Raw genomic sequence first — 56,970 nt, 5'->3', positions numbered from 1 at the left:
CGCGCGCCGGCTCAACCGGCTGATCCGCTCCGGGATCATCGGGCTGCGCTGCGACATCGCCCGCGCCGAGATGGGCTGGCCGACGGCGGCCGTGCTCTGGGGGACGGTGGACCCGCAGGTGCTGGAGCGCGCCGAGGACCTGGGCGAGCGGGTCCCGGAGCTCCGGCTGTGCAGCACCATCGCCGGCCCGGAGAACACCCACTTCATCGTCTGGCTGCGCACCGTCCCCGACCTGACCCGGGTGGAGCACCGCCTGCTGGAGGCGCTGCCCGGGCTGCGCATCGCCGACCGGCGGATGGTGCTGCACACCTTCAAGTTCATGGGCAACGTCATGGACCGCGAGCAGCGCTACGTGCGCACCGTCCCGCTCCGGCTGCGCCCGGAGGAGCCCGCCTCCGGGCGGTGATCCCGGCGCCGAGATCACCGGAGGCGGGCGGCGTGCCCGCCCGGCGGCGCCGCCGCACCCAGGTGGCGGGAGCGCCGCCCTCCGCCGGGGCCCGCGGTGCGGCCCGCCGCGCCCGGCGGACCGCACCGGGAGGGCCCCTCGCCGACGGGCCCTCCGGTCGGTCGCGGGCCCTCGGGTCAGCAGCGGCCGAAGTCGCCCTCGATGTGGGTGCACAGCCAGCCGCCGGGGTGGTCGGCGACCCGGATGGCCAGGGCGCGGCGGCGGGCGCCGACCTCGACGACCGCGCCCAGTTCGGCCGCGCCGGGGCCGGCCGGGCGCAGCCAGGCGCTGCGGACCCGGGGGCGGTGGCGGCACCGGTAGGCGCCGACGCGGCGGCGGAGCAGGGCGTAGGCGCGCGGCGCGACCAGCCCGGCGACCTGGTCGGGGGCGCGCTCGCCGGCGAGCACCTCGGCGGTGATCTGGGCCAGGCGGGCGGCCTGGCCCGGGCAGCGGGGGGCGTGCAGTCGGGGGCGGCGGGAACGGCAGGGTCGGGGGTGCACTGCGGTCTCCTTCCGGGCTGCGCCGGGCGCCGCTGCGACCGGCACCGGGACAGATCCGCGCCGGCCTCCTCCCGGTCACCCGGAATTCCAGCTTTCTCCCCTGATCGGCCGTCCCCGGTGGATCCGGAGGCCTGTGACGCCCGGCATACTGCTGATGTGACTCACCGGTATCTCGACTCCCCCGTCCCCATCGGCCTGGCCCACCGGGGCGGCTGGCCCCTCGACGCCTCCGGGCGCCCCCGCACCGGGCTGGAGAACACCGCGGCGGCGTTCCAGCACGCGATCGACCTGGGCTACCGCTACCTGGAGACGGACGTGCACGCCACCCGGGACGGCGTGCTGCTGGCCTTCCACGACGAGACCCTGGACCGGGCGACCGACATGCCCGGCGCCATCGCCGACCTGCCCTACAGCGAGGTCGAGCGGGCCAGGGTCGGCGGCGAGGAGCCGGTGCCGGTGCTGGAGGAGCTGCTGGGCTCCTGGCCGGAGGCCCGGTTCAACATCGACGTCAAGTCCGACGGCGCGGTCGGGCCGCTGATCGAGGTGCTGCGCCGCACCGGCGCCTGGGACCGGGTCTGCCTGGGCTCGTTCGACCAGCGCCGGCTGGACCGGGTCCGCCGCCTGTCCGACCGGCGCACCGCGCTCTCCTGCGGCCCCTGGGACGTGGCCCGGCTGCGGTTCGCCTCGCTGGTGCCGCCGCTGCTGCCGCTGGTGCGGCGCGGGGTGGACTGCGTGCAGATCCCGCTCGAGATGAACGGCTTCCCGGTGCTCAGCCGGGACCTCATCGCCACCGCGCACCGGTTCGGCATGCAGGTGCACGTGTGGACGGTCAACGACACCGCGCTGATGGAGCGGCTGCTCGACGCGGGCGTGGACGGCATCGTCACCGACGACACCGCCGGGCTGCGCGACGTGCTCGCCGCCCGCGGCGCCTGGCCCGGGGCGGGGCGGTGACCGGCCCGGCCGCCGCCGGCGGCCCGCCCCGCACGCCCCCGGCCGGCCCCTCCCCGGCCTGCTCCCCCGACCCCCAGGACGGACGGCGCTCCCCATGACCTCCGCGGCCCCGAAGCCGGACCCCGGCAACGCCCCCTCGCCCGACCCCGCGCAGCGCCGCCGGGAGCAGCGCGGCTGGTACCTCTACGAGTGGTCCAACCAGGTCTTCTTCACCTCGGTGATCACCGTGCTGATCGGCCCCTACCTGAGCGGGCTGGCCTGCGCGGAGGCCGGCGCGCCCGACGCCGCGGCCTGCACCGGCGGCGCCTACTACGTGTACCCGCTCGGCATCCAGGTGCACGCGAACGCGCTGTACCCGGCGGCCACCGTGGTCGCGATCCTGCTGCAGATCCTGCTGCTGCCGATCGTGGGGTCGCTGGCCGACCGGTCCAGGAACAAGAAGGGCTGGCTGTTCTCGCTGGCCCTGACCGGCGCGCTCTCGGTGAGCGCCCTGTACCTGACCACCGACGGCTACCTGCTCTCCACGCTGCTGTTCCTGACCGCCAACGTGGCCTACGGCGCCGCCGAGGTGGTCTACAACGCCTTCCTGCTGGAGATCGCCACCCCGGACGAGCGGGACCGGGTCTCCAGCACCGGGTGGGCCGTCGGCTACCTGGGCGGGGCGGTCCTGCTCGCCGCGCACCTCGGGCTGGTCATGGCCGCCCCCTCGCTGGGGCTGGAGCAGGGCGAGGCGGTGCGCATCGCGTTCGCCTCGGTCGGCGTCTGGTGGATCGGCTTCATGCTGCTGGCGCTCAAACCGCTGCGCAACCGGTACAGCGCGGCGGCCGCGCAGGGACCGCGGCTGCGCCCGGGAGCGACGGTCGGCCAGTTCGTGCACACCGTCAGGGGCATGCGGCGCTACCCGCAGACGCTGCTCTTCCTGCTGGCGTTCATCCTGTTCAACGACGGCATCCAGGCGGCGCTGCGGTACGCGGCGCCGTTCGCCACCCAGGACCTGCGGATCTCCCAGGAGGTGCTGATGGGCACCATCCTGATGATCCAGTTCGTCGCCTTCGGCGGGGCGCTGGCGGTGGGCGCGCTGGCCCGCCGGATCGGGCCGAAGAACGCGGTGCTGTGCACCCTGGGCGTGTGGTGCGTCCTGGTCGGCCTGGGCTACCTGCTGCCGGCCGGCGAGCCGCTGCTGTTCGTCGCGCTCGCGGTGGGCATCGCCCTGGTCCTCGGCGGCTCCCAGGCGCTCTCCCGCGCGCTGTTCTCGCAGCTCATCCCGCGCGGCCGGGAGGCGGAGTACTTCGCCGTCTACCAGATCAGCGACAAGGGCTCGTCGCTGCTCGGCTCGCTCGCGGTGACCCTGGCGGTCACCTGGACCGGCGGGTACCGGGTGGCGATCCTCTCGCTGATCGTGTTCTTCGTGGTCGGCGGCTTCCTGCTGTGGCGCACCGACATCCGCAAGGGCATCCGCGACGTCGGCAACGAGGCCCCGGAGAGGGTGTGACCGGCGGGGCCGGCGCCCGCATGGCGCCCGCCCCGCCCGGGTAGGACTCCCCGGCGGCGTCCGCCGCGCCCGGCCACCGGAGAGTTCCGCAGGGGGGACGATGCTTTTCGGCAAGGAGCACGTGCGCAGGTACCAGGAGACCGACGGGGCCGAGGGCCATGACTGGAACGGCACCACGGTGCTGATCCTCACCACCACCGGCCGCTCCTCGGGGCTGCCCCGCAGTACACCGCTGATCTACCGGCGGGACGGGGACTCCTATGTGGTGGTGGCCTCCAAGGGCGGGGCCGACGAGCACCCGCAGTGGTACCGGAACATCCTCGCCGACCCCGAGGTCGGGGTGCAGGTCGGGGGCGACCGGTTCACCGCGCGGGCGCGCACCGCCTCACCGGAGGAGAAGCGGCGGCTGTGGCCGGTGATGGCCGCGACCTGGCCGCAGTACGACGAGTACCAGGCCAGGACCGACCGGGACATCCCGGTGGTGGTGCTGGACCGGGCCGGCTGACCCGGTGGCCCTCCGGCGGCCTGCTAATCCCGTTCCGGGCCGCCGGGGTGCGCCGCCTCGCGGCGCAGCAGGGCGCCGCCCACCTGCGGCAGCACCAGCACGCTGAGCATGCCGGCGCCCACCAGGGCCGCCGCGACCGCGCCGTCCAGCGCGCCGGACTCGGTGCCGATCGTGGTCAGCACCACCAGCAGCGGCAGCGCGGTGGCGGAGAACAGCGCCAGCGCGGGCCGCTCGGCCCCGGACACCTCGCCCCGGGACAGCAGGTACTCCGGCCCGCCCCGGACCAGCAGCAGCGCGGCCAGGAAGAGCGGGACCAGCAGCAGGGCGACCGGGTCGGCGAGCAGCGCCGGGAGGTCGAAGCGGACCCCGGTGACCACGAAGAAGAGCGGGATGAGGAAGCCGAAGCCGATGGCGTCCATCTTCGACTCCACCGCCTCCGCCTCCTCCGGGTGGTTGGTGGTCAGCATCAGCCGCACGATCACCCCGGCCGCGAACGCTCCGAGCAGCGCGTCCAGCCGCATGCTGGAGGCGACCCAGACCAGGAGCACGACCAGCAGCATGCACAGCCGCACCGCGAGCTGGGCGCTGGAGCCCAGGGTGGCGCGGAGCAGCCGGCCCAGCCGCTCCGAGGGCGGCCGGGTGGCGCGCCAGGCGGCCAGCCCGGCGAGCGCGAAGAAGACCGCCAGCAGCAGCGTCCCCTCGATCGGGCGGTAGCCGCTGAGCAGCAGGGCGATGAGCACGATCGGACCGAACTCGCCCACCGTCCCCGAGGCGAGGAACCGCGTCCCGAAGGCGCCGCCGAGCGCCCCGGAGTCGCGCAGGATCGGCAGCACCGTGCCGAGTGCGGTGGTGGTCAGCGCCAGGCCGATGATCAGGGCCGTCTGCGAGGCGCCGAAGAAGAGCGCGGCGGCCGCCATGCCCAGCGCGACCGAGCAGAGCCAGGCCAGCAGCGCCCGGCGGAGCGGCCGCCCCTTGATCCGGTCGAAGTCGATCTCGTAGCCGGCCATGAACATCAGCAGCGCCAGCCCGAGTTCGGAGAGCATCGCCACCGCCTCGGTCTCGTGGACCAGGCCGGCGCCCGCGGGGCCCAGCGCGATGCCGAACAGGATCTCCAGCACCGTGGCCGGGACCACCACCCAGCGGGCGATCCGATCGCTCACCAGCGGCGCCAGGAACGCCGCGGTGAGGATGACCAGCAGCATCCTCAGCGTCTCCGCCGACTCCCCCTCCACGGCGCCCCCTCAAGCCCCCGTGCCGCCTCCCCGTCGGCGGCACCCTATGCAGGGCGGCCGCCGCCCGGCGGCTGCGACACGCGCCCCGCGCCCGCCCCTCCCCCGGCGATCCTGGCGTTGCGGGGGCATCAGGGCGCCCTGACGCCCCCGCGACACCAGGATCGCCGCCCTGGGGCGGGTGGTGCCGGAGTGAACCGGCGGCGGAGAAAGGCGGGAAAGGCCGCCGGTCCGGGAATCCGGCGGCGGCGGGGGGCGTTGCACCCGATCCGGGGGTCATGACCACCGCGCGTACGGCCTTGGCGTGAGCCGACGCGACCAGGGGCGGCCCCCGAGGAGGACGCGCACGGTGCGGCCCGGGGCCCGAGCGACAGGCCATTATCGCACGGTTGGATCACCGTCGCCCGGGGAATCTTGACACGGACCGGCACGTTACATCCACGAAGACCGCTAGAGCGCCTGGAGGCATGCAGACGATGGCCGAGCGAGCACTTCGCGGTACCCGGCTCGGGGCGACGAGCTACGAGAACGACCGCAACACCGACCTGGCCCCGCGCCAGGAGGTCACCTACGACTGCCCTCGGGGTCATCGCTTCTCCGTCACCTTCGCGACCGAGGCCGAGACTCCGCCCAACTGGGAATGCCGCTTCTGCGGCGACAACGCCCTGATGGTCAACGGCCAGGAGCCCCAGGAGAAGAAGGCCAAGCCCGCCCGCACCCACTGGGACATGCTGCTGGAGCGGCGGAGCATGGAAGAGCTGGAGGAGGTCCTCGCCGAGCGCCTCCAGCTCCTGCGCGACCGGCGCAGGGAGGAGCAGGAGCACATGGAGGCCATCGCGGCCCAGCGCAAGAGCGCCTGACCCGGGGGAGGCGGTTCCAGGCGCCCCGCGCTCGCGGGGAGCGGTGGTCGATATCGGGCGGCGGCCCTGCCGGGGCCGCCGCCCGAAGCCGTCCCGGGGCCCGTCAGGGCCGCCCCGGGGCGGCGCGCCCGTTTCCGGGGAGGGCCCCCGGGCGGGTCCCGGTCCCCTGCGGCGCGCTAGGCGTTCTCCGCCGCGGCGATGGAGCCGAACGGGTCGTGGGTGGTGCCGACCAGGTCGGCGACGGAGTCCAGGACCTTGGTGGGGCGGTAGGGGAAGAGGTCGGCGGTGTTCCGGTCGGAGATGCCGGAGAGCACCAGGATGGTCTGCAGCCCGGCCTCCAGGCCCGAGCGGACGTCGGTGTCCATCCGGTCGCCGATCATCAGGGTGCTCTCGGAGTGGGCGCCCAGGGTGCGCAGGGCCGAGCGCATCATCAGCGGGTTGGGCTTGCCGACGTAGTAGGGGGCGCGGCCGGTGACCCGCTCGATCAGCGCGGCGACGGCGCCGGTGGCCGGGAGCGAGCCCTCGCGGCTCGGCCCCTTCTCGTCGGGGTTGGTGGCGATGAACCGGGCCCCGTTCTCCACCAGGCGGATGGCCCGGGTGATCGCCTCGAAGCTGTAGGTGCGGGTCTCGCCGAGCACCACGTAGTCGGGGTCGCGGTCGGTCAGCACGTAGCCGATGTTGTGCAGCGCCGTGGTCAGCCCGGACTCGCCGACGACGTAGGCCGACCCGCCGGGGCGCTGCTCGTCCAGGAACCGGGCGGTGGCCAGCGCCGAGGTCCAGATGGAGCCCTCGGGGATCTCCAGCCCGGTCCGCTTGAGGCGCGCCTGGAGGTCGCGCGGGGTGTAGATCGAGTTGTTGGTCAGCACCATGAAGCCGATCCCGTTGTCGCGCAGCTCGGCGACGAACGCGTCGGCCCCCGGGACCAGGTGCTCCTCGCGCACCAGGACCCCGTCCATGTCCATCAGGAAGTTCCAGCCCGATTCATTGCTCACGTCTCGATTGTCCCCTGAGTCACGGGTGGAAACGACCCCGGCGCACCGGAAGGGACCGAGCACACAGCCGCTCCGGGCCGGGGAAGCACAGGCCCCGAGGCGACGAGCGCGGCGCCGAGGCCCCGCCGGAGTGCTCCGGCAGGGCCCGCGGCGCCGCGCTCGTCGGGAGAGCGGGGCGGGGTCAGGCGGGGGCGCCGGGCTCCTCGGGGGAGTCGGTGAAGCGGCCCTGGATGACCTTGCCGCGGCCGGGGGCCTCGCGCTCGGGCCCGCTCCACTGGCCGGGGACGCCGGAGCCGTCCGGGAAGGCGCCGTGCACGGTGACGCCCATCTTCTTGATCCGCCGCTCGGCCCAGGAGGCGAACGCCCAGCGCAGCAGCGGCCGGGTGAAGGGCAGCGCGAGGACGGCGCCGACCGCGGCGGTGAGGAAGCCCGGGATCGCCAGCAGGATGCCGCCGACCATCAGCATCAGGGTGCCCAGCAGGCCGCCCTCGGGCGGGGTGCCGGTGCGCATCGCGGCGTCGGCCTCGCGGAACGCCTTGGTCCCGGCGCGGCGCAGCACCAGCACACCGGCGGCCGAGAGCAGGAAGAGCAGGGCGATGGTCCACGGCGCCCCGATCCAGGAGCCGACCGCGATCATCAGCGCGATCTCGGCGAACGGCAGCGCCAGCAGCGCCAGGACGATCAGCAGCGGCATGGGCACCATCCTCGAACGATTCCGCTTCCCACCGTGTTGAACGCGCCGCGGGCGCGCGGCGTTCCCGGGCGGGCCGGTCCTCACCCGGTTCTCACCTTCGCGCTCGGCCCCTCACCCGGCGCGGCGGGCCCGGCGGGCGGAGACCAGGGCCGCGCCCAGGGCGCCCAGGGCGGCGGCGCACAGCAGCGCCTCGGGCACCGGGCCGAGCCGGGTGGCCGGGGTGAAGCCCGTCTTCGCCGGCAGCTCGGCGACGTGCCAGTCCCGCTCGGCCTCCGGGGAGCGGTAGACCACCTCGCCGCGCTCGTCGACGAAGGCGCTGACCCCGCTGGTGGAGGCGACCACCGCGGGGCGGCCGTGCTCGATCGCGCGCAGCCGGGTGATGGCCAGCTGCTGGTCGGACTGGCCGGTGAAGTTGTAGTTGGCGTTGTTGGTGGGGACCACGATGATCTCGCCGCCGGCCTGCACCGATTCGCGGACCGGGGCGTCGAAGGCGACGTCGAAGCAGATCGCGGCGCCCACCGTGGTGCCGTTGAGCTCCAGGGCGCCGGGCTCGGTGCCGGGCACCGCGTCGCTGCCGACCTGCTCCAGCCGGGAGACGAACCGGGTGAAGAAGTCCCGGTAGGGGACGTATTCGCCGAAGGGCACCAGGAAGCGCTTGGTGTAGTGCTCGCCGGGGCCGGTCTCGGGGTCCCAGACCACGCTGCGGATCTCCCGCCGGGAGCCGTCCTCGCTGTAGCGGGTGATGCCGAAGAGCAGCGGGGCGCCGATGTCCCGGGCGGCGGCGGTGATCAGCTCGGCGGCCTCGGGGTCGGTGTAGGCGTCGATGTCGCTGGCGTTCTCCGGCAGCACCACCAGGTCGGGCCGCTCGGCCTCGCCGGCCCGCACCTCCGCGGCCAGTTCGTGCACCGCCTCGGTGTGGTTGCGCAGCACCTGCATCCGCTCGCCGAGGATGTCCATCTCGCCGGCGTTGGGCACGTCGCCCTGGATCATCGCGACGGTGGCGGTGTGGTCGGTGGCCGGCGCGCCGATCCGGGGGGCCGCGGCGCCGACGGCGGTCACCGCGACCGCGCCGGCCAGCAGGCCCGCGGCGGCGCCCAGGGCGCGGCCGCTGCGCGGCGCGGGGGCGGCCTTGAGGACCGCGGCCAGCAGCAGGGTGCCGGTCAGCGCCACGGCGAAGGAGGCCAGCGCGGAGGAGCCCCAGGCGGCGTAGCCGCCGAGCGGCGTGTCCGGCTGGGCGAAGGCGAGCTTGCCCCAGGGGAAGCCGCCGAGCGGGAAGCGGGCCCGCACGGCCTCCTGCAGGATCCAGACGGCCGCGGTCCACAGCGGCCACCAGCGGAACCGGTAGAGCAGGGAGAGGCCCATCGCCATCGGGACGAAGTAGACGGTCTCCGCGGCGGCGATGGCCAGCCACACGTCGGCGCCGAACACGTCCTGCCAGCGGAGCAGCGGGACCATCAGCACCGCGCCGGAGAGCAGGCCGAGCCAGGCGGCGCGGCGGGGGCGCACCCCGTACAGCGCCCAGCCGAGCAGGGCCACGCCGATCGGGCCGAGCCACCACAGGCCGTACGGCGGGAGCGCGAGGAGCTGGGCCAGCCCGGAGCCGACCGCCGCGGCGGCGCTCGGCAGAGCGGACCGGCCGGGCAGGCGGAAGCGGCTCCGGGGGGTGGAGGCGGTCGGTTCCTCTCCGGCGTCGCCGGTGTCGGGAAGGGCGCCCTGGGCTACCACGTTCGACTCGCTTTCCACCGTTTGTCACCGCCCCGCGCCGAGCGGGGCGGTATGGGGGGACGCGGAAAAGGCCCGAAGCACCCTTCGGACCGGATCCGTCTCGTCGGCGGCGAGCGCGGAGACCGTTGTCTACTGGATGTTCGGGCCTTTTCCGGGTCCAACCCCCCGCCCGGTCGCGGCACCCCGGTCCTTACCCGGCCCCCGGCCGCACCTGGTGCGTGGCGCGGCGGCCGGCGGGGCAAGTCCCGGACCGCTCAACCGGTCCGTCCAGTGCTGGACTGGTTCGCTAGATTACCCAGACTCCCGAGTGTCCGCTGCAACCCCCGGCGCCCGTGTCGGACCCGGCCGCACCGGCCCGGCACGGAACCGGGCCGATCGGGCCCGGCATGCGCCGGCGGGCGCACACGGCGCCCTGGAATCGGATAACCGCCGACAGGCTAACAGCACCCACCGATTCCACGCCACTCGTGGAACGGGATGGAAACCAGAGGTGAACGAGGCGGTCGCCGGCTCCGCCCGGAACCGCCCGCGTGACCGAAACCGGATCGAAACCGGGCGGAGCATCGACAGATCGCGTCCGATGCTGTTCGATGTGATCGACACAACGCTCAAGATCGATCGGCGATCGATCAGGTACGGACACGGGAGCTGGTCCCATGGCGAAGATCGCCCTCAGCGGCGTCGACAAGGTCTACCCCGGCGGCGGCAAGGGGTCCACCGGCGTGAAGGCCGTCGACGGCCTCGACCTGGAGATCGCCGACGGCGAGTTCATGGTGCTGGTCGGCCCCTCCGGCTGCGGCAAGTCCACCGCGCTGCGGATGATCGCGGGCCTGGAGGAGATCAGCGCCGGCGAGCTGCGGATCGGCGACGAGGTGGTCAACGACCGGCCGCCGAAGGACCGCGACATCGCCATGGTGTTCCAGAACTACGCGCTCTACCCGCACATGACGGTCGAGCAGAACCTGGCCTTCGGCCTGAAGCTGCGCAAGATCGCCAAGCCGGAGATCCAGCGCCGGGTCGCCGAGGCCGCCGCCATGCTCGGCCTGGAGACCTACCTCAAGCGCAAGCCGGCCGCGCTCTCCGGCGGCCAGCGGCAGCGGGTCGCCATGGGCCGGGCCATCGTCCGCGAGCCGCAGGCGTTCCTGATGGACGAGCCGCTGTCCAACCTGGACGCCAAGCTCCGGGTGCAGATGCGCGCCTCGCTCAACCAGCTGCACGAGCGTCTCGGTGTCACCACCGTCTACGTCACCCACGACCAGGTCGAGGCGATGACCCTGGGCGACCGGGTCGCGGTGCTGCGCGACGGCCGGCTGCAGCAGGTGGACACGCCCAAGAACCTGTTCCGCAACCCGGTGAACCTGTTCGTGGCCGGCTTCATCGGTTCCCCCGCGATGAACTTCGTCGGCGCCGAGCTGCAGCGCGACGGCGACGCCGGGGTGCTCTCCTTCGCCTCGCACAAGCTGCCGGTCCCCGCCGAGGTGCTCGACTCCCGCGAGGGGCTGCGCGACTACTTCGGCCGCTCGCTCATCCTCGGCATCCGCCCCTCCGACTTCGACGACGCCGCGCTGGCCGCGCACGACTCCGCGACGATCCAGGTCACCGCGGACGTCACCGAGGAGCTGGGCACCGAGATCAACGTCATCTTCGGGGTGGACGCCCCGCCGGTGCAGCACGAGGACGCCGCGGCGCTGGCCGCCGACGCGGCCGGCGACGGGGAGGACGACGAGGGGGCCGCCTCGCTGCCGCTCTCCGGCGACCGCTCGGTGTTCACCGCCCGGGTCAACCCGCGCAGCGAGGTCTCCCCCGGCAAGTCGATCACGCTCGCCGTGGACGTCACCCAGCTGCACTTCTTCGACAAGGAGAGCGGCCTGGCCATCGGCCGCCCGGCCGACGCCTGACCCGCCGCTCCCCGGCTCCCCGGGGCCCGGCCGTTCCCGGGGCGGGGCGCGAAGGCGGCGCCGCGCGCCCTCCCTCCGCGCAGGAGGGCCCGCGGCGCCGTACCCCGGCGCGGCTACTTCACCGCGCCCGCCATGACGCCCTGGACGAAGTAGCGCTGGAAGGCGAAGAAGACCACCAGCGGCACCAGCATCGAGATGAACGCCCCGGAGGAGATGATGTCGATGTTCGCCCCGAACTGGCGCATCTCCGCCTGCAGCGCCTTGGTCATCGGCTGGTTGGCGGCGTCGGCGAAGACCAGCGCGACCAGCAGGTCGTTCCAGACCCACAGGAACTGGAAGATGGTGAGCGAGGCGATCGCCGGGCCGCCCAGCGGCAGGATGACCCGGCGGAAGATGGTGAACTCCTTGCCGCCGTCCATCCGGGCCGCCTCCAGCAGGTCGCGCGGGATGGCGGCGAAGAAGTTGCGCAGCAGGAAGATCGCGAACGGCAGGCCGAAGCCGACGTGGAACAGCACCACCCCGGCGATCGAGCCGTAGATGCCCAGCCCGCCGTAGAGCTGCGCGATCGGCACCAGCGCCACCTGCAGCGGGACCACCAGCAGCGCGACCACGCCGAGGAACAGCCAGTCCCGGCCGGGGAACTCCAGCCAGGCGAAGGCGTAGGCGGCCAGCGCGGCGATGACCACGATGAGCAGCGTGGAGGGCACCGTGATCAGGATCGTGTTCAGGAACGATCCGGTGAAGACCGCGTTGTCCAGCAGCCGGGCGTAGTTCTCCAGGGTCAGCTGGGCCGGCTCCAGCAGCGCCGTCCACCAGCCGGAGGAGGCGTTGTCGGCCGGGGTGCGCAGGCTGGACACGAACAGGCCCAGCGTGGGCACCAGCCAGAACAGCGCGATCAGCACCAGCAGCAGCTGCGCCAGGCCCGAGCCCAGCGCACCGGTCAGCCGGGCCGCCACGGTCCTGCGCGGCGCCCCCTCCGCCCCCGGCTCCGGCCCGCCGCCCGCGGCGGGCGGCGCCTCCGTCGTCGCGGCGTCGTCGCTCATGACCCCTCCCGGCGGAACCGTCGGATCTGGAAGACCATCGCGGGGATGACCAGGACCAGCAGGAAGACAGCCAGCGCGCTGCCCAGCCCCTGGTCGTTGATGCCGAACGCGACCCGCCACATCTCCAGGGCGAGCACGTTCGCGTCGGCCTGCACCGACCCGGGGGCGATCACGAACACCAGGTCGAAGATCTTCAGCACGTAGATCATCAGGGTGACGAAGACGACCATCAGCACCGGGGAGAGCAGCGGCACGGTGACCCGGCGGAACACCTGCCACTCGGTGGCGCCGTCCACCCGGGCGGCCTCCAGCGCGTCGCGCGGGATGGCGGCCAGCCCCGCGGCGATGAGCACCATGGCGAACCCGGCCCACACCCACAGGTAGGCGCCGATGATGGCCGGGGTGACCAGGGTCGGCCCCAGCCAGGTCACCCCGGCGTAGGGCGGGGTGAAGTTCCGCTCGGAGAGTTGGACGGTGTGGGCGCCGGAGCCGACGTCCTCGAAGGCGAAGGAGCCGTCCGGCGCCGTGCGGGCGGTCGCCCGGACCTCCCCGCCGGAGACCAGCCGCACCTCCATGCCGGGCAGGCCCTTCTCCTCCGGGTCGACGGCGCCCTCCTCTCCCCCGCCGCCGGGGGTGAAGTCCAGCCAGACCGTCCCGGTGATCGCGTCCGGCCCGCCCGGCCGGGGTTCCGCAGCCGGGGCGGCGTCCCCGGGCAGGTCGTCCGGGGCGACGCCGACCAGGCCGATCGCGACGCCCTGCCCGGCGGAGACCTCGCCGGGCGCCCGGTAGCCGCCGCCGGGCAGGGCCGGCAGGTCGCCCTCCTCGCGCGGCCGGGCGTCCGGGTAGGCGCCGGCCGGCGAGACGGTGTCCTGCACGGTGGTGATCACCGCGTTGGCCAGGCCGCGCTCGGGGTCCTGCTCGTAGACGAGCCGGAAGATCACGCCGGAGGCCAGGAAGGAGACGGCCATCGGCATGAACACGACCAGCTTGAACGCGGTGGCCCACCTGATCCGCTCGGTGAGCACCGCGAATATCAGCCCGGCGACGGTGACCACGATGGGGGCCACCACCACCCACACCGCGTTGTTGCGCAGCGCGATGAAGGTGCCCGGGCTGGTGAACATCTCGGCGTAGTTGTCGAACCAGACGAACTGGGTCCCCGCCGCGTCCCACAGGCTCCGGTACACCGAGAACAGGATCGGATAGACCATGTAGGCGCCCAGGAAGAGCAGGGCGGGCAGCAGGAAGACCAGGGAGAGCCACCGGGGCGGTCCCAGCGTCCCGGCGCGCTCCTCGTCCTCGGCGCCCGGCGGCGCGCCCTGGGCGGCGCCGGGCGGCGGCTGTGGGGTGTCGGCCATCCCGGTTCGGCGCGGCGCCTCCCGGTCCCCGCGGACCGCCGGCCGCGCCCCTCCTCTCCGTCTCGCTCTCCGCCTGGGCCCGGCGGCCCCGGGGTGCCGGGCCGCCGGGCGCGCTCAGGGCAGGGTCAGGAGGCCTCCTTGGCGGCCGCCTCCAGGTCCTCCGCGGTCGCCTCGGGGTCGCCCGGGTCGCGCAGGAAGTCTTGCAGGATCGACCACATGCCGCGCCCCTCGGTGGCGCCGAACCGGCTGGGCACCTGGTCCGACATGTCGTAGCGGACGTTCTCGCCGGCGTCCAGGATGGTCTGCGCGAGCTCCTGGGTGAACTCGTCGGCGTAGGCCGAGGACTCCACCTGGGAGTTGGCCGACAGGTAGCCGCCGAGCCCGGCCCAGGTGGACTGGGCCTCCGGCGAGGCGAGGTAGGCGAGCAGCTCCTGGGTGCCCTCGTTCTCGCTCATCGCCACCGCGATGTCGCCGCCGACCACGACCGGCGGCTCCTCGCCGACCGCGGGGAAGGGGAACGCCAGGGCGTCCTCGCCGACGGCGGCGCCGGCCTCGGCCGCGTTGGCGGCGACGAAGTCGGCCTCGAAGACCATGGCCGCGTCCTGCTGGCCGTAGACCTGGCTGACGCAGGTGGGGAAGTCGGTCTGGACCGCCCCGTCGGTGCCGCCGGCCATGAAGTCCTTCTCGCCCCAGACGTCGGCCAGCGTCTCCAGGGTCTGCACCACGCTGTCGTCGGTCCACGGGATCTCGTGCGCGGTCAGCCGGTCGTACTTCTCCGGCCCGGCGTGCGAGAGGTAGACGTTCTCGAACCAGTCGGTGAGCGTCCACCCGGAGGCGCCGCACATCGCGAACGGGACGGTGCCGGAGTCCGACAGCGTGCTCGCCGTGGTGCCGACCATGTCGTCCCAGGTGCTCGGGGGCTGGACCCCGGCGGCCTCGAAGGCGTCCGGCCGGTACCAGACGATGGACTTGTGCGCGGCCTTGAGCAGGATGCCGTAGGCCTCGCCGTCCACCGAGCCCAGCTCGCGCCAGTAGTCGGTGTAGTTCTCCTCCAGTGCGGCCGCGGCGTCGCCCTCCAGCGGGACCAAGGCGTCCTGCTCCGCGTACTCGGCGAGCAGGCCGGGCTGCGGGAGCAGTGCGACGTCCGGCGGCTCGCCCGCCTCGATCTTGGGGCCGAGGTAGGCGCCGGTGTCCTCGCCGGTGGGCTCGTAGGAGACGGTGGCCCCGGTCTGCTCCTCGAAGCCGGCCAGCACCTCCTCGAAGTTGTCCTGCTCCACGCCGGTCCACTTGGCGGCGACCTTGAGCTGGACGCCCGCCAGGTCGCCGCCGCCCGCCGGGCCCTCGCCGCCGCCCGGGGCGCAGCCCGCCACGGCCAGCAGCCCCGCCGCCGCCGCGGCGGCGGCGCCGCGGGCCCTCTTCCTGTGCTCAGCCATGGCTTCCCTCTCGTCGCTGTTCCGCTCCGGGCTCCCCCCAGATGCCCGCGCCGGTCTCGGGGTCGAAGAAGTAGAGCCGCGCGGTGTCCACCCGGACCCGCACCGGCCGCCCCTCGCCGGTCTGCGAGCGGGGGCTGAACTTCGCGATCATCGGGCTGCGCCCGCCGGCCGCGCCGATCTCGTCGGCGCCGGCGTCCCGGGCGAGCTCCCTGGTGTCCTCGGTGACCACCGGCGGCGCGCCGATGGCGAAGTGCACGAGCAGCTCCGAGCCGAGCGCCTCGACCAGTTCGGTCTCCGACTCCAGCACGGTGCCCTCGGGGGCCTCCCCGGGCAGGTCGGCGTCGTCCATGTCCTCGGGGCGGACGCCCACCGCGACGTCGCGGCCGAGCATCCCGCGCAGCCCGGGGCGCTCGGCGAGCAGCGCGGCGGGCACCGCGAGCCGCTGGTCGCCCAGGGAGAGCAGGGCGCCGTCGCCGTCGGCCTCCAGCCGGCCCTGGACCAGGTTCATCGCCGGGGAGCCGATGAACCCGGCGACGAAGAGGTTGCCGGGCCGCTCGTAGAGCTCCTGCGGCGGGGCGACCTGCTGCAGCACGCCCTTCTTCATCACCGCGACCCGGTCGCCCAGGGTCATCGCCTCGACCTGGTCGTGGGTGACGTAGACGGTGGTGACTCCGAGGTCGCGCTGGAGCCGGGAGATCTCCGCGCGCATCTGCACCCGGAGCTTGGCGTCCAGGTTGGACAGCGGCTCGTCCATCAGGAACGCCTGCGGCTCGCGGACGATGGCCCGGCCCATGGCGACCCGCTGCCGCTGGCCGCCGGAGAGGTTGCGCGGCTTGCGCTTGAGGTGGTCGGTCAGGCCCAGGGTGGCGGCGGCCTTCGCGACCCGCTCGGCGATCTGCGCCTTGGGCATCTTGCGCAGCTGCAGGCCGAAGCCGATGTTGTCCTCCACCGTCAGGTGCGGGTAGAGGGCGTAGCTCTGGAAGACCATGGCCACGTCGCGGTCGCGGGCCGGGACCCGGTTGACGGTGCGGTCGCCGATGGCGACGGTGCCCTTGCTGATCTCCTCCAGCCCGGCGATCATCCGCAGCGCGGTGGTCTTGCCGCACCCGGAGGGGCCGACCAGCACCAGGAACTCGCCGTCGGCGATCTCCAGGTTCAGGTCGTTCACCGCGCTGGTGCCGTCCGGGTAGATCTTGTAGACCCCGTCCAGCCGGACATCCGCCACGATCAGCCACCACCCGTCTTCGCCGCTCGGCATCGGGGAGCCGGTCCCGCGGACCCCGTGGCGGGCGCCGCGCCGCGGTGCGGCCGCGGTCCGGGCCCGCGGCTGTGCCGTGGGCCACACCGAACTCTCGACCCTTGTCGTACCAGCGTTTGTTCCGGCGTAACAGTGGGCGACGCCCCCTGTTACTGATCTGTTTCCCGCCTTTGGCGGCGTTCGCGGGGCGGTGAGCGGAAAGCCCCCGGTGGCGGGGTTTCGGCCCGTTCGGAAGGCGGTGGCGGCCCCGGGAAGGGCGCGGGGCGGCGCCGGACGCCCCGGCACCGCCCCGCGCTCCGCCCGGGCGCTACCCGGCCCGCTCCTCCCGGGCCAGGTGGCGGCCGATCACCATGCGCTGGATCTGGTTGGTGCCCTCCACGATCTGCAGCACCTTGGCCTCGCGCATGAACCGCTCGACCGGGAAGTCCCGGGTGTAGCCGGAGCCGCCGAGGACCTGGACCGCGTCGGTGGCGGTCTTCATCGCGGTGTCGGTGGCGAAGAGCTTGGCCATCGCGGCCTGCTTGGCGAACGGCCGCCCGGCGTCCCGCCGCCGGGCGGCGGCCAGGTAGAGCTCGCGGGCCGCCTCGACCTGGGTGGCCATGTCGGCGAGGAGGAAGGACAGGCCCTGGTGCTCGATGATCGGGCGGCCGAACTGGCTGCGCTCGGCGGCGTAGGCGACGGCGGCGTCCAGTGCGGCCCGGGCCACGCCCACCGCGCAGGCGGCGATGCCCAGCCGGCCGGAGTCCAGCGCGGACAGCGCGATGGCGAAGCCCTTGTCCACCTCGCCGACGAGCGCGTCCGCGCCGACCTCGGCGCCGTCGAAGCGGACCGCGGCGGTGGGCGAGGCGCTCATGCCCATCTTCCGCTCGGGGGCGTCGGCGGCGACCCCGGGGGTCGCGGCGGGCACGTGCAGGCAGCCGATGCCGTTCGCGCCGGAGCCGGGGGCCCCGGTGCGGGCGAAGAGGGTGTAGAAGTCGGCGACGCCGCCGTGGGTGATCCAGGATTTGGCGCCGTCGATGCGGTAGCCGGCGCCGGTCTTGGCGGCCCGGGTGGACAGGGCGGCGGCGTCGGATCCGGAGTGCGCCTCGGAGAGGCAGTAGGCGCCGAGCAGCCGGCCGCCGAGCATGTCGGGCAGCAGGCGCTCCTTCTGCTCGGCGGTGCCGAAGGAGGCGACCGGGTAGCAGGCCAGGGTGTGCACGCTCAGCCCGAGCCCGACGGCCAGCCAGCCGGCCGCGAGCTCCTCGACGACCTGGAGGTAGACCTCGTAGGGCTGGTCCCCGCCGCCGTACTCGCCGGGGTAGGGCAGGGAGAGCAGCCCGGAGTCGCCGAGCAGGGTGAACAGGTCGCGGGGGAACGCGGCGTCCTCCTCCCCCCGGGCCGCCCTGGGCCGGACCTCCTTGTCCACCAGGTCCCGGACCAGCTCCAGGAGGTCGGCGGCCTCCGGAGTCGGAAGAGTGCGCTCAACGCCCATGCCATTCCCTCAGGTAGTACCGGCAGGTCGTGCCGGTGGACGGCCTCGCGAGAGGTATTTACTCGGTCGTCCAACTACATGGTGACATGGGGCACTTTAACCCATCCCGCCGCCCCGCCCGCGGACCGGACGGCGGGGCGGAGGCTACAGCCGGCCGCGCTTCACCGAGTCCAGGAAGCCCTGCCACTCGGCGCGGGGGAAGGCCAGATGGCCGCGCTCGCGGTTCTGGGTGTCCCGCATCTTCACCGCCTGCGGCGCCTCGGCGACCTCGACGCAGGCGCCGCCGTTGCCGTGGCTATAGCTGCTCTTCTTCCACGTCTCCATAGCGGTTCTCCATGATCTTGCGTATCGACGTGACGGACTGTGAGGGCGGCAGGGACTCGGCCTGGAGCTGCCCGAACAGCGTCCGGAACTCCTCCACCTCTGCGGGGGTGTCGACGACCTCCCCGCCCTTCGCATGCTCCGCGTAGGCGATCGTCCTCGTCTGGTCGAGCCTGTACATCCAGAACGGAAGACAGAGTCCGATGCTGGTGCGGGCGTCGACCGGCAGGAGCTGCAATCTGATGACGCCGCTCTCCGAGAGTTCGGCCATGTGTCCCAGCTCTCGGTGCATGATCCTCTCACTCCCCACCACGTCCAACAACACGGCCTCTTTGACGATGAACCACATCAGCGGACGCCCCTGTTCGAGAACGGCGCCGAGCCGTTTGGAGCGCGTTTCGACGATTTCGCCTATCTCTTCCGGAGTGGCGGTTATCATCCGGTCCTCGGCCAGAGCACGCGTGTACTCGGCGATCTGCAGAATCCCGGGAACGACGGTCGATTCATAGGCGCGGATCTCCTGGGCGCGGCGTTCTATCGCGAGGACGCTCTTGAACCAGTCCGGAACGTTTCCCTGCCGGGACGCCTCCTGCCAGAGACGGGAGAAGGTCCCCCCTGTCTCCAGAATGGCGTCCAGTTCCTCCGCGTGCTCCCGCTGCGGGGTCCGCTCGGCCCGCTCGATCTTCCCCAGCATGGTGTAGTGCAGCGCCAGCCGACCCGCCAGCCGGCGCTGCGTCATCCCCGATGACGAGCGCACACGCCGCAGCTCCCGCCCGAACCGGACCCACTTCTCATGCACCTGCTCCGCCATGGAGACAGGCTGTCATTCCTGGAGACACATGAGGACGAGAAAGCCAGAAAGAGCCAGAAACGTATCCCCGCTGGAAGTGGAAGCCGCAGGTCGGCATGCTCAAGATCACTGAAGACATAGAAGACCCCGGCGGCCGCTACGAGACCCCGGGGCGCGGCCCCCACCTGACCAGAGGTGAAGACATGGAGCAGTTTATCCCTCCTCCTCCCCCGCCGATCCACCGATTCGCCCTCGATGCGGGCGAAGAACTCCCCTGCACCGAAAACGGGCTGCGGCGGGCGCGGTCGCTCACCCGGGCCAGGCTGCGGCCGCTCTGGTCCGACTCACTGATGGACGACGCCGAGATCTGCGTGGACGAGGCGTTCTGCAACGCCTGGCGGCACACCCGCAGCGGCCTGGGCGGCGGCACCGTCTCCCTGCGCCTCTACGCCCTGGCCGACGGCCCGCTCTACATCGACGTCGGCGACGCGGGGCCGCTCCGCCCGGGCGACCGCCCCCGCGTCGCCCGCCGCGCCCTCGACCTGGGCGCCGAGTCCGGCCGGGGGATGCTGCTCATCGACGCCATCGCCGCGCACTGGCTCTACGTCCCCGCGCCCGACCGCGGCCGGCTCTGCATGACCCTGCTGACCCCGGACCGCTCCCCGCTGCCCGCGCGCGCCGGGGCCGCCCGCTGAGACCGCCCGGCGGAGGCCCGGCGCCCGGCCCCCGCCTCCCCCGGGCTGGCCACCGGGCGCCGCTCCGGCGGCCCGCCGGTCAGCCCACCGAGGTGTAGGCGACCACGCCCCGCCGGACCAGGTCCACCGCCTTGCGGGCGGTGGAGCGGACCCCGCCGTCGTCCGGCGCCGCGGCGGCGATCTGCTCCAGCAGGTCGATCAGCTGCTTGGCGGTGCGGACGAAGTCGCCGGCCGGCATGTCGGCGTCGGCGAGGATCCGGTCGAGCCGGTCGCCGCGCGCCCAGCGGTGCGCCAGCCACACGAAGCCCATGTCCGGGCGGCGCAGGAAGGAGACCCTGTTGTCCCGCTCCACCTCCTGCAGCTCGCCCCAGAGCCGCTCCATCTCGGTCAGCACGTCCGCCACCCGGCCCTCGGGCACCCGCGGGTAGGGGTCGTCGTTCCGGCGCGACTCGTACACCATCGACGCCACGCAGGAGGCCAGCTCCTGCGGGGTGAGGTCGTCCCACAGGCCGCGCCGGAGCGACTCGGCGACCAGCAGGTCCAGCTCGGAGTAGATCCGGGCGAGCACCGCGCCCTCCGGGGTGACCGTGTCGCCGTCCTCCGGGGCGAGGTAGCCCAGCGACTGCAGCACCCCGCACACCCGGTCGAAGGTGCGCGCGATGACGTGCGAGCGCCCCTCCACCCGGCGGCGCAGCCCCTCGGTCTCCTTCTTCAGCCGGAAGTACCGCTCGGCCCAGCGGGCGTGCTCCTCCCGGTCGGCGCAGCCGTGGCAGGGGTGCGCCTTCATCTCCGCGCGCAGCCGGGCGATCTCCGGGTCCTCCTCCTTGGCGCCGTGCCGCGCCTTGACCACCCGGGTGTCGACCGTCCCGTCGTTGATCTTGTTGCGCAGCGTGGACGCGAGGTCCTGCCTCGACTTGGCCGAGCGCGCCGAGAACCCCTTGGGGATGCGCAGCCGCCCGGCCGGCTCCACCGGGACCGGGAAGTCGGCCGCGTTGACCCGCTTGACCTGCTTGTCCACCGTGAGCACCAGCGGCGCGGGCAGCGCGTCGCGCAGCCCCGGGTCGAGCACCACGGCGAAACCGGTGTGCCGGCCGGCCGGGATCCGGATCACGTCGCCGGGGCGCAGCCGGCCCAGCGACTCCACCGCCTCGTCCCGGCGACGCGCCCCGCGCCGCTTGGACTGCTCGTTCTCCCGGTCGCTGAGCCGCCTGCGCAGCGCGGCGTACTCCATGAAGTCGCCCAGGTGGCAGTCGGCCGCCTCGGCGTAGCCGGCCAGCGCCTCCTCGTGCTTGCGCAGCTGCTTGACCAGGCCGACCACCGCGCGGTCGGCCTGGAACTGGGCGAAGGACGCCTCCAGCATGTTGCGGCTGCGCTCCCGGCCGACCTGGCCGACCAGGTTGACCGCCATGTTGTAGGACGGCTGGAAGCTGGAGTCCAGCGGGTAGGTCCGGGTGCTGGCCAGCCCGGCGACCGCCTCCGGGTCGATGCCGGCCTGCCAGATCACCACCGCGTGGCCCTCGACGTCGATGCCGCGCCGCCCGGCGCGCCCGGTGAGCTGGGTGTACTCGCCGGCGGTGAGCGGGGCGTGGGTCTCCCCGTTCCACTTGTCCAGCTTCTCGATGACCACGGTGCGGGCGGGCATGTTGATGCCCAGCGCCAGCGTCTCGGTGGCGAACACGGCGCGGATCAGGCCCCGGGAGAACAGCTTCTCCACGATCTCCTTGAACGCCGGGAGCAGGCCCGCGTGGTGCGCGGCGACGCCGCAGGTCAGCGCGCGCAGCCAGTCGTGGTAGCCGAGCACGGCGAGGTCGGCCTGCGGGATGTCGGCGCACTGCCGCTCCGCGTACTCGCGGATCTCCGCGGCCTCCTCGTCGGTGGTGAGGACCAGGCCCGCGGCCAGGCACTCGCGCACCGCGGCCTCGCAGCCGGCGCGGCTGAAGATGAAGGTGATCGCGGGCAGCAGGCCGTCCCGGTCCAGCTCGTCGACGATCTGCACCCTGCTGGGCGGGAAGTGCTTGGTGCGCGGGCGCGGGGCGCTGCGCGCGCGGGACTGCGGGTGGCGGCGGCGGTGCGCCAGCTGGGTGACCCGGTCGTCCTCCACCGCCATCCGCATCAGCCTGGGGTTGATCAGCATCTTCTCGCCGCCGACCGACATCTCGACCGGTTTGGCCAGGCCGCTGCGGTCCCGGTCGCGCTTGCGGCTGCGCTTGCGCCCGTTGCCCGAGGGCTCCCCGTCCTCGCCGGCGTCGGCGCCCTCGACCGGCACGAACAGGTCGTGCAGCCTGCGGCCGACCATGACGTGCTGCCAGAGCGGCACCGGCCGCTTCTCGTCCACGATGACGGTGGTGTCGCCGCGGACCTCCTGCAGCCACTCGCCGAACTCCTCGGCGTTGCTGACCGTGGCCGACAGCGCGGCGATCCGCACCGACTCGGGGAGGTGGATGATGACCTCCTCCCACACCGCGCCGCGGAACCGGTCGGCGAGGTAGTGGACCTCGTCCATCACCACGAACGCCAGGCCGGAGAGGGTCTGCGAGCCCGCGTAGAGCATGTTGCGCAGCACCTCGGTGGTCATCACCACCACCGGCGCCTCGCCGTTGACGCTGTTGTCCCCGGTGAGCAGGCCGACCTTCTCCGCCCCGTAGCGGGCGACGAGGTCGTTGTACTTCTGGTTGGACAGCGCCTTGATCGGCGTGGTGTAGAAGCACTTCGCGCCGTCGCGCAGGGCCAGGTGGACGGCGAACTCGCCGACGATGGTCTTGCCCGACCCGGTGGGCGCGGCGACGAGGACCCCCTCGCCGTCTTCGAGCGCCTTGCACGCCCGCACCTGGAACGGGTCGAAGTCGAAGCCGTAGAGCCCCTTGAACTCCTCGATCACGGTGCTCGTCTGGGACTGGCGCCGGCGGAAGGCGGCGTAGGAGGCGGCGTGGTTATTCATCGCCTCCAGCCTATGGCGTCGGAGCGACGTCCCGGAATCCGCGCCCCTCGGCGTTGGCGCCCCTCAGCGTTGGCCTCGGCGCCGTTGCGGTCTCAGAGCCGGTGCTCTCCGGTGTCCGTTGCAACACCGCGTACCAGAGGACAGGAGGGGACCGGCCGGCCGGTCGGGCGCGGCACCCCACGGGGTGCAGATTCAAGCGGGCGGCGACGGCGGGGAGGGCGACCTGCCGGTCAGTCGGTCGGGTGCGGCGCCCCGCGGAGCGAAGGTCAAGACGAGCGGCGACGGCGCAGGCAGGAACCGGGCCCGGCGCCCCACCCGAGCGCGGCGCCTCGCAGAGCGGAGGTTCAAGCAGGCGGCGACGGCGGGGAGGGGGACCGGCCGGTCGGTTCGGCGCGGCGCCCCACGGGGCGAAGGCTCAAACCGGCGGCGACGGCAGCGGTGGGAGCGGGGCGGAGGCGGCCGCCCGGGCGCGGCGCCCCGCGGAGCGGAGGTTCAAGCGGGCGGCGACGGCAGCGGTGGGAACGGGGCGGAGGCGGCCGCCCGGGCGCGGCGCCCCGGCGGTGGGGGTGGGTCCGCCCGAGCCGAGCAGGGTGGCCTTATCCCCTATGCCGGGTTCTCGGTAGGGAACAGGCAGGGGCGGGGGCGCCTTGCGCACCGCGAGAGCACCCCGATTACATCTACCAGCGAGTAGTAAGCCCCCAGGCCCCCACCACCCCCTCACCGCTCACCCAGAGTGGCCAAACAGGGCTCCCCGGGAGAACAAAAGCGACATCCCGTCCCCGCGCCGCCTCTCCCCGGGTTCCAGCCCCCTGCATCCCGGCCTTCCGGACGGCTCGAACCCCCGAACACCGGCTCGATCAAGGCGATCCGGGCCTCCCGGGGGCCGATCCGGCCCAGGATGCGCGCCCGGGAATCACCGGGGTGCTCTCGCGGTGCGCAGGGCACCCCACACCGCCATCACTCTGCGTATTCACCCAGGTCGGGAAGGGGCAGCGGTTTCACGGGCGGCCGGCCCCGGCGCCTGGGCGACGCGGGAACGGCCACCCCGCCACCCCACCCTGCCCCGGCCGCCCCTCCCTGCTCTGCCGCACCGGACCGACCGGCCGGTGCCCCTCCCCGCCTTCGCCGCCCGCTTGAACCCCCACCCCGTGGGGCCCGACACCCGGGCGACCGCCCCCGCCACGCCCCTACTCCCGCCGTCGCCGCCCGTCTTGACCTCCGCTCCGTGGGGCGCCGCGCCCGACCGACCGGCCGGTCCCCCACCGCCGCCCTCGCCGCCCGCTTGGACCTTCGCCCCGTGGGGCCCGGCGCCCGGGCGACTCCCGTACCCCGGCCCTACCTTCACCGTCGCCGCCCGTCTGAACCCCCGCCCCGTGAGGCGCCGCGCCAGACCGACCGGCCGGTGCCCACCGCCGCCCTCGCCGCCCGCCTGAACCCTCACCCCGTGGGGCCCGGCGCCCGGGCGACCGCCTCCGCCCCGCCCCTACCTACACCGTCGCCGCCCGCCTGAACCGCCACCCCGCGGGAGGCCGCACCCGGTCGGGGACCTCCCTTCCCTCGCCCCTCCCCGAGTTCCTCGTTGCAACGACCACTCGGCGACAAGGCGGGGCGAGACCGCGACAGCGCCAAGATCAACGGGGGACCGGCCGCGGCTACATCAGCACGCGCACCGACTTCGGGGCGATCTCGCAGGTGAGCGGGGTATCGCCGACGCGCTCGCCGTCGGCGTAGCCGGCCACCGGGGTGCCGCCACCGGTGGTGATGGTGACGCGGCGGCCGCGCAGCACCGTCACCTCGTCCAGCTCGGTGTGGGTGCCGCCGAACACCCGCGGGAAGAACCGGACGAAGTCGGAGACCGCGACGGCGTGCACGAACACCACTTCGAGCAGCCCGTCGTCGTAGCGCGCGCCGGGGCAGACCTTCATGCCGCCGCCGTAGCAGCGGGTGTTGCCGACCGCGGCGAGCATCCCCTCGGCCTCCAGGACCTCGCCGTCCACCTCGATCCGGTACGGGATGGGGCGGAAGGAGCGCAGCTCGGCGGCGAGGCCGACCAGGTAGCCGGCCCGGCCCATGGGGACGGAGAAGCCGTTCACCCGCTCGTTCACCCGGGAGTCGAACCCGCAGGCCAGCACGCTGAGGTAGTGCAGGTCGACGCCGCGGCCGGTGCAGTGCACGGTGTCGGCGGGGACGGTGTAGCCGCGCGCGATCCGCTCCGCGGCCTCGGTGGCCGAGCGGCCGATGCCCAGCTCGCGGGCGATGTCGTTGCCGGTCCCGGCGGGCACCACGCCCAGCGGGACGTCGGTCCCGGCGACCGCCTGCAGCGCGGTGTGCACCATGCCGTCGCCGCCTACCGCGACCAGCGCGTCCGGCCTCTTCCGCACCGCCTCCCGGGCCAGTCTGGCGCTGTCCGCGGCGGAGCGGCCGATCAGCACCGTCGGCTCGGCGCCCAGCGCGCGCAGCCCGGTGAGCACCCGGCCGGCGGCCACCGCGGCGCGGCCGCTTCCGGAGGCGGGGTTGACGAGGAGGGAGACGGAGGAGGGCATGGGGGGTTCCGTTCAGGGGCGGGGACGGCCTGCCCGGGCTCGGGTCCCGGAGTGGGTCGAGGATACCGACAGGTAGAACCGGTTGCACCCCGGGGCCTCCCGCCCCTGCCCCGGCCGCGTCAGTCCGCGGCGCCCCCGTCGCGCTTCTTGTTCAGCGGCGACGGGACGGCGTGCACCTCGACCTCGCCGCGCTGGATCCGCGCCTCCTCCTCGGTGAGGTACTCCTCCGGGATGTCGAACTCGCCGTCCTTGGCGCCCAGCACGAAGGCCTCCCACTCCTGCGGGGTGAAGAAGAGGATGCCCTTCTCCGGGTTCTTGCCGTCGCGGACCGCGCGGAACCCGTCGTCGAACTTGGCGACCTCGACGATGGCCTCGGAGTCCTCCCTGGAGAGCGAGGAGCGCATCCACACCGCGTCGGTGGTGTCGTGCCACTTCTCGTTGCCCATCGCCTCGGGCGGGAGCTCGCGCTTCTTCTCGTCACTCATGCGCCTGCCTCGTCCTTCCGGTTCTGCTGCCCGCTCCCTCGGGAAGAGCGGTCGGGAGAGACCTTAGCGGTTGAGCTCCGCCTCGGAGGGGCCGTCGTCCTCGATCGGGGAGATCTCGTCGTCGTCCAGGCCGGCGTAGGGGTCGGCGTTCCTGCGGCGGCGGTCGTTGAAGTAGCAGAACACCTCGGCGAGCTCGAAGAGCACGATCAGCGGGACCGCCAGGGCCAGCATGGACAGCGGCTCGGCCGGGGTGACCACCGCGGCGACCACGAAGATGACGAACAGAATGAGCCGGCGGTGCTTGGCGATGGCGGCCTGGCTGACCACGCCCATCAGGTTGAGCAGCACCACGACCAGCGGGGACACGAACCCCATCCCGAACACGATGATCATGAGGAGCATGTAGTTCAGGTAGTTGGTGATCGTGATCATCGCGGTCATCTGCTCGGTGGCGAAGCCGAACAGGACCTGCATGGCCAGACCGGTGATGTAGTAGCCCAGCGACGCGCCGGCCAGGAAGAGCGGCACCGCGGCGGCGATGAAGTAGTAGGTGTAGCGCTTCTCCCGGCCGTTGAGCGCGGGGGCCACGAACGCCCACAGCTGGTAGAGCCAGAACGGGCAGGCGAGCAGCAGGCCGACCACGATGGCGACCTTGAACTGCAGCACGAACGGGTCGAAGATGCCGGTGAAGACCAGCTCGCAGCCCTCACCGCCGGTCCGCACCGAGCTGGGCAGGTCGCAGTAGGGGCGCTGCAGGAAGTTCCAGACCGGCTGGTAGACGAAGAAGCCCGCCACCACGCCCGCGGCGATCCCCAGGAACGCCCGGAACAGCCGCTTGCGCAGCTCCCGCAGGTGCTCCATCAACGGCATGCGCGCCTCGGGGTTCCCCTTCGACCGTCCCAGCTGCATGGTCCGCTTACGCTCCTCGCACCGGGCCGGTGGCGCCGGCCCGCTTTCCTCGTCCCGGGGTCACCGGGCACGTCTCCGCCCGGCGGGGCCGTCGCCTCCACCGGGTCCGCCCCGGGCGGATCGGGTCCGGCCGGGGTCGGTGTTCCGTCGGTCTCAGTCCTCGTAGGGGCGGACCGCTTCGCCCTTCTCGTTCACGATCCGCTGCCCCGGAGGGAGATCCGGGTAGGAGGGCCTCCGCTGCTCCTGCTGCTGGTACGGCTGCTGCTGCGGCTGCTGCTCCTCCCGCGCCTGGGCCCCCCGCCCGGCGTCGTCATCGCCGCCGTCGTCGTCGGCCAGCCCCTTGGCCTCGGCCTTGAGGATCCGAGCGCTGCGCCCCAGGGAGCGCGCGAGCTGGGGAAGCCGCGACGCGCCGAACAGGATCAGCGCGATCAGCAGCAGGATGAGGAGGGTCCGCCCGTCCAAACCCATGTCTAAAACCTCTCTTCAGGCGCCGTGCGCCCCACGATCGTACGCCCGGTCCCCCGCGCGATCACGGGCCCCGCGTTCGGGCGTTCCGGGTTCGCGCGCGGTAGGCGCGGTATGCGGGTCCCACCTCGGCCCGAGTACGCTCCACCTGCGCCTCCAGACGACGCAGCTCGACGAGCGCCCGGGCCGCGAGCACCCCCAGGACCAGCAGGCCGACGATGGTGACGGCGGCAAGACCAAGGAACGGAACCACGGGGACAACCTTACTCGGTCGCACATGAAACCCATCCGCACCCCGGATGACCCGGAGTGGTCCGAATCGTCACGATCCGGACGCGGCCCCCGCAGCGCGCGCTCCCCCGCCCCGGACCTCCCGGCGGAGTAAGGGGGGAGGGGAGCGGCCCCGGCGGCTGCTCGGGGGCCTGGGCCCCAGGCCGGATGCAGGGCGAGGAGGCGGAAAGGACCAGCGTCCCGTCCCCCGCCTCTCCGTTCCCCGCCCGGAAGGAGTCCTTCCCGCGCTGCAGGGGAAGGAAGAGGTCGTCCGGCCGAAGGTCCTCGAACACCCGGCAGCCGTTGGACGCCCAGTGGCCGTGCGGCCGCTCGACGTTCTCCTCGCCGGCCTCCTCCGGCGGTCCCCGCAGAGGACGACCATGCCGACGGCGGCCGCAAGAGTGCGTTTCCCCACGCTGTTCGCCGCCCTCTGCGATCACTCCGCCCGTCTTCCCGACGGATTCCATGTTCCGGTTGAAGCACGGTGCGGAGGGGCGCACGGGAAGGGCCCCGCGGAGGTGTGCTCCGGTGGGGCCCTCGACGGCCGGGCGGCGGGTCAGGAGGGGTAGGCCTCCAGGGCGCGGCGGGCGTCCTCGCGGACGCGGGCGGCGACGTCGGCGGGGGCGATGACGCGGGCGTCGGGGCCCAGGCGGAGGAGCAGGCGGCGGACCCAGCGCGGGGCCGGGGTGCGCAGGGTGACGCGGAGCCGGCCGCCGGGCAGTTCCCGGACGTCGGTGCAGATGTAGTCCTCGGAGATCCACCGGGCCGCCGGTTCGAGCTCCAGGGTGACCCGCAGGTCGTCCTCGGAGAACTGCACCAGGCCGCCGCTGATGTCCCGGCGGCGGGCGGCGCTGGGCACCCGGGCCGGCTCGGGCAGCACGGCCAGGTCGAGCACCCGGTCCAGCCGGAACAGCCGGACCCCGTCGCGCAGCCGGCACCAGCCCTCCAGGAACGCGTGGCCGTCCTGCACCACCAGCCCCATCGGGTCGACGTCGCGCTCGGTCACCTCGTCCACGTAGCCGGAGAGGTAGCGCAGGTGCACCGCCTGGCCGGCGTCGAGCGCCTCCTTGCAGCGCCGCTGCTTCTCCCGCTCCTCCTCGTCCAGGTCGACCCGGACCGCCACCGCGGCGGCGACCTCCTCGGCGGCGGCGCCCGCCGCGGCGCGCAGCTTCTCCCCCACCCGCTTCAGCGCGTCGCCGCCGGCCGTGCCGGGCAGCTCGCCCAGCAGCTCCAGGCCGACGATGAGGCTGGCCGCCTCGTCGGCGGTGAGCGCCAGCGGCCGGGCCAGGGTGTCGGCGTTGCCGATGATGATCTCCCCGGTGGACTCGGCGGCCTCCAGGTCGACCTCGATCAGGTCGCCCGGGGTGTAGCCGGGCAGGCCGCACATCCACAGCAGGGCGAGGTCCTTGAGCACCTGCTTCTCGGTCAGCCCGAAGTGCGCGGCGACCTCGGGCACCCGCACGTCGTGGCTGAGCGCGTAGGGCACCAGCATCAGCAGCCGGCGCAGCTGCTCGGCGGAGGCGGCGGCGCGCCGCTCGCCGCGGACGCCCTCCTCGCCGGCGGGCAGGGCCTCCGGCTCCGGTTCCGGCTCCCGCTCGGCGACCGCCCGCAGGTGCTCGGCGACCGCGGCGCGCGCCTCGGCCGGCTCCTCCAGCACCACCCGGTCGCCGAACCGGGCGGCCATCCCCACCAGGTCGGGCAGGTCGGTGTAGGGCAGGTCGACCTGGTCCCAGCGGTCCTCCGGGGCGGCGTCGCCGCCGGGGACGATGCGCAGCGCGGCGCGGCGCAACTCGTGCGCGGAGTCGCCGCGGACCCGCAGCCGGGCGGTGTGCTCCGGCTCGGGCCGCTGCGCCCGCACCAGCGAGCGGACGTCGACGCCCTCCGGGACCTCCACCGGCGGACCGGAGGAGACCACCTTGACCCCGCCGACGATCCGGCCGAGCCGGAACACCCGGCGCTCGCCGCGGACCCGGTCGTGGCCGCCCACGTACCAGTGGCCGCGCACGTTCACCACGCCCCACGGCTCCAGCACCCGGCGCTCCGCCTGCTCGGCGCGGGGCTTGCGGTAGTCGAACTCGATCGGGCGGCGGTCCCGCACCGCCTGCCAGATCGGCAGGAACGCCGGCTCGTCGGCGTCCAGCACCGGGGTGATGGCCGGCGCGGCGTCGGAGTCGACCGGGACGCCGGCCGCGCGCAGCTTCATCATCGCGCCGGCCGCCGCCTCGCCCAGCGCGGCGTGCCGCCAGGCGCGCGCCGCCAGGCCCAGCACCGCGGCCTCGTCCGGCAGCAGCTCGATGTCGGGCAGGGTGTAGGCGGCCCGGGAGATCCGGTAGCCCTCCTCGTCGCTCCACACGTCGCCGCCGCCGGTCTCGATCGGGATGCCGCTGTCCCGCAGCTCCTTCTTGTCCCGCTCGAACATCCGCTTGAAGGCGCCGTCGCTCTCCGCCTCCTCGTAGCCCGCCACCGTCGCCCGGATCTCCCTGGCGGTGAGGAAGCGCCGAGTCGCCAGCAGGCAGATGACCAGGTTCAACTGGCGTTCCGTCTTCTTCCTGGACATCTTTCTCCGTCCTCCCGCTGCACGCGCCGCCCTCGCTGGGAGCGGTCGCGGACCCGGCGGCCCTCCGCCGGCGCCTGCTCCGGTCATCCGGCGGCGTGCCGTCGCAGCGCCGCCTCACGCCCCGACGGTACCGTGCTTCCCGTGATCCGATGGCGAGCTGGACGAGTGGCCGCGGTCCGCCGCGCATGGCCGGGCGCGGTGGAGGTCGACGCCGAGCTGGACGACCGGGCCGAGGCGCCTCCCGGCGGGGCGGGGCCGGTCCCGGAGCAGGGGCGCGGGGCGGACATCGGCGGGGCCGGCGGCGCCCCTCCGGAGCCCGGTTCACCGGAGGCCGAGGAGGCCCCGGCCGCGGGGGCCGTCGCCGCCCCCGCCGATCCCGCCGAGCGCCGGGTCCGGGTCTGCCGCGCGCTGGCCTACACCGACCTGGTCGGCACCCCGGCCCCCGGCGACCGGGTGCTGCTCAACACCACCGCCCTCGACCTGGGCCTGGGCACCGGCGGATACGCGATGGTGGCCGCCCTGCCGGACCGGCTGCCCGACGACGCCCCCGTCCCCGGGCACCTGGTCAAGGCGCGCTACACGCCGCTGCAGACCACCGTGCTGGGCGCCGACGGGCAGGACTCCCCGCACCACGCGGTGCTGCGCGGCGCCGAAGGGCTGGACGGCATGCCGGTGGTCGCCGCGGACCTGCACTCGGCGCTGCCCGCGATCCTGGCCGGGGCGGACGCGGACCGGCCCGGGGTGCGGGCCGTCTACGTGATGCTCGACGGCGGTGCGCTGCCGGCCGCGTTCTCCCGGACCGCCGCGGCGCTGCGCGAGGCCGGGCTGCTGGCCGGGGTGGTCACCACCGGCCAGGCGTTCGGCGGGGACCTGGAGACGGTGACGGTGCACAGCGGCCTGCTCGCCGCCCGGCATGTGCTCGGCGCGGAGCTGGCGGTGGTCGCGCAGGGGCCGGGCAACCTGGGCACCGGCACCCCGTGGGGGTTCTCCGGGGTGGCCGCCGGGGAAGCGGTGAACGCCGCCTCGGTGCTGGGCGGCCGCCCGGTCGCCGCGCTGCGGGTGAGCGACGCCGACCCGCGCGAGCGGCACCGCGGGGTCTCCCACCACAGCCTGACCGCCTACGGGAGGGTCGCCCTGGCCCGCGCCGACGTGCCGGTCCCGGCGCTGCGCGGCTCGTTCGGCGCCCGGGTGGCGAGGGACGCGGCGCTGCTGGCCGAGCGGCACCGGCTGGTCCACATCGACCTGGACGGCCTGGAGGAGGCGCTGCAGGCGCTGCCGGTCCGGCTGTCCAGCATGGGCCGCTCCCTGGAGGAGGACACCGCCTGCTTCCTGAGCGCCGCCGCGGCGGGTCGGCACGCGGCGGCCCTGCTCAACGCCTGAGCGGCGGCCCTGCTCAACGCCTGAGCGGCGGCCGGGCGCCCTCTGTCGCGCCGGTCCCGGCGCCGCCGTCCGCGGGCGGCGGCCGGACACGGCGGCGCCCCGGGGGCGGCGCGTCGCCGCCCCCGGGGCGCGGGCGCCCGAGCCGGGAGGGCTAGCCCTCGGAGCCCTCGCCGCCCTTGTCCTCGGAGTCCTTGGACTCCTTGTCGCCGGAGTCCCCGCCCTCCTCGGACTTCTCCTCCTCCGGGGGCGGCGGCGGGTTGACCGCGCCCAGCACGTCGACGACGAAGACCAGGGTGCCGGCCGGCTGGCCGCTCTCCTCGGCCTCCTTGCCGTAGGCCTGGTCCTCGGGGATGACCAGCATGACCCGGGAGCCGACCTTCACGCCCTCCAGGCCCTCGTCCCAGCCCTCGATGACCTGGCCCTGGCCGAGCGGGAAGGTGAACGGGGTGCCGCCCTGCTTCCAGGAGGAGTCGAACATCTCGCCGTCGTCCCACCGGACCCCGGTGTACTGGACGACGAGCTGCTGCTCCTTCTCGGTCTCGGGGCCGTCGCCCTCGATCAGCTCGACCTTCTCCAGCTTCTTCGGCGGGTCGGTCTCCTTCGGGATCTTGATCTCGGGGGCCGCCGCGCCGGCGTCGGCCGCGGTGGGCAGGCCGTCGCCGCCGTCGGTCTGCTGCTCGCCCTCGACGGTGTCGCCCTTGCCGTACCGGTCGCGCACCTCGACGATGGAGACGGTGTCGCCCTCCTGCGGCTCCATGCCCTGCGCCTCGGCCTGCGCCGGGTCCGGGCCGGGCAGCACGAACGCCACCTGCGCGCCGACCGCCTGGTTCACCAGGACGCCGCTGAGCTCCTCCTGCACCTGGTTGAGCTGGAGCAGGAACGGCGTGTCGGTCTCGTAGGTGGAGTTGGTCTTCTCCGCCTCGCCCTTGCCGCTCCACTGGTAGTCGACGATGTCGACGAGGAGCGTGTCATCGGCCCGGATGATCTCCTCCTCGTCCCCGGGGCGGACCACGCCGGAGATCTGCTCGCCGGGCGGGGCGATGTCGGGGAAGGCCACCTCGGGCTCTTCGCCGGGCTTGCCCTCGACGGTGGGCAGGCGCTCGTCGATCTCCTGCTCGTCCATCCGCATGAAGGCGGGGACCTGGTACTTCTCCGGGATCGCACCGCAGGCGGACGACGCCAGCAGCACGACCGAGAACGGCACCGCGAGGGCGGCGGCACGTCGTCGCATAGGGCACTACCTCAATATCCGGCTCGGGTCCCAGACACATTACCGAAAAGGGCATGGTGCCGTATCCGGGTAAGAGCCGGTTGAGAGGGAGGGGCCGGGCGCGGCCCCTCCCCCGCCGGGTCACATGCCCGCGATGAGCTTCTCCACCCGCTCGTCCACCGCCTTGAACGGGTCCTTGCACAGCACGGTGCGCTGCGCCTGGTCGTTGAGCTTGAGGTGGACCCAGTCCACGGTGAAGTCGCGGCGCTTCTCCTGGGCCTTGCGGATGAACTCGCCGCGCAGCCGGGCCCGGGTGGTCTGCGGCGGCACCGACTTGGCCTGGAAGATCCGCAGGTCGCCGACGACCCGGTCCATCTGGCCCTTGCGCTGCATCAGGTAGAACAGGCCACGGTCGCGGTGGATGTCGTGGTAGGTCAGGTCGAGCTGGGCGATCCGCGGGGAGGACAGCGACAGCCCGTGCTTGGACCGGTACCGCTCCAGCAGCTTGTACTTGGCGACCCAGTCGATCTCCCGCTCCACCAGGGAGAGGTTCTGCGTCTCCACCGCCTCCAGGGTGCGCGCCCACAGCTCCAGCACCCGCTTGCCGGTGGCGTCGGTGCCGTTGCGGTCCACGTAGGCCTGGACCTTCTCCAGGTACTCCCGCTGGATCTCCAGGGCGCTGGCCTCGCGCCCGTTGGCCAGCCGCACCTTGCGCCGCCCGGTCATGTCGTGGCTGACCTCGCGGATCGCCCGGATCGGGTTCTCCAGGGTGTAGTCGCGCATCACCACGCCGGTCTCGATCATCCGCAGCACCAGGTCGGTGGAGGCCAGCTTGAGCAGGGTGGTCACCTCGCTCATGTTGGAGTCGCCGACGATGACGTGCAGCCTGCGGAACCGCTCGGCGTCGGCGTGCGGCTCGTCCCGGGTGTTGATGATCGGGCGGGAGCGGGTGGTCGCCGAGGAGACGCCCTCCCAGATGTGCTCGGCGCGCTGGCTGACGCAGTACAGCGCCCCGCGCGGGGTCTGCAGCACCTTGCCGGCGCCGCAGATGATCTGCCGGGTGACCAGGAAGGGGATCAGGATGTCGGCGAGCCGGCCGAACTCGCCGTGCCGGCCGACCAGGTAGTTCTCGTGGCAGCCGTAGGAGTTCCCGGCCGAGTCGGTGTTGTTCTTGAACAGGTAGATCTCCCCGGCGATGCCCTCCTCGTGCAGCCGCTGCTCCGCGTCGACCTGCAGGCCCTCCAGGATGCGCTCGCCCGCCTTGTCGTGCGCGACGAGGTCGGCCAGGTCGTCGCACTCGGGGGTGGCGTACTCGGGGTGGCTTCCGACGTCGAGGTAGAGGCGGGCGCCGTTGCGCAGGAAGACGTTGCTGCTGCGCCCCCACGACACGACGCGCCGGAACAGGTAGCGCGCCACCTCGTCCGGCGACAGCCGGCGCTGTCCCCGGAACGTGCAGGTGACGCCGTACTCGTTCTCCAGTCCGAAAATGCGTCGTTCCACGCGGCCTCACCATTTCCCGTCCCGTGGCAGCCGCGCGGGCCCGGTTCGGCCGGGGGCCCGGCCGGAGCCCCGCTGCGCTGCCGACGACTCCACCTTGTTTATCGGCACCGTCCCGGCTCGGGAAACCGGTCGGCCCGCCCGGATGCGGCGGGGCCGACCGGCCGGGCCTCAGGCCCCGTTCTCCGCGTCCTCCGCGCCGTCGCCGGCGGAGGCGCCGCCCGCGCCGGAGGCCGGCGCCCCGTCGGCGGCGCGCGCCTCCTCGATCAGCCGCTCCAGGCGGGCGCCGCGGATCCGGCGGAACTTGCGGTGCTCGCGGGCCCGCTCCAGGACCGCGACCTCCAGGTTGGCCGCGTCCAGCTCGCGCCGCTCGTGCTGCTCGTGGGAGAGGGCGTACATCGCCGCGGACAGCGCCTCGCTGAGCGGGGCCGCCGGGTCGAACCGCTCCTTGAGCGCGTTGGTCACCGCCTCGGCGGAGCCGCCCATGCCCACCAGGCCCTTCTCGTCGGCGACCGAGCCGTCGAAGGTGATCCGGTAGATCTGGTCGGAGTCGGCGTCGTCGCCGACCTCGGCCACGACGATCTCCACCTCCCAGGGCTTGTTGCTCTCGCTGAAGACCGTGCCCAGGGTCTGGGCGTAGGCGTTGGCCAGCATCCGGCCGGTGACGTCGCGCCGGTCGTAGGCGTAGCCGTGCGCGTCGGCGTAGCGGACGCCGCCCAGGCGCAGGTTCTCGAACTCGTTGCCGCGGCCGACGGCGGCGAACGCCACCCGGTCGTAGAGTTCGCTGATCTTGTGCAGGGTGCGGGACATGTTGTCCGCGACGAGCAGGATGCCGCCGTCGTACTGCAGTACCACGGCGCTGCGGCCGCGCGCGATCCCCTTGCGCGCGTAGTCCGCCTTGTCCTTCATGCTCTGCTCGGGCGAGACGTAGAACGGCATCGACACCGCTGATCGTTCCTTTGCTGTTCGTGCTGCGGGGAGCTGGTCGGTCCGCGCCGCCGGCGGCGCGGACCACCGGTCAGGAGAGCGGGGCGATGGGGCCGTCCGGGCGCTCGGCGCGCCCGGCGACGACCGTCTCGGCGACCCGCGCGACCTCGTCGGTCGGCAGCCGCCGGTAGCCCTCCTCGGTGACGATGTCGACCAGCGGGTAGATCTTGCGGTGCAGGTCCGGGCCGCCGGTGGCGGAGTCGTCCTCGGCGGCGTCGTAGAGCGACTGCACCGCGGCCTCGACCGCCTGGGCCTCGGTGAGGTCGTCGGTGAACAGCTTCTTCAGCGACCCCTTGGCGAACACCGAGCCGGAGCCGATCGAGTGGTAGCGCTGCTCCTCGTAGCGGCCGCCCACCGGGTCGTAGCTGAAGATCCGGCCGATGCCGCGCGCCTCGTCGTAGCCGACCAGCAGCGGCACCACGACGAAGCCCTGCATGGCCAGCCCCAGGTTGCCGCGGAGCATGTTGGCCAGCCGGTTGGCCTTACCTTCCAGGGAGAGCGGCCGGCTCTCCCGCTTCTCGTAGTGCTCCAGTTCGACCTGGTAGAGCCGGGCCAGCTCGATGCCGATGCCGGCCGACCCGGCGATCGCCACCGCGGAGAACTCGTCGGCGCGGAACAGCTTCTCCATGTCCCGGTTGGCGATGACGTTGCCCGCGGTCGCCCGCCGGTCGCCGGCCAGCACCACGCCGCCGGGGAAGGTCAGCGCCACGATGGTGGTGGCGTCGGGGGTGAGCTGGTGCGCCCCGGAGGCCTGCGGGAGGTCCCGCCAGTTGGGCAGCAGGTCGGGATGGACCGCGCCGAGGAACTCGGTGAAAGACGACATCCCCGGATTCATGTACGCGGCGGGCAGCCGTCCGCCCTCGAACGCTTCAGACACGCGACTCCCTTCGATGGCGCCCCGCCCGTGATCGCGTCGCCGAAGGGGCGGCGGGGCGCATGCGGCGTTTGACGTTTCCTGGTGTCGACCCTACTGATCCCGGGGGAACCGGGGGTAGCGGCCGGTGGCCGCTCCGCTGAGGGCGAACCCGGCGGGGGAGCCGGGCCCCGCGCCCTCCGGAACGGGCGGGGCCGGGCCGCCCCGGGAGGCGGCCCGGCCCCGGTGCTCAGCGGCGGCCCCGGAGGCGGCGGTCCGCGTCACTGCCCGCCCTTCTGCACGAACTGGCGGACGAAGTCCTCGGCGTTGGATTCGAGGACCTCGTCGATCTCGTCCAGGATGTCGTCGACGTCGGAGTCCAGCTCTTCGTTGCGCGTGGTCGTCTCGGCGGAGGCCTCGGTCTCCTCGACCTCTTCGTCCCGCCGAGTGCCGTGCTTCTGCCCGCCGGTGTCCTTGGTCGCCATCCCACAACCTCCTCGATCGGGGCTCTCGCCCCTTATCTTGGCCCGCCGGGCCCCGCCTCAACCTCGATCACGGGTCCCGTTGTGTGCACGTTACCCACTTCCCGCCGGATTGTCCGTACATCCGTGCGAACGGCGGGTCACCGGAGAGTGTTCCCGCCGGCGCCGGGGGCGCGCCGGGCGGGGGGCGGGGCCGGGCGCCTCAGCCGCGGCCGCCGGTGAGCACGGCGACCAGGTCGGCGGCGGTGTCTGAGGAGTCGAGGAGGGCGCCGACGTGCTCCCTGGTGCCGCGCCGCGGCTCCAGGGTGGGCACCCGCTGGAGGGAGTCGTGGCCGGGGAGGTCGAAGATCACCGAGTCCCAGGAGGCGGCGGCCACCGAGTCGGCGTACTTGGCCAGGCAGCGGCCGCGGAAGTAGGCGCGGGTGTCCTCCGGCGGCTCGGTGATGGAGCGCTGCACCTCGGCCTCGTCCAGCAGGCGTTTCATCCGGCCCCGGGACACCAGCCGGTTGTACAGGCCCTTCTCCTGGCGGACGTCGGAGTACTGCAGGTCGACCAGCTGGAGCCGGTGGTGGTCCCAGTCGATGCCGTCCCGGTCGCGGTAGCCCTCCAGCAGCTTGAGCTTGGCCACCCAGTCCAGCTCGCCGGCGAGCCCCATCGGGTCCTCGGCGAGCCGGTCCAGCACCGACTCCCAGCGCTGCAGCACGTCGGCGGTGTCGGCGTCGGGCTCGCTGCCGTAGCGGTCCTGCACGTACTTCTGGGCCAGCTCCAGGTACTCGCGCTGGATCTGCAGCGCGGTCATCCGGCGGCCGTCGCGCAGCCGGGCCTGGTGGGTGAGGGTGGGGTCGTGGGAGATGGCGCGCAGGTCGGCGACGGGGGTGTCCAGGGTGAGGTCCACCCCGATGAAGCCGTCCTCGATCATCGCCAGCACCAGCGAGGTGGTGCCCAGCTTGAGGTAGGTGGACAGCTCGCTCATGTTGGCGTCGCCGATGATGACGTGCAGCCGGCGGTACTTGTCCGGGTCGGCGTGCGGCTCGTCCCGGGTGTTGATGATGGGGCGCTTCAGGGTGGTCTCCAGCCCCACCTCGACCTCGAAGAAGTCGGCGCGCTGGCTGATCTGGAAGCCGGCGTCGCGGGCGTCGGAGCCGATGCCGACCCGGCCCGCGCCGCAGATCACCTGGCGGGAGGTGAAGAAGGGGATCAGGTGGCGGACGATGTCGCCGAACGCGGTGGAGCGGCGCATCAGGTAGTTCTCGTGGCACCCGTAGGAGGCGCCCTTGTTGTCGGTGTTGTTCTTGTAGAGCTGGATCGGCTCCACCCCGGGCACGGCGGAGGCGCGGCCGGCCGCGTCCGCCATCACCCGCTCGCCGGCCTTGTCCCACAGCACGGCGTCGCGCGGGTTGGTGACCTCCGGCGCGGAGTACTCGGGGTGGGCGTGGTCGACGTAGAGCCGCGCCCCGTTGGTGAGGATGACGTTGGCCAGCCCCAGGTCCTCGTCGGTGAGCTGGGTGGGGTCGGCGACCTCCCGGGCCAGGTCGAACCCGCGCGCGTCGCGCAGCGGGTTCTCCTCCTCGAAGTCCCAGCGGGCCTTGCGGGCCCGCGCGGCCGAGGCCGCCAGGTAGGCGTTGACCACCTGGGTCGAGGTCACCATCGCGTTGGCACCGGGGTTGCCGGGCACGGAGATGCCGTACTCGGTCTCGATGCCCATAATCCGCCGCACAGTCATGTTGGAAGGTTATCCACCGATACCGCGTCTTGAACTCCGCGCCGCGAATTGCCGCCGGACCGTCTCCGGGCCGGTTCCCCACCCGCCCCGGGGCCGGACCCCCGGCTCCCCTTCCCCGGCGGACCCGAGGGGCGCCGCCGCTCCCCGGGGCGGGCCGGGGCGCGCCGCCCCCGGGGCCGCCGACGCGGTCAGCCGGCCGCCGCGGCGGCGTCCCGGGCGGACAGCCGGCCGTCGCGCATCTCCCAGACCGCGCCGGCCCGGTCCAGGTACTCGGTGTCGTGCGTGACCACCAGGGTGGCGGTGCCGAACTCCGCGGTGACCTCCGCGAGCAGGTCCATGATCCCGGCGCCGCGCTCGTGGTCCAGGGCGGCGGTGGGCTCGTCGACCACCAGCACCCGCGGCGACCCGGTGAGCGCCCGGGCGATGTTGACCCGCTGCCGCTCGCCGCCGGAGAGCCGCGCCGGGCGGCGGTGCTCCCGGCCCGCCAGCCCGACCGCGGCCAGCATCCGCTCGGCCGCGGCGCGGTGCGAGCGCACCGGGCGGCCGCGCATGTGCTCCACCGCCAGCAGCTGCTCCACCGCGGTGAGCGAGGAGACCAGGTTGGGCTGCTGGAAGACGATGCCGACCCGGTGCATGCGCAGCCGGCTCAGCTCCCCCGGGGACAGCCCGGCCGCCTCCCGCCCGTCGATGCGGACGCCGCCGGAGTCCGGGCGGATCAGCGCGGCGGCCACCGCCAGCAGGCTCGACTTGCCCGACCCGGAGGGGCCCACCACGGCGTGCAGCTCCCCGGGGCCGGCCGCCAGCGAGACCCGGTCCAGCGCCGTCACCCGGGAGTCGCCGTCCGGGTAGGTCAGGGTGATGTCGGTGAGTTCGATGCTCATCGGACGCCTCCAAGGGCGGTCAGCGGGTCGACGGAGGTGATGCGGCGGACCGCCAGGACCGCCCCGAGCATGCCCAGGGCCACCATGGCGGCGACCGGGAGCAGGGTGGTGGCGGCGCTCGCCGAGAACGGGACCGCGGAGGCGGCCGCGGCGCCCAGCGCCGCGCCGGCCGCTCCCCCGGCCAGGGAGCCGGCCGCCAGCACCGCCAGGGCCTGGGCCAGCGCGTCGCGGACCAGGTAGCCGGTGGAGCCGCCGAGCGCCTTGAGGATGGCGATGTCGCCGGTGCGCTGGACCGTCCACACGGTCAGGAACGCCCCGGCCACCAGGGCGGAGATGGCGTAGAGGAAGCCCTGGATCATCATCAGCGACCCGTTCTCCGAGGAGTAGGCGCCGATCGCCGCCAGGCTCCCCGAGCGGGTCGCGGAGACCGTGCCCGCCGCGCCGTCGGCCGCCGCGGCGGCGTCCCCGCCGGCCTCGGCGGCGACCACGGTGCCGGCCGGGACGTCCGCGGCGCCGTCCGGCGCCAGGCCGCGCCAGGAGGCCAGCGAGGTCCAGACGGCGGGGGTGTGGCTGTAGGAGTCGTCGCCGGCGACCCGGTCCACGGTGAACTCGCGGCCGGCGAGGACCACGGTGTCCCCGGCCGCCAGGCCCTCCTCCTCGGCCAGCGGCTCGGACACGACCAGGGCGCCGTCGCCGGTGCCCTCCGGGGCGAGGTGCCCGCCGGGCTCGGCGGCGAGCACCGTCGCCGCGGCGGTGGAGCCGTCGGCCAGCTCCAGCCGGGCGGGGGTGACGGCCAGCGCCTCGGCCCAGGCCACCCCGTCGGTGCCGGCCCAGGCCCGCACCTGCTCGGCGGTGACCGAGCTGTCGGCGAAGGACTCCTCGGGGTCGGCGCCGCCGGCCGCCCCGAAGGCGATCCTGGTGGCGGGCAGGCGGTCGATCGCGGAGACGGACTCGTCGGCCAGCCCCGCGGTGAGCCCGGAGAGCAGGACCACCAGCAGGGTGATGAGGGCGACGACCGAGCCCATCAGCGCGAACCGCCCCTTGGCGGCGCGGATGTCGCGGACGGCCACGAACACGGCAGGGCCTCCTGGAAGGGGTAGGGGTGCGCGGGCGCCGGGACCGGCCCCGCGGCGCGGTTCCGCCGCGCACTTCCCACCCTCGCGCCGCCCGCCCCGGATTCCATCGGACGGGCGGGCGGTTCCGCGGAGCGGAAGGGCTGAGCCCGGCATCCGCCGTTCGGTCGATGCGGGCCGGGCGGCCGCGGCCTACCGTGGACTGGATGCACCCTGCTCACCGGGCGCCCTTCGCCTCGCTCTCCACCGGGACCGCGACCGTGCTCGCCGTCCTGCGCGGCTGCCTGCACGCCGCGTTCTTCCTGCTGCTGGCGGTGGCCGCGGCCCGGCTGTTCACCGGCGGCGCCGGCCCGGCGGACTGGGCGGCCCTGGCCGGCGCCGCCGTGCTGGGCGCGGTCTACGCCTGCGGCCCGCCGCTGCTGCGCCTGCTGCCCGGCCGGCGCACCGCCCTGGCCTGGCTCGCCCTGGTCACCGCGGTGTGGGCGGGGCTGCTGCTGCTCAGCCCGGACTTCTCCTGGCTCGCCTTCCCGCTGTTCTTCCTCCACCTGCACCTGCTGCGCCGGCTGCACGCGGTGGCCGCGGTCGCCGTGATCACCGCCGCGGTCGTCGCCTCCCAGGCGCTGCACGCCCGCGGACTGGACACCGGCATGCTGCTCGGCCCGGTGCTGGGGGCGGCCTTCGCGGTGGTGATCGCGCTGGGCTACGCCGCCCTGTACACCGAGAGCGAGCAGCGCCGGCGGCTGATCGAGGACCTGGAGCGCACCCGCGGCGAACTGGCCGAGACCCAGCACCGGGCCGGTGCCCTCGCCGAGCGGGAGCGGCTCTCCCGGGAGATCCACGACACCCTGGCCCAGGGCCTGTCCAGCATCGTGCTGCTGCTCCGCTCCGCGGAGGGGGCGGTGCGCACCGACCCGGGCGCCGCGGCCGCGCGGATCGCCGACGCCCGGGACACCGCCGCGGAGAACCTCGCCGAGGCCCGCCGGTTCGTCCGCGCCCTGGCGCCGCCCTCGCTCTCCTCCGGCTCGCTCGCCGACGCCCTGGGCCGGCTCTGCTCGCGCACCGCCGCCGAGAGCGGCACCGACTGCCGGTTCCGCCTGGAGGGCGACCCGGTGCCGCTGCCGGCCGGCTTCGAGGTGGCGCTGCTCCGCGCCGGGCAGGTCGGCCTGGCCAACGTCGCGGCGCACTCCGGCGCGCGCACCGCCGTGGTCACTCTGGCCTACCTGGACGGCGAGGTCGCCCTCGACGTCTACGACGACGGGCGCGGCTTCGACCCGGCCGGGGTGGAGCACGGCCGCGCCGACGGCACCGGCTACGGCACCCGCGGGCTGGCCGGCCGGGTCGCCGAGCTCGGCGGCCGCCTGCAGCTGGAGTCCGCCCCCGGGGAGGGCACCGCCCTCGCCGTGACCCTGCCGCTGGGCGCCGAGCCCGCCGGCGCCGAGGAGGAGACGTGACCGACCGACCGCTGCGCCTGCTGCTCGTCGACGACCACCCGGTGGTCCGGCGCGGGCTGCGCGCGATGTTCGACGAGCGCCCGGACATGGAGGTGGTGGCCGAGGCCGCCGACGGCCGGGAGGCGCTGGCCGTGCTCGCCGGCACCGCCGTCGACGTGGTCCTGATGGACCTGCGGATGGGCGGCATGGACGGCGCCGACGCCACCCGGGCCGTCGGCGGACTCCCGGACGCCCCGCCGGTGCTGGTGCTGACCACCTACGACAGCGACGCCGACATCCTCGCCGCGGTGGAGGCCGGGGCCGCCGGCTACATGCTCAAGGACTCCCCGCCCGACCGGCTGTGCGAGGCGGTGGCCGCGGCGGCGCGCGGCGAGACAGCGCTCTCCCCCGGGGTCGCCGCCCGGCTGGTGGGCCGGCTGCGCGCGCCGCGCACCGCGCTCAGCCCGCGGGAGACCGAGATCCTGCACCTGCTGGCCCGCGGCCTGTCCAACAGGGCGCTCTCCCGGGAGCTGTTCGTCAGCGAGGCCACCGTCAAGACGCACCTGGGGCACATCTACGAAAAACTCGGGGTGGACAACCGGACCGCGGCGATCTCGGTCGCGATGGAGCGCGGCATCCTGCGCCCGCGCTGAGCGGCCCGGGAACGGCGAGGGGCCCGCCGGATCCCCCGGCGGGCCCCTTTGCGCCGCTACAGGTACTGGCCGGTGTTGGCCACGGTGTCGATGGACCGGCCGGAGTCCGCGCCCTTCTTGCCGGAGACCAGCGTGCGGATGTAGACGATCCGCTCGCCCTTCTTGCCGGAGATGCGGGCCCAGTCGTCCGGGTTGGTGGTGTTGGGCAGGTCCTCGTTCTCGCTGAACTCGTCGACGCAGGCCTGCATCAGGTGCGCCACCCGGATGCCCTTGGACTTGTTGTCGATGAAGTCCTTGATGGCCATCTTCTTGGCCCGGTCCACGATGTTCTGGATCATCGCCCCGGAGTTGAAGTCCTTGAAGTAGAGGACCTCCTTGTCGCCGTTGGCGTAGGTGACCTCCAGGAAGCGGTTCTCCTCCGTCTCGGTGTACATCCGCTCGACGACCCGCTGGATCATCGCCTCCACGGTGGCCTTGGTGGAGCCGCCGTGCTCGGCGAGGTCGTCCTCGTGCAGCGGGAGGCCGTCGGTGATGTACTTGGAGAAGATGTCCCGGGCGGCCTCGGCGTCGGGCCGCTCGATCTTGATCTTCACGTCCAGCCGGCCCGGGCGCAGGATCGCCGGGTCGATCATGTCCTCCCGGTTGGAGGCGCCGATGACGATGACGTTCTCCAGCCCCTCCACGCCGTCGATCTCGCTGAGCAGCTGGGGGACGATGGTGTTCTCCACGTCGCTGGAGACGCCGGAGCCGCGGGTGCGGAAGATCGAGTCCATCTCGTCGAAGAACACGATCACCGGGGTGCCCTCGCCGGCCTTCTCCCGGGCCCGCTGGAAGACCAGGCGGATGTGCCGCTCGGTCTCGCCGACGTACTTGTTCAGCAGCTCGGGGCCCTTGATGTTGAGGAAGAAGCTCTTGCCGACGTCCTGGCCGGTGCGCTCGGCGACCTGCTTGGCCAGCGAGTTGGCGACCGCCTTGGCGATCAGCGTCTTCCCGCACCCGGGCGGGCCGTAGAGCAGCACGCCCTTGGGCGGGCGCAGCCGGTGCTCGTAGAACAGGTCCTTGTGCAGGTAGGGCAGCTCGACCGCGTCGCGGATCATCTCGATCTGCCCGCTGAGGCCGCCGATGTCGGTGTAGGCGATGTCGGGGACCTCTTCGAGGATGAGCTCCTCCACCTCCGACTTGGGGATGCGCTCGTAGACGTAGCCCGAGCGCGTCTCCAGCAGCAGCGAGTCGCCGGGGCGGATGGCCTCCCCGCGCAGCGGCTCGGCCAGCCGGACGATCCGCTCCTCGTCGTGGTTGGAGATCACCAGCACCCGGTCGCCGCCGAGCGCCTCCTTCAGCATCACGACCTCGCCGACGGTCTCGAAGGACTGCGCCTCGACGACGTTGAACGCCTCGTTGAGCATGACCTCCTGGCCGGGGCTGAGCTCCTCCACCTCGACCGACGGGCTGACGTTCACCCGCATCTTGCGGCCGTTGGTGAAGATCTCGACGGTCCCGTCCTCGCGGGCCTCCAGGAACACCCCGAAGCCGGACGGCGGCTGGGCCAGCCGGTCGACCTCCTCCTTGAGGGCGACGATCTGGTCCCGCGCCTCCTTCAGCGTGGAGACCAGCCGCTCGTTCTGGCCGTTCGCCGCGGCGAGGTTGGCCTGCGCCTCACGCAGTCGGTCCTCCAGGAGCCGCACATGGCGGGGGGAATCGGCGAGCTTGCGCCGGACTACGCTGAGCTCCTTTTCCAAGTAGGAGACTTGAGCCGTGAGCTCTTCGACTTCTCGGTCGCGCTCCGCCTGACGCTCGTCGTCGCGATCGGCCACGTCCGCCACCTCCTATAAGAGGACGACTACTCGGAACCCTACCTACCCATGGACTATTCCTAACCTCCGGTGCTCCGCAAGTGTTTGAGGACTCACTTTTCGATCTTGTGAAAGCCTAGGTCAGGCTGGTAATGAGGCCCCCGTCGTAATGAGAAAGTAACGTCCCCGCCTAGTCCCCGGCGGGTTCCGCGGCGCCGTTCCCGGCCCCTTCCCCAGCGCTTTCTCCGGCGCTTCCCGATCCGCGCCCCTCGCGCGTTTTGGCCCAGTCCTCCCCATAAGCGCCCTTCGCCGGGCGGCGGCGCCGCTCAGGGGCCTCCGCGCCGTCCGCCAGCCGGCGGGCGGTGACCAGGAAGCCGGTGTGCCCGATCATCCGGTGGTCCGGTCGGACCGCCAGCCCCTCCACGTGCCAATTGCGCACCATGGTCTCCCAGGCGTGCGGCTCGTAGAAGGAGCCGTGCTCGCGCAGCTCCTCCACCACCCGGGACACCTGGGTGGTGGTGGCGACGTAGGCGCAGAACAGCCCGCCGGGGATGAGCGCCTCGGCCACCGGGCCGATGCACTCCCAGGGGGCCAGCATGTCCAGCACCACCCGGTCGACCCCGGTCGGCGCGTCCGGGCCGGCCAGCGCCTCGTTGAGGTCGCCCACGGTCAGCTCCCAGGCCTCGGGCACCTCGCCGAAGTAGCGGCGCACGTTCTCCCGGGCGATCGCCGCGAAGTCCTCGCGCCGCTCGAAGGAGTACACCTTCCCCTTGTCCCCGACCGCGCGCAGCAGCCAGCTGGACAGCGAGCCGGAGCCGGCCCCGGCCTCGATCACCCGGGCCCCGGGGAAGACGTCGGCCTGGGCCACGATCTGCGCGGCGTCCTTGGGGTAGACGATGGTCGCGCCGCGCTTCATGGACAGGGTGAAGTCCAGCAGCAGCGGGCGGAGCGCGACGTAGGCGGTGCCCGAGGTGGAGCGGACCACGCTGCCCTCGGGGCTGCCGATCAGGTCGTCGTGGTCGAGCCGCCCCCGGTGGGTGTGGAACGCCGAACCGGCCTTCAGGGTGATGGTGTGCATCCGCCCCTTGGGGTCGGTCAGCTGCACGATGTCGCCGTCGCCGAAGGGTCCTCGGCGGCCGTGGATGCCGGTCACTGGTGCTCGTCTCTCCGGGGTCGTACATGGCGCGGGAGCGGGGCGCGCCGCCCCTTCCGGGCGCCCGCCCCTCCCGCCGGACTGCGCGAGCGCCCAGGTTATCCGCCGTGGTCGGACACGGCGTAATCGGCGGGCGAGGGGGCATCTCACACAGTGCGGATCGGCCGGATCCGCGGCACCGACTGCACCGGAGAGGGCGGATCATGGCGAGTGACGGCGCGGCCGCGGCGCACGGCGTGGGACTGGGCATCGACATCGGCGGCAGCGGCATCAAGGGCGCCCCGGTCGACCTGGGCACGGGGGCGTTCACCACGGACCGGGTCAAGATCCACACGCCGCACCCCTCCACCCCCAAGGCGGTGGCCCAGGTGGTCGCGGAGATCGGCGAGCGGATCGGCGCGCACGCCGGCGAGGGCGCCCCGGTCGGGGTGACCTTCCCCGGGGTGGTGCGCGGCGGGGTCGTCGGCACCGCGGCCAACGTGGACGACGCCTGGATCGGCGTGCACGCGCAGCAGCTGTGCGAGGCGGCGACCGGCCGGCCGGTCGCGGTGGTCAACGACGCCGACGCCGCAGCGGTCGCCGAGCACCGCTACGGCGCGGCCCGCGGGGTGCGCGGGGTGGTGCTGCTGACCACCCTGGGCACCGGCATCGGCACCGCCCTGCTCACCGACGGGCGCCTGGTGCCCAACACCGAGTTCGGGCACCTGGAGATCGACGGGCACGACGCGGAGACGCGCGCCTCCTCGGCGGCCAAGGAGCGCGAGGGGCTCTCCTACGAGGAGTGGGCGACCGAGCGCCTGCAGCGCTACTACGACGAGGTGGAGAAGCTGCTCTCACCGGACCTGATCGTGGTCGGCGGCGGGGTCAGCCGCAAGGCCGACAAGTTCCTCCCGCGCGTGCGCACCCGCGCGGAGCTGGTCCCGGCCCGGCTGCGCAACTCGGCGGGCATCGTCGGCGCGGCGCTGCTGGCCGCCGAGCGCTACCCGCGCTGAGCGGCGCGGCCCCTCCACCGCCCCGGTGCGCCGCGGCGGGGCGGAAGGGCAGGGCCGGCCCGCGAGGGGAGGGTGCGGGCGGCCCCGCCCGGCATCGGTCCGCGGCCCGGCTCCCGTGCGGGAGCGGGCGCGGGTCCGCCCGACCGCGCCCCTTCTTCCGGCGCGGACCGGTCCGCGCCGGAAGAAGGGGAGGGCGCGCCCGCCGCGCGCCGGGGAATGCGCGGAGGGCACTGCGGGGGGCGGGCGGGGAGTGGTCTCTAGCCGATCCTGGTGCGGACCGGGCCCATCACGCCGGCGATCCTGCGGGCCGCGTCGCCGGTGCGGGCGGCGGGCGTGAGGGGGCTGTGCCGCATCGCGCACCCGGCGCCGGCGGCCTCCTCCTCCCAGCGGAGCCACCACCACAGCCGGCCGCGGTGCGGGCGGAGCACCGCCCGCTGGGTGCGCCGGGAGGACCCCTCGACGGTCGCCTCGACGACGCCCGTGCGCCCGTCGATGCCGACGTCCAGACCCCGGGAGCGGAGTTCCGCGGTGAGCCCGCTGAGCGCGCGCGCCCAGCCGGGGTCGGCGCCCCGGTCAAGCTCATGACCGCTTCCGGCCAGACAGGGCTTTTCGGACCCGCTGTTCTCCCCTCTCATCCACCCTCCTGATTGTGTTCGGAATCCCTGCGGCACAAGGACTTCAGTCCCTTGACTCTGCACCACCGACGACTTCGAGGACAGCGATATGCGCGCTACGCATAGCATCATTTCTCTCACACATAGCCACCAACCCCAGGTGGCGCCCCTAGCCTAGGCTCATGCCCCAGCGAGACGGCGCTCTGCCGCCGGAGTTTTGGACGCGCCCGGCCACCGCAGCGGCACTGGCCACCTGTGACATCGCCACGATCGTCGAGGACATCCGCCGCACGCGGGGCTGGTCCCAGGGGGAACTGGCCAAAGCGGTCGGCTACTCCCAGAGCTGGGTGTCACGCGTGGTCAACGGCCAGCAGTCACTCACCATCGACCAGGTCCGCGACCTCGCCGGCCGCCTGGGGATCCCGCTCCACCTGCTCCGGTTCGGCGGCGCCGCCGAACCGGCTAAGGGGGCTGATCCCACGCGACGCAGGGAATTCGGCAAGGCCGTGACCGTCTCCGCGCTCACGCTGCCGCTCGCCTCGGCGCAGCGGCACGGCGGCACGGCCCCGGCCGACAGCGAGATCCACGAGCAGACCGCCGCCGTGCTCCGCGCCATCACCGGCGGGCAGAGGCGCCTGGACGCCTCCTCCCCCGCCCGCGACCTCGCCCGGGGCGCGGTGGCCCACGTCGAACTGGCCGGGCGCACCCTGAAGCGCGCCCAGGGCACGCCGTTCGCCGCCGACGTCGCCGCGGCCGCGAGCGAGGCCGCCGGGTTCGCCGCCTGGCTCCACGCCGACATGGGCGACGCCGGGTCCGCCCGGGCCTTCTACCGCGCCTCGGTCGACCGGGCCCGCCGCGCCGGGCAGCGCCTGCTCGACGTCTACATGCTCGGCAGCCTCGCCGCGTTCGAGATCGACGCCGACGACCCGGCGCTGGGGCTGTCGCTGGCGCACGAGGCGGGCCGCAGGCTCGGCCCCGGCGCCCACCCCACCGCCACCGCCTGGCTGGCCTGCGTGCGGGCGCTCGGCCACGCCGGCATGGGCGCGGCCGCCGAGGCCGACCAGGAGATCGCCCTCGCCGAGCAGGCGGTGAACCGGTCCGACAACGCCGAACCCCCGTGGCCCTGGGTGTTCGCCTTCGACCACGCCAAGGTCGCCGGCTACCGGGCCCTGGCCGGCGTCCGGCTGCACCGGCCCCGCCAGGCCCACGACGCCTTCGCCGAGGCCTTCGCCGGCGCCCGCCCGGGGCCCAAGCAGAGCGCGATCCTCCAGGTGGAGATGGCCAAGGCCTACGCCGACGCGGGCGACGGCGACGAAGCGGTCCGGCTGGCCGCCGACGCGCTGGCCGTCGGCGTCCGGCTCCAGTCCGAGCGGGTGGTGGACCGGGTCCGCGGCTTCCGCCGCGCCTACCGGATGCGCGGCCCCGGCGCCGACCGGCTGGACGACCGGCTCACCGCCGCCCTGACGGGGGGCCTGCCGCCGCTGCCGTGAGGAACCGCCCGCGCGGTGCCGCCCGCCGGAGCACGGCTCCGGGCGGCCCCGCCCCGGCACACCGCCCGGAGCGGCACCCCGGCCGACCGGGTATTCCCAGGACAGGGCCTGTTTCCCGGGTCCGGGCGCGGGCCGCGCCCGCCCCGGCGGGACCCGGCCCGCGCCCCCGGACCGCAGGCCCGAACCACAGGAGAGGGAGCGCCACCGTGCGACGCATCGCCATCACCGGCCACCGCGGCCTGCCCCCGGACGCGGAGGCCCGCATCGACCGCGCGATCCGCGCCCGGCTGGAGCCCCTGCGGGGCCGCCTGATCGGGCTGTCCTGCCTGGCCGACGGCGCCGACGCGCTGTTCGCCCGGGCGGTGCTGGACCTGGGCGCGCCGCTGGAGGCGATCGTGCCCGCCGAGCGGTACCGAGACGGCCTGCCCGCCGCCCACCACCCGGTCTACGACGCCCTGCTCGCCCGCGCCTGCCTGGTGCACCGGCTGCCGCACGTCGACTCCACCGCCCGGGCCCACCTGGAGGCCGGCCGCTACATGGTGGACCACTCCGACGAGCTGATCGCGGTCTGGGACGGCCGCCCGGCCCGCGGCCCGGGCGGCACCGCCGACATCGTCGACTACGCGCACGAGGCCGGTCGGCCCACCGCCGTCGTGTGGCCGGAGGGCGCCCGCCGCTGAGCCTCCCGGGAAGTGGGGAAGGGGGAAGGGGGCTCGGGCGGGGCCCGGTCAGATCCCGGCGAAGGCGTCGTCGACGTCCTTGGTGCGCAGCACCCCGAAGACGCCGCCGTCCTCCCGGACCACCAGGTACTCGGCGGCCGGGTGGGCGCGCATCGCGGCGAGCAGCCGCTCGCCCTCCAGGCCGGCGGGGATGACGGCGCCGCCGGTCACCGCCCGGGAGACGTGGTCCACCGAGATCCACGGCCGGCGCCCCTCCGGCACGGCGCCCGCGGCGTCGGCCGAGACGATCGAGACCGGGGCGCCGGAGGAGTCGGTCACCAGGACCGCGCCGGCGTCGGCCTCGGCCATCCGGCGGTCCGCCTCGGCCAGCGGCGTCCCGGAGGGCACCGCGACGGCGCGCCGGGCCAGCAGCCGCACCCGCAGCCGGGGGACGCGCTCCCGGAACCGGGCGCCGCGCAGCGCGGACCCGGCCCCCATCCACATGAAACCGCCGAGCAGCACCCCCAGCAGCACCATGAAGACGCTCGGCATCCGGCCGGAGGGCAGGTAGAGCAGGAACGGCATCCCGATGACGAACACCGCCAGCACCCGGCCGCCCCAGGCGGCCACCACGGTGCCCGCGTTCGGCCTGCGGGTCAGCGCCCACACGGCCGAGCGCACCACCTTGCCGCCGTCCAGCGGCAGCCCCGGCATCAGGTTGAAGACGCCCACCAGCAGGTTGGCCACGAACAGCTGCCACAGCAGCACTCCGGGCACCGTGTCCGGCGGGACGAACCACTGGGCCGCCCACCCGATCGCCGCCAGCACCAGGGAGAGCAGCGGCCCGGCGAAGGCGATCAGGAACTCCCGGCCCGGGGTGCGCGCCTCGCCCCGCATCTCGGTGACCCCGCCGAGCATGAACAGCGTGATCCGCTCCACCGGGATGCCGAACCTGCGGGCCACCACCGCGTGCGCCAGCTCGTGCACCAGCACCGAGGCGTACAGCAGCACCGCGAACACGAACGCGACCAGGTAGGAGGCCGGCCCCAGCGCCAGCAGCGACTCCACCACGGGCTCGTACAGGATGGTGATGATGGCGGCGATGACCAGCCACGAGGGGGTCACGTAGATGGGGATCCCGTAGGGGCGGGCCATGACCCAGCCCGACCTCCGGCCGCCGCTGTCGCGCGCCGCCGGCTCCCGGGAGGCGCTGCCGTCGTCCGTCGTCACACTGCCAGGCTACGCGGTCCCGGGAAGGGCGGAACCTCGGCGGGCGCGGGCCTATCGTTGGAACATGGACACCGCCCGCCCGGCCCTTCCGGCACTCCTACCGGCCCTGTCCCCCTCCCGCGCCGCCGACTTCCTGCAGTGCCCGCTGCTGTACCGGTTCCGCGTGATCGACCGCATCCCGGAGAAGCCCAGCTCGGCCGCGCTCCGCGGCACCCTGGTGCACGCCGTGCTGGAGCGGCTGTTCGAGCTGCCGGCCGAGGCGCGCACCCCGCGCACCGCCCGGTCGCTGGTCGACCCGCAGTGGGAGCGGCTGCGCACCTCCCGCCCGGAGAGCGAGCAGCTGTTCACCGGCGAGGGCGCCGAGGACCTGGACGCCTGGCTGGAATCGGCCCGCTCCCTGGTGGAGCGCTACTTCGACATGGAGCGCCCGGAGAACCTGGAACCGCGCGACCGGGAGCTGCGGCTGGACGTCACCCTGGAGTCCGGGCTGCGGCTGCGCGGCTACGTCGACCGGCTCGACGTCGCCCCCGCCGGGCAGATCCGCGTGGTCGACTACAAGACCGGCAAGTCGCCCAAGCCGCGCTACGAGGACAAGGCCAAGTTCCAGATCTTCTTCTACGGCGTGATGCTCTGGCGCGAGCTGGGCGAGGTGCCGACCCGGCTGCAGCTGATGTACCTGGCCGACGGCGTGACCCGCTGGTACGACCCCACCGAGCAGGAGCTGCGCGCCGCGGAGGCGGAGATCCTCGCCATCTGGCACGACATCGAGGCGACCGCGCGCAGCGGCGAATGGCGGCCGCGCCGCACCCCGCTCTGCGGCTGGTGCGACCACCAGGCCATCTGCCCCGAGTTCGGCGGCACCCCGCCGCCCCTCCCGGAGGCCGCCCGCCGCCGCTGACCCGGGACGCCGCCCGCGCAGGCCGCCGGGGTGCGGCGGTCCCCCGGCGGAGCGGCCGGGGCGGCCAAGGCGGCCGCGACGGCCGCCCGGCGCCGGGGCGCCGCCCCGGGCGAGCGGTCCCGGCCGGGACCGCGCCCCGACCGGTCCCGCTCGTCCGGAGGGAGGAGAGCGGATCCGCCCCGGGAAGGTCACCCCGGGAAGCGGCCCGGCCTAGTTTGGACAGGTGACCGAAACCGCCTCGACGACGCCTCCTGAACCCGGGCGACGGCGGCGGCCCCGGGCCCGCGCCCGGACCGCGGTCCGGAGCCTGGCCGCCCTGCTGCCCGCGGCCCGGCCGCGCCTCCCCGAGCGCCGCCGCGACCGGATCACCGACGCCCTCGTCGTGCTGGGGCCGGCCGCGCTGAACTCCGTCGTCCTGCTGACCGCCGCCGGCACCCCCGAATGGGCCTCCGCCTGGCCCCGCGACGCGGCCGGGCACGCCGCCGGCGCCGCACTGGCGCTGCTCCTGCCGCTGCGCCGCAGCCACCCCCTCACCGTCCTCCTCCTGCTCATCGCGGGCGGCACCGCGGCCGGGCAGGCCGGCGCCTTCGCCTGGGGCGCCGCCTCCACCGGCATCGTGATCGCCTCCTACTCCATCGGGCGCTACCTGCCGCTGGCCCGCGCCCTGGCCTCCATCGCACTGGCCGGGGCCGTCGACGCCGCCGCGCTGCACACCGCCTCGGCGCCGCCCGACCCGGCCCGGCCCTGGTGGGCGCCGTACGCCTTCGCGCTGGGCTCCATGGCCTTCGTCTGGTGGCTGGGGCGCCTGGTGCGGCTGCGCGCCTTCGACACCGCCGAGGTCCGCGAGCACGCCCGCCGGGTCGAGCGCGCCCGGGACGCCCACGCCCGCGCCGTGCTCGCCGAGGAGCGCTCCCGCATCGCCCGCGAGCTGCACGACGTGGTCGCCCACCACGTCAGCGTGATGACAGTGCAGGCCACCGCGGGCCGCCGGGTCATCGGCCGCTCCCCGGAGCGGGCCGAGCAGGCGCTGGCCGAGATCGAGCGGACCGGGCGGGAGACCCTCGCCGAGATGCGCCGGATCGTGGGCGTGCTGCGCATGTCGGAGCCGGACCGCGACGACGGCGCCGCGCGCAGCCCCCAGCCCGGCGTCGCCGACATCGACGCGCTCCTGGGCCACCTGCGCGACGCCGGGGTGGACGCCGAGCTCCGCGTCTCCGGCGCCGCCCGCGACCTCCCCCCGGTGCAGGGCCTGACCGTCTACCGGGTGGTCCAGGAGTCGCTGACCAACGTGCTCAAGCACGCCGGACCGGGCGCCCGCGCCCGGGTCGGGCTGGACTACCGCCCCGGCGAGATCGCGGTGGAGGTCACCGACGACGGCGCCGGCCGCCGCCCCGCCCCCGACCGGCGGGCCGGGGACGCCGACGAACCCGGCCACGGCATCCTCGGCATGCGCGAGCGGACCGCCATGTTCGGCGGGGACCTGGACACCGGCCCGCTGCCGGGCGGCGGCTTCCGGGTCAGCGCCCGCATCCCGCTGCACGACCGCTGCTGACCCCGGCGCCGGCCGGCGCCGGCCGGCCCTTCCCGGTGGTCTCGGCGCCGCCGCCGTCCCGACCGGCTTCGGGACGGCGGCGGCGCCGAGACCACCGCCCCGGGGCGGGAACCGGCCGCGGCGCTCCCCGCCCCGGCCGCCGGGGCGGAGGTGCGGCCGGGGGCGCGGATCGGGAAGAATCCCTCCCATGCCCATCCGTGTTCTGCTCGTCGACGACCAGCCGCTGCTGCGCACCGGCTTCCGCCTCATCCTCGAGGCCGAGGAGGAGATCTCCATCGTCGGCGAGGCCTCCGACGGCCACGGCGCCGTCTCCTCGGCCAAGCGCCTCCTGCCCGACGTGGTCCTGATGGACATCCGGATGCCCGGCAAGGACGGCATCGAGGCGACCCGGGAGATCCTCTCCTGGGCCCGGGGGGCCGGCCACTCCATGCGGGTGCTCGTGCTGACCACCTTCGACCTGGACGAGTACGTCGTCGAGGCGCTGCGCGCGGGCGCCAGCGGCTTCCTGCTCAAGGACGTCCCGCCGGACGAGCTCGCCGGCGCCATCCGGGTGGTCGCCGACGGCGCCGCCATCGTCGCCCCCACCGTCACCCGCCGGCTCCTCGACCGGTTCGCCGACCGGCTGCCCAGCACCCGCGAGACCGCCTCCCCCGGGCTGGACCGGCTCACCGATCGGGAGCGGGAGGTGCTCCGGCTGCTCGCCCGGGGCATGTCCAACTCCGAGATCGCCGAGCGCCTCGTGGTCAGCGAGACCACCGTCAAGACGCACGTCGGCAACGTGCTGACCAAGCTCGGCCTGCGCGACCGCGTCCAGGCGGTGGTGCACGCCTACGAGACCGGGATCGTCCGCCCCGGCGGAGCGGACTGACCCGCCCCCGGGGACGGGCCGACCCGCCGCGGACCGCCCCGGATCGCACCGTTCCCGCCCGCCGGCTGGGACGATGGGACCCGTGACCGACCTCACCGGCCGGTCCGCCGACCGGGCGCCAACCGGCCGCCCGGACGCGGCGTCCCACCCCTGGCCGGAGCGGCGCGAACCGCCGCCCGGCCGACCCGACCGCCGCACCCACGATCGCGAAGTAGCGAGAACCGCCCATGGCCGAGAACCCGCCGCAGCGGCCGGAGCCCTCCGACGAGGACAACCTGCTCAGCCGGCTCCGCGACTGGCGCTCCTCCCGGGAGACCGACCCGCACACCGACGGCCCCGACGACGACGCCGACGAGACCCTGCCCGACCCGCGCGCCATCGACCTGGTGCTGCGCGTCGGCGAACTGATGCTGGCCAGCGGAGAGAGCACCGAGGCCGTCAGCGAGGCGATGCTGAGCCTGTCCGTCGCCTTCGAACTCCCCCGCACCGAGGTGTCGGTGACCTTCACCGTCATCTCCCTCTCCACCCACCCCGGCGGCGACAGCCCGCCGATCACCGGGGAGCGCGTGGTCCGGCGGCGCACCCTGGACTACCACCGGGTCAACGAACTGCACACGCTGGTGCAGGACGCCGCGCTGGGCCTGACCGAGCTGGAGGGCGCCATCGCCCGCCTCCAGGCCATCAAGCGCTCCCGCTCGCCCTACCCCAACTGGATGATCGTCACCGGGTTCGGCCTCATCGCCTCCAGCGCCAGCCTGATGGTGGGCGGCGGGTTCATCGTCGCCGCCGCCGCGTTCACCGCCACCGTGCTCGGCGACCGCGCCGCCGTCTTCCTGGCCAACCGGGGGATCGCCGAGTTCTACCAGATGGCGGTGGCCTCGGCGACCGCCTCGGTGATCGGCGTGGGGCTGCTGTGGGCCAGCAGCCAGCTCGACCTGGGCCTGCAGGCCGGCGCGATCATCACCGGCAACATCATGGCGCTGCTGCCCGGGCGCCCGCTCGTCTCCAGCCTCCAGGACGGCATCAGCGGCAGCTACGTCTCCTCCTCGGCCCGGCTGCTGGAGGTCTTCTTCACCCTCGGCGCGATCATCTCCGGGGTGGGCGCGGTCGCCTACGCCGCGATCCGGCTGGGCGTCAACATGGACCTGGAGAACCTCCCCTCCGCCGGGACCTCCGTCGGCCCGTGGGTGCTCATCGGCGCGGCCGGCATCGCCATGGCGTTCGCGGTCTCGCTCACCGTGCCGCCCCGGATGCTGCCCGCCATCGGGGCGATGGGCGTGGTCATCTGGCTGATCTACGCGGGCGTGCGGTCCGCCTTCGACGCCCCCGCCGTGGTCGGCGCGGTCGCCGGCGCGGTCGTCATCGGCATGATCGGCCACTGGCTGGCCCGCCGCAGCCGCCGCCCCGTCCTGCCCTACGTCATCCCCGCCATCGCCCCGCTGCTCCCCGGCAGCATCCTCTACCGGGGCCTGCTGGAGATCACCATGGGCCACCCCGCCGACGGGCTGCTCACCATCAGCGAGGCGGTCGCCGTCGGCCTGGCCCTCGGCGCCGGGGTCAACCTCGGCGGCGAGCTGGTCCGCGCCTTCCAGCGCGGCGGACTGGCCGGCGCCGGCCGCCGGCACCGCCCGGCGGCCCGGCGCACCCGCGGCGGCGCCTGACCCGCGCCGCTCAGTCCACCAGCACCACGTCGATCCGGTCCGGGCCGTGCACGCCGCGCACCTCCGCCGCGCCCACCGCGGCCGACCGGGTCGTCCCGGTGACCCAGGTGGTGGGCCGGAGCGGGTCGAGCGCGGCCAGCGCCGCCGGCATGTCCCAGACGACCTGCCCGGCCTCCACCACGCACAGGTGGTGGCCGGGCAGCGCGGACAGCAGCCGGGGCCCCTGCCCCACCCCGCCGTCGAAGACCAGCGTCCCGGTCTCGGCGACCGCCAGCGCGCACCGGGTGACCGCCGCGTCCGCGCCCTCCAGCTCGCGCACCGCCAGCGGCGCGTGCGGCGGGTCGTCCCGCACCACCCGCACCCCGTCCAGCTCCGCCAGCCACGCGGCGGGCAGCCCCTTGGGCACCGCCACCCGGGCCGCCCCGCGCGCCCACAGCGCCGAGGCGACCATCCGGGGCAGGTCCTCGGCTCCGGTCACGTGCTGCACCCCGACCCCCAGCTCGGCCAGCCGCTCGGTGAACACCTCCTCCGGCGCCCGCCCGCCGGAGCCCCGCCCCGGCTCCGCGCGCTCCCCGCGCGCCGCCCCCTCCTCCGGGGCCGCCGCGCCGGCCGCCACCCCCGCCTGCCGCACCCGCGCGAGGATCTCCTCCCGCGCCGCATCGCCGCCGCTCACCCGCGCCCTCCGTCCCCCCTGGCCGGACCGGCCGAAAGACCGCCGCCCGCCCGCCGCGCCCGCGCGAAGACCCCGGCCCGCGCCGCACCGCCGCCGCTCACCCGCGCTCCCCGTCCGGCCCGGCCGAGGAACCGCCGCCCGCCCACCACTCCCGGAACGAGCGCCGCGGCGGGGCCGGCAGGTCGCGCGCCTCGGTCCAGCGGCCCAGCAGGCCCGGCAGCCGGCGGATCCGGCCGCCCCGGGCCGCCACCCGCGCCCACCGCTCCCAGGCCCGCTGCGCCCGCCGGTACCGGCGCTCGTCCGACATCACCCACTCCGCGCTCTGCGCGGCCACCCTCTCCGGCGGCGGCACCGGGGCGGCCCGCCGCTCGTCCACCACCCGGGCGCGCAGCTCCAGCAGCACCGCCGGGATGTCCACCCCGACCGGGCACACCTGCCCGCAGGCGCCGCACAGCGTGGAGGCGAACGGCAGCGACGCCTCCCTGGCCGACCGCGTCCCGCGCAGCTGCGGGACGAGCGCCGCCCCGATCGGGCCGGTGTGCACCGCCCCGTAGGGCGCGTCCCCGGTGCGCTCGTAGACCGGGCAGACGTCCATGCAGGCGGTGCACCGGATGCAGCGCAGCGCCTGGCGGCCGGTGCGGTCGGCCAGCGCCCGGGTCCGCCCCGCGTCGACCAGGACCACGTGCACCTCCTGCGGGCCGTCCCCCGGGGCGGCCCCGGTCCAGGTGGACAGCACCGGCGGCATCGGCGCCCCGGTCGCCGAGCGCGACCAGGCCCGGACCAGCACCGCCAGATCGGACCAGGACGGCACCGCCTTGTCGATCCCGGCCACGCTCACCAGGGTGCGCGGCGCCGCCGCCCCCAGCCGCACGTTCCCCTCGCTCTCCAGGACCGCGACGCTGCCGGTCTCGGCCACCAGCGCGTTCGCCCCGGTCAGCGAGGCGCGGGCGGACAGCAGCACCTCCCGCAGGTGGTCCCGGGCCGCCCCCACCAGCGCCCCCGGGTCGGCGGGCAGCCCCTCCAGGCCCCCGGGGAGCACCCCGGCCAGGGCGGCCCGCGCCCGGGCCCGGCCGTGGCCGCGCGGCGCACCGCCCCCGGCGCCCCGCGCCTCCGCGATCAGGTCGGCCACCGCCGCCGCGCGCACCTCGGCCCCGCCGCCGCGCAGCGCCTCGTCGATGCGGAGCTCGCCGAGGGTCGCCGAGGAGGACCGCGCCACCGCCCCCGGCCCCGCCCCCAGGATCCCCGCCACCACCCGGCCGGCCTCCGCCGCGTCGCGCGCCCAGTGCACCCGGGCCCCGGCCGCGGTGGCGTTCTTCTCGAACGCGACGAGCAGCCGCTCCAGATCGTCCAGGGCCCCGGCCCGGACGTCCGCGGCGCGCCGCCGCAGC

Annotated in this window: 50 protein-coding genes (1 of these 50 only partly in view); 17 read left to right on the top strand and 33 right to left on the bottom strand. The window is 74.4% G+C overall.

Features of this window, described 5'->3' with window-relative positions; all coding sequences use genetic code 11:
• On the top strand, positions 1-406 hold the 3' end of the coding sequence (locus tag D459_RS0102535) for an Lrp/AsnC family transcriptional regulator (protein WP_020380030.1). It extends 611 nt beyond the left edge of the window; the window shows 406 of its 1,017 coding nt (coding positions 612-1,017); the start codon falls outside the window, past its left edge; the stop codon is at positions 404-406.
• Between the two features lie 176 nt (positions 407-582).
• Here D459_RS0102535 and D459_RS0102530 read toward each other — a convergent pair whose 3' ends face one another.
• A complete protein-coding gene (locus tag D459_RS0102530; protein ID WP_017591418.1) occupies positions 583-945 on the bottom strand; it encodes an Rv3235 family protein in 363 nt (120 codons plus the stop codon).
• A gap of 156 nt (positions 946-1,101) precedes the next feature.
• Between D459_RS0102530 and D459_RS0102525 the strand changes: the two genes are divergently transcribed.
• From D459_RS0102525 to D459_RS0102515, 3 genes are all read left to right on the top strand, one after another.
• Complete coding sequence (locus D459_RS0102525) at positions 1,102-1,899, top strand: glycerophosphodiester phosphodiesterase (protein ID WP_017591417.1); 798 nt, start codon at positions 1,102-1,104, stop codon at positions 1,897-1,899.
• Between the two features lie 94 nt (positions 1,900-1,993).
• Complete coding sequence (locus D459_RS0102520) at positions 1,994-3,391, top strand: MFS transporter (protein WP_017591416.1); 1,398 nt, start codon at positions 1,994-1,996, stop codon at positions 3,389-3,391.
• Positions 3,392-3,491: 100 nt separating this feature from the next.
• A complete protein-coding gene (locus D459_RS0102515; protein WP_017591415.1) occupies positions 3,492-3,896 on the top strand; it encodes a nitroreductase family deazaflavin-dependent oxidoreductase in 405 nt (134 codons plus the stop codon).
• Positions 3,897-3,919: 23 nt separating this feature from the next.
• Here D459_RS0102515 and D459_RS0102510 read toward each other — a convergent pair whose 3' ends face one another.
• Entirely contained in the window at positions 3,920-5,128 is a 1,209-nt protein-coding gene (locus D459_RS0102510; RefSeq protein WP_017591414.1) for a cation:proton antiporter, read from the bottom strand.
• Between the two features lie 473 nt (positions 5,129-5,601).
• Here D459_RS0102510 and D459_RS0102505 point away from each other — a divergent pair, with 473 nt between their 5' ends.
• Complete coding sequence (locus D459_RS0102505) at positions 5,602-5,985, top strand: RNA polymerase-binding protein RbpA (RefSeq protein WP_017591413.1); 384 nt, start codon at positions 5,602-5,604, stop codon at positions 5,983-5,985.
• A gap of 176 nt (positions 5,986-6,161) precedes the next feature.
• On the opposite strand, the gene D459_RS0102500 is transcribed toward D459_RS0102505, so the two are convergent.
• From D459_RS0102500 to lnt, 3 genes are all read right to left on the bottom strand, one after another.
• Positions 6,162-6,947 (bottom strand): HAD-IIA family hydrolase, encoded by a 786-nt coding sequence (locus D459_RS0102500; protein ID WP_020380029.1) that lies wholly within the window; start codon positions 6,945-6,947, stop codon positions 6,162-6,164.
• Between the two features lie 211 nt (positions 6,948-7,158).
• A complete protein-coding gene (locus D459_RS30455; protein WP_017591411.1) occupies positions 7,159-7,671 on the bottom strand; it encodes an FxsA family protein in 513 nt (170 codons plus the stop codon).
• A 111-nt stretch (positions 7,672-7,782) separates the two neighbouring features.
• The gene (gene lnt, locus D459_RS0102490; RefSeq protein WP_017591410.1) at positions 7,783-9,396 is read right to left on the bottom strand and encodes an apolipoprotein N-acyltransferase; all 1,614 of its coding nucleotides are present in this window, start codon (positions 9,394-9,396) and stop codon (positions 7,783-7,785) included.
• A 656-nt stretch (positions 9,397-10,052) separates the two neighbouring features.
• Here lnt and D459_RS0102485 point away from each other — a divergent pair.
• The gene (locus tag D459_RS0102485) at positions 10,053-11,294 is read left to right on the top strand and encodes an ABC transporter ATP-binding protein (protein WP_017591409.1); all 1,242 of its coding nucleotides are present in this window, start codon (positions 10,053-10,055) and stop codon (positions 11,292-11,294) included.
• Positions 11,295-11,407: 113 nt separating this feature from the next.
• Here the strand turns inward: D459_RS0102485 and D459_RS0102480 are convergent, their stop codons facing one another.
• From D459_RS0102480 to D459_RS30450, 7 genes are all read right to left on the bottom strand, one after another.
• Positions 11,408-12,337, bottom strand: a complete 930-nt coding sequence (locus D459_RS0102480) for a carbohydrate ABC transporter permease (RefSeq protein WP_017591408.1) — start codon at positions 12,335-12,337, stop codon at positions 11,408-11,410.
• On the bottom strand, positions 12,334-13,695 hold the full coding sequence (locus tag D459_RS0102475; RefSeq protein ID WP_017591407.1) for an ABC transporter permease: 1,362 nt from the start codon (positions 13,693-13,695) through the stop codon (positions 12,334-12,336). Before D459_RS0102475 ends, D459_RS0102480 begins: the two co-directional genes overlap by 4 nt.
• Positions 13,696-13,820: 125 nt before the next feature.
• Positions 13,821-15,128, bottom strand: a complete 1,308-nt coding sequence (locus D459_RS0102470) for an ABC transporter substrate-binding protein (RefSeq protein WP_017591406.1) — start codon at positions 15,126-15,128, stop codon at positions 13,821-13,823.
• Positions 15,121-16,353, bottom strand: coding sequence for an ABC transporter ATP-binding protein (locus D459_RS0102465; protein ID WP_026119993.1), 1,233 nt, complete (start codon positions 16,351-16,353; stop codon positions 15,121-15,123). Before D459_RS0102465 ends, D459_RS0102470 begins: the two co-directional genes overlap by 8 nt.
• Positions 16,354-16,693: 340 nt before the next feature.
• Complete coding sequence (locus tag D459_RS0102460; protein WP_017591404.1) at positions 16,694-17,857, bottom strand: acyl-CoA dehydrogenase family protein; 1,164 nt, start codon at positions 17,855-17,857, stop codon at positions 16,694-16,696.
• Between the two features lie 144 nt (positions 17,858-18,001).
• On the bottom strand, positions 18,002-18,181 hold the full coding sequence (locus D459_RS0102455) for a DUF397 domain-containing protein (RefSeq protein ID WP_017591403.1): 180 nt from the start codon (positions 18,179-18,181) through the stop codon (positions 18,002-18,004).
• Complete coding sequence (locus D459_RS30450; RefSeq protein WP_017591402.1) at positions 18,153-18,989, bottom strand: helix-turn-helix domain-containing protein; 837 nt, start codon at positions 18,987-18,989, stop codon at positions 18,153-18,155. Before D459_RS30450 ends, D459_RS0102455 begins: the two co-directional genes overlap by 29 nt.
• Positions 18,990-19,171: 182 nt before the next feature.
• On the opposite strand from D459_RS30450, the gene D459_RS30445 reads away from it, so the two are divergent.
• Positions 19,172-19,663 (top strand): ATP-binding protein, encoded by a 492-nt coding sequence (locus D459_RS30445; RefSeq protein WP_081620419.1) that lies wholly within the window; start codon positions 19,172-19,174, stop codon positions 19,661-19,663.
• Positions 19,664-19,742: 79 nt separating this feature from the next.
• Here D459_RS30445 and D459_RS0102440 read toward each other — a convergent pair whose 3' ends face one another.
• The 7 genes from D459_RS0102440 to D459_RS0102410 form a co-directional block, all read right to left on the bottom strand.
• Entirely contained in the window at positions 19,743-22,601 is a 2,859-nt protein-coding gene (locus D459_RS0102440; protein ID WP_017591400.1) for a DEAD/DEAH box helicase, read from the bottom strand.
• A gap of 1,652 nt (positions 22,602-24,253) precedes the next feature.
• Entirely contained in the window at positions 24,254-25,144 is an 891-nt protein-coding gene (locus D459_RS0102435; protein WP_017591399.1) for a diacylglycerol/lipid kinase family protein, read from the bottom strand.
• A 119-nt stretch (positions 25,145-25,263) separates the two neighbouring features.
• Entirely contained in the window at positions 25,264-25,629 is a 366-nt protein-coding gene (locus D459_RS0102430; protein WP_017591398.1) for a DUF397 domain-containing protein, read from the bottom strand.
• A 63-nt stretch (positions 25,630-25,692) separates the two neighbouring features.
• Positions 25,693-26,499: a twin-arginine translocase subunit TatC gene (gene tatC / locus D459_RS0102425; RefSeq protein WP_026119992.1), complete on the bottom strand. Its 807-nt coding sequence runs from the start codon at positions 26,497-26,499 to the stop codon at positions 25,693-25,695.
• Positions 26,500-26,691: 192 nt separating this feature from the next.
• Entirely contained in the window at positions 26,692-27,006 is a 315-nt protein-coding gene (locus tag D459_RS0102420) for a twin-arginine translocase TatA/TatE family subunit (protein WP_017591396.1), read from the bottom strand.
• Positions 27,007-27,067: 61 nt separating this feature from the next.
• A complete protein-coding gene (locus tag D459_RS0102415) occupies positions 27,068-27,256 on the bottom strand; it encodes a hypothetical protein (RefSeq protein ID WP_017591395.1) in 189 nt (62 codons plus the stop codon).
• 573 nt (positions 27,257-27,829) lie between these two features.
• On the bottom strand, positions 27,830-29,830 hold the full coding sequence (locus D459_RS0102410) for a helix-turn-helix transcriptional regulator (protein ID WP_026119991.1): 2,001 nt from the start codon (positions 29,828-29,830) through the stop codon (positions 27,830-27,832).
• 141 nt (positions 29,831-29,971) lie between these two features.
• On the opposite strand from D459_RS0102410, the gene D459_RS0102405 reads away from it, so the two are divergent.
• A complete protein-coding gene (locus tag D459_RS0102405; protein ID WP_026119990.1) occupies positions 29,972-31,210 on the top strand; it encodes a DUF3866 family protein in 1,239 nt (412 codons plus the stop codon).
• A 151-nt stretch (positions 31,211-31,361) separates the two neighbouring features.
• Here D459_RS0102405 and D459_RS0102400 read toward each other — a convergent pair whose 3' ends face one another.
• From D459_RS0102400 to D459_RS0102360, 8 genes are all read right to left on the bottom strand, one after another.
• Positions 31,362-32,441, bottom strand: a complete 1,080-nt coding sequence (locus D459_RS0102400) for an FKBP-type peptidyl-prolyl cis-trans isomerase (protein ID WP_026119989.1) — start codon at positions 32,439-32,441, stop codon at positions 31,362-31,364.
• Between the two features lie 120 nt (positions 32,442-32,561).
• Complete coding sequence (pafA, locus tag D459_RS0102395; protein WP_017591391.1) at positions 32,562-33,920, bottom strand: Pup--protein ligase; 1,359 nt, start codon at positions 33,918-33,920, stop codon at positions 32,562-32,564.
• 168 nt (positions 33,921-34,088) lie between these two features.
• Positions 34,089-34,856 carry a proteasome subunit alpha gene (gene prcA, locus D459_RS0102390; protein ID WP_040708981.1) on the bottom strand — a complete coding sequence of 256 codons (768 nt, stop codon included), beginning with the start codon at positions 34,854-34,856 and terminating at the stop codon, positions 34,089-34,091.
• Positions 34,857-34,935: 79 nt separating this feature from the next.
• Positions 34,936-35,781 (bottom strand): proteasome subunit beta, encoded by an 846-nt coding sequence (gene prcB / locus D459_RS0102385; protein ID WP_026119988.1) that lies wholly within the window; start codon positions 35,779-35,781, stop codon positions 34,936-34,938.
• A 257-nt stretch (positions 35,782-36,038) separates the two neighbouring features.
• Positions 36,039-36,242, bottom strand: coding sequence for a ubiquitin-like protein Pup (locus tag D459_RS0102375; RefSeq protein ID WP_017591387.1), 204 nt, complete (start codon positions 36,240-36,242; stop codon positions 36,039-36,041).
• Positions 36,243-36,441: 199 nt separating this feature from the next.
• On the bottom strand, positions 36,442-37,962 hold the full coding sequence (dop, locus tag D459_RS0102370) for a depupylase/deamidase Dop (RefSeq protein WP_338044391.1): 1,521 nt from the start codon (positions 37,960-37,962) through the stop codon (positions 36,442-36,444).
• 188 nt (positions 37,963-38,150) lie between these two features.
• Positions 38,151-38,843 carry an ABC transporter ATP-binding protein gene (locus tag D459_RS0102365; protein WP_017591385.1) on the bottom strand — a complete coding sequence of 231 codons (693 nt, stop codon included), beginning with the start codon at positions 38,841-38,843 and terminating at the stop codon, positions 38,151-38,153.
• The gene (locus D459_RS0102360; RefSeq protein WP_017591384.1) at positions 38,840-39,919 is read right to left on the bottom strand and encodes an FtsX-like permease family protein; all 1,080 of its coding nucleotides are present in this window, start codon (positions 39,917-39,919) and stop codon (positions 38,840-38,842) included. The genes D459_RS0102365 and D459_RS0102360 overlap by 4 nt, the downstream gene beginning before the upstream one ends.
• A gap of 203 nt (positions 39,920-40,122) precedes the next feature.
• Here D459_RS0102360 and D459_RS0102355 point away from each other — a divergent pair, with 203 nt between their 5' ends.
• Positions 40,123-41,367, top strand: a complete 1,245-nt coding sequence (locus D459_RS0102355; protein WP_051065302.1) for a sensor histidine kinase — start codon at positions 40,123-40,125, stop codon at positions 41,365-41,367.
• The gene (locus tag D459_RS0102350; protein WP_017591382.1) at positions 41,364-41,999 is read left to right on the top strand and encodes a response regulator; all 636 of its coding nucleotides are present in this window, start codon (positions 41,364-41,366) and stop codon (positions 41,997-41,999) included. Before D459_RS0102355 ends, D459_RS0102350 begins: the two co-directional genes overlap by 4 nt.
• 56 nt (positions 42,000-42,055) lie before the next feature.
• Here D459_RS0102350 and arc read toward each other — a convergent pair whose 3' ends face one another.
• Together arc and D459_RS0102340 are read right to left on the bottom strand one after the other, a co-directional pair.
• Positions 42,056-43,822 carry a proteasome ATPase gene (gene arc / locus D459_RS0102345; RefSeq protein ID WP_086003846.1) on the bottom strand — a complete coding sequence of 589 codons (1,767 nt, stop codon included), beginning with the start codon at positions 43,820-43,822 and terminating at the stop codon, positions 42,056-42,058.
• A 160-nt stretch (positions 43,823-43,982) separates the two neighbouring features.
• A complete protein-coding gene (locus D459_RS0102340; RefSeq protein WP_017591379.1) occupies positions 43,983-44,945 on the bottom strand; it encodes a tRNA (adenine-N1)-methyltransferase in 963 nt (320 codons plus the stop codon).
• A 203-nt stretch (positions 44,946-45,148) separates the two neighbouring features.
• Here D459_RS0102340 and ppgK point away from each other — a divergent pair, with 203 nt between their 5' ends.
• Positions 45,149-45,937: a polyphosphate--glucose phosphotransferase gene (gene ppgK, locus D459_RS0102335; RefSeq protein ID WP_017591378.1), complete on the top strand. Its 789-nt coding sequence runs from the start codon at positions 45,149-45,151 to the stop codon at positions 45,935-45,937.
• A gap of 257 nt (positions 45,938-46,194) precedes the next feature.
• Here the strand turns inward: ppgK and D459_RS30440 are convergent, their stop codons facing one another.
• The gene (locus D459_RS30440) at positions 46,195-46,572 is read right to left on the bottom strand and encodes a hypothetical protein (protein ID WP_017591377.1); all 378 of its coding nucleotides are present in this window, start codon (positions 46,570-46,572) and stop codon (positions 46,195-46,197) included.
• Between the two features lie 161 nt (positions 46,573-46,733).
• Between D459_RS30440 and D459_RS0102325 the strand changes: the two genes are divergently transcribed.
• Both D459_RS0102325 and D459_RS0102320 read left to right on the top strand, forming a co-directional pair.
• Positions 46,734-48,041, top strand: coding sequence for a helix-turn-helix domain-containing protein (locus tag D459_RS0102325; protein WP_017591376.1), 1,308 nt, complete (start codon positions 46,734-46,736; stop codon positions 48,039-48,041).
• Positions 48,042-48,247: 206 nt separating this feature from the next.
• Entirely contained in the window at positions 48,248-48,721 is a 474-nt protein-coding gene (locus tag D459_RS0102320; RefSeq protein ID WP_017591375.1) for a hypothetical protein, read from the top strand.
• Positions 48,722-48,769: 48 nt separating this feature from the next.
• On the opposite strand, the gene D459_RS0102315 is transcribed toward D459_RS0102320, so the two are convergent.
• Positions 48,770-49,930 (bottom strand): site-2 protease family protein, encoded by a 1,161-nt coding sequence (locus tag D459_RS0102315; RefSeq protein WP_017591374.1) that lies wholly within the window; start codon positions 49,928-49,930, stop codon positions 48,770-48,772.
• A 64-nt stretch (positions 49,931-49,994) separates the two neighbouring features.
• On the opposite strand from D459_RS0102315, the gene D459_RS0102310 reads away from it, so the two are divergent.
• The 4 genes from D459_RS0102310 (at position 49,995) to D459_RS0102295 (ending at position 54,909) form a co-directional block, all read left to right on the top strand.
• Positions 49,995-50,828, top strand: coding sequence for a RecB family exonuclease (locus D459_RS0102310; RefSeq protein WP_017591373.1), 834 nt, complete (start codon positions 49,995-49,997; stop codon positions 50,826-50,828).
• A gap of 223 nt (positions 50,829-51,051) precedes the next feature.
• The gene (locus D459_RS0102305) at positions 51,052-52,380 is read left to right on the top strand and encodes a sensor histidine kinase (protein WP_017591372.1); all 1,329 of its coding nucleotides are present in this window, start codon (positions 51,052-51,054) and stop codon (positions 52,378-52,380) included.
• A gap of 187 nt (positions 52,381-52,567) precedes the next feature.
• Complete coding sequence (locus D459_RS0102300; protein ID WP_017591371.1) at positions 52,568-53,248, top strand: response regulator; 681 nt, start codon at positions 52,568-52,570, stop codon at positions 53,246-53,248.
• Between the two features lie 227 nt (positions 53,249-53,475).
• Complete coding sequence (locus D459_RS0102295; protein WP_017591370.1) at positions 53,476-54,909, top strand: threonine/serine exporter family protein; 1,434 nt, start codon at positions 53,476-53,478, stop codon at positions 54,907-54,909.
• A gap of 10 nt (positions 54,910-54,919) precedes the next feature.
• On the opposite strand, the gene D459_RS0102290 is transcribed toward D459_RS0102295, so the two are convergent.
• Both D459_RS0102290 and D459_RS30435 read right to left on the bottom strand, forming a co-directional pair.
• Positions 54,920-55,582, bottom strand: coding sequence for a LutC/YkgG family protein (locus tag D459_RS0102290; RefSeq protein WP_017591369.1), 663 nt, complete (start codon positions 55,580-55,582; stop codon positions 54,920-54,922).
• A gap of 97 nt (positions 55,583-55,679) precedes the next feature.
• The coding region (locus D459_RS30435) for an LUD domain-containing protein (protein WP_017591368.1) at positions 55,680-56,970 on the bottom strand (1,291 nt) is incomplete at its 5' end.

The sequence above is a fragment of the Nocardiopsis potens DSM 45234 genome, assembly GCF_000341105.1.
GTDB lineage: Bacteria > Actinomycetota > Actinomycetes > Streptosporangiales > Streptosporangiaceae > Nocardiopsis_A > Nocardiopsis_A potens.
The sequence above is the reverse complement of the archived record's forward strand: the minus strand, read 5'-3'. Positions and strand labels throughout refer to the sequence as shown.

Bases quoted from the DNA above. Each gene is read 5' to 3' on its own strand.
- prcA (WP_040708981.1), bottom strand. From the start codon at position 34,856: ATGCCGTTCTACGTCTCGCCCGAGCAGAGCATGAAGGACAAGGCGGAC.
- D459_RS30445 (WP_081620419.1), top strand. From the start codon at position 19,172: ATGGAGCAGTTTATCCCTCCTCCTCCCCCGCCGATCCACCGATTCGCC.
- D459_RS0102295 (WP_017591370.1), top strand. From the start codon at position 53,476: ATGGCCGAGAACCCGCCGCAGCGGCCGGAGCCCTCCGACGAGGACAAC.
- D459_RS0102430 (WP_017591398.1), bottom strand. From the start codon at position 25,629: ATGAGTGACGAGAAGAAGCGCGAGCTCCCGCCCGAGGCGATGGGCAAC.
- D459_RS0102420 (WP_017591396.1), bottom strand. From the start codon at position 27,006: ATGGGTTTGGACGGGCGGACCCTCCTCATCCTGCTGCTGATCGCGCTG.
- D459_RS0102500 (WP_020380029.1), bottom strand. From the start codon at position 6,947: ATGGACATGGACGGGGTCCTGGTGCGCGAGGAGCACCTGGTCCCGGGG.
- D459_RS0102410 (WP_026119991.1), bottom strand. From the start codon at position 29,830: ATGTCCAGGAAGAAGACGGAACGCCAGTTGAACCTGGTCATCTGCCTG.
- D459_RS0102520 (WP_017591416.1), top strand. From the start codon at position 1,994: ATGACCTCCGCGGCCCCGAAGCCGGACCCCGGCAACGCCCCCTCGCCC.
- D459_RS30440 (WP_017591377.1), bottom strand. From the start codon at position 46,572: ATGAGAGGGGAGAACAGCGGGTCCGAAAAGCCCTGTCTGGCCGGAAGC.
- D459_RS0102505 (WP_017591413.1), top strand. From the start codon at position 5,602: ATGGCCGAGCGAGCACTTCGCGGTACCCGGCTCGGGGCGACGAGCTAC.
- D459_RS0102485 (WP_017591409.1), top strand. From the start codon at position 10,053: ATGGCGAAGATCGCCCTCAGCGGCGTCGACAAGGTCTACCCCGGCGGC.
- D459_RS0102475 (WP_017591407.1), bottom strand. From the start codon at position 13,695: ATGGCCGACACCCCACAGCCGCCGCCCGGCGCCGCCCAGGGCGCGCCG.
- D459_RS0102440 (WP_017591400.1), bottom strand. From the start codon at position 22,601: ATGAATAACCACGCCGCCTCCTACGCCGCCTTCCGCCGGCGCCAGTCC.
- D459_RS0102365 (WP_017591385.1), bottom strand. From the start codon at position 38,843: ATGAGCATCGAACTCACCGACATCACCCTGACCTACCCGGACGGCGAC.
- D459_RS0102480 (WP_017591408.1), bottom strand. From the start codon at position 12,337: ATGAGCGACGACGCCGCGACGACGGAGGCGCCGCCCGCCGCGGGCGGC.
- D459_RS0102375 (WP_017591387.1), bottom strand. From the start codon at position 36,242: ATGGCGACCAAGGACACCGGCGGGCAGAAGCACGGCACTCGGCGGGAC.
- tatC (WP_026119992.1), bottom strand. From the start codon at position 26,499: ATGCCGTTGATGGAGCACCTGCGGGAGCTGCGCAAGCGGCTGTTCCGG.
- D459_RS0102400 (WP_026119989.1), bottom strand. From the start codon at position 32,441: ATGCGACGACGTGCCGCCGCCCTCGCGGTGCCGTTCTCGGTCGTGCTG.
- D459_RS0102435 (WP_017591399.1), bottom strand. From the start codon at position 25,144: ATGCCCTCCTCCGTCTCCCTCCTCGTCAACCCCGCCTCCGGAAGCGGC.
- D459_RS0102325 (WP_017591376.1), top strand. From the start codon at position 46,734: ATGCCCCAGCGAGACGGCGCTCTGCCGCCGGAGTTTTGGACGCGCCCG.
- D459_RS0102300 (WP_017591371.1), top strand. From the start codon at position 52,568: ATGCCCATCCGTGTTCTGCTCGTCGACGACCAGCCGCTGCTGCGCACC.
- D459_RS30455 (WP_017591411.1), bottom strand. From the start codon at position 7,671: ATGCCGCTGCTGATCGTCCTGGCGCTGCTGGCGCTGCCGTTCGCCGAG.
- dop (WP_338044391.1), bottom strand. From the start codon at position 37,962: ATGACTGTGCGGCGGATTATGGGCATCGAGACCGAGTACGGCATCTCC.
- ppgK (WP_017591378.1), top strand. From the start codon at position 45,149: ATGGCGAGTGACGGCGCGGCCGCGGCGCACGGCGTGGGACTGGGCATC.
- D459_RS0102470 (WP_017591406.1), bottom strand. From the start codon at position 15,128: ATGGCTGAGCACAGGAAGAGGGCCCGCGGCGCCGCCGCCGCGGCGGCG.
- D459_RS30450 (WP_017591402.1), bottom strand. From the start codon at position 18,989: ATGGCGGAGCAGGTGCATGAGAAGTGGGTCCGGTTCGGGCGGGAGCTG.
- D459_RS0102515 (WP_017591415.1), top strand. From the start codon at position 3,492: ATGCTTTTCGGCAAGGAGCACGTGCGCAGGTACCAGGAGACCGACGGG.
- D459_RS0102355 (WP_051065302.1), top strand. From the start codon at position 40,123: ATGCACCCTGCTCACCGGGCGCCCTTCGCCTCGCTCTCCACCGGGACC.
- D459_RS0102310 (WP_017591373.1), top strand. From the start codon at position 49,995: ATGGACACCGCCCGCCCGGCCCTTCCGGCACTCCTACCGGCCCTGTCC.
- D459_RS0102460 (WP_017591404.1), bottom strand. From the start codon at position 17,857: ATGGGCGTTGAGCGCACTCTTCCGACTCCGGAGGCCGCCGACCTCCTG.
- D459_RS0102455 (WP_017591403.1), bottom strand. From the start codon at position 18,181: ATGGAGACGTGGAAGAAGAGCAGCTATAGCCACGGCAACGGCGGCGCC.